The following is a 57,671-nucleotide window of genomic DNA, read 5'->3' as shown; positions in this document are numbered from 1 at the left end:
TTTAAAACTTTTTAACTAATAGCCAAGATATTAACAAAATAAGAGATAGCAGCTACGAGTGCCGTTATCTCTTATTTCACATCTCATTTTTTCACTTATAAATACCTTTATATAAACAGGGTCTCTTCCCTGAGAAAAGTACTAAAATTTTACTAATTTTGCTTAGAAATACCTGTACTAGGAGCTCCCCCCTGTATACGCTGCTTTTTCAAATCAAAGTATACATCTAAAACTTCTTTTCCAATTATAGAATTAATACCATTTTTATCATCATGAAGCCATGGGACTACTACTGAGAATGCTACTTCTGGATTATCATATGGGGCGTATCCAACTAACGTTAAGTTGTAACATTCCATACGTTCCCCTTTCGCATTTCTACCAATTGGATCATCTCCACCATATACAGTTTGAGCTGTCCCTGTCTTTCCTGCTGGTTTATATGGAGCATTTTTGAAATATTTCACGCCAGTTCCATCACCTTCTTGGAATACCCATCTAAACCCTTCTTTTATTCGATCAATATGTTCTGTCTTCATATCAATTCGATTTAATACGACAGGCTCTATAGAGCGTATAACTTTGCCAACCTCTTCTTCTTTTATTGATTGCTCTCGTATTTCTTGTACAATTTGAGGTTGCATTCTATAACCTCCATTAGCAATCGTTGAAATATATTGCGCCAATTGCAACGGTGTATACGTATCATACTGCCCGATAGAAAAATCTAGTAAAAACCCAGGCTGACTATCTACTTTTCTAGTTTGTCCAACTATTTCATTCGGTAAATCAATACCTGTTGGAACTCCTAATCCAAATTGTTTAAAATAATAACGCATCGTATCAAATGCTCCTTGTTTTATATCCAGCGAACCATTTGGTACGTAATTAACTCCCGCAATTTTTAAAGCTGTCTGGAACATGTATACATTCGAAGATACTTGTAGCGCTCGTAAATCATTAATATTACCAAATCCGGATACATTCCACGATTTCTTAGCTTGTGTACCTTTAAATTTCATAGGTGCATCATAAAATTGATCTCCCGGCTGTATTGCCCCTGTCTCATATCCAGTTAATACAGTTGCACCTTTTACAGCTGACCCTAGCTCATACGAAGTCGTCATGTTTCCTAATGCCAAATCCTCAATCTCTAATTTCCCTTCTTTTTCTACAATCTTTTTGCCTGCCATAGATAAAATCTGTCCGTTATTTGGATTCGTCATGACGACAAAAGCTCGGTCCAACAGTGGCTCTGAACTCTTAAACGCTCTCAAATTTTTCTCTATACTTTCTTCCACTTTCTTTTGTAATTCCATATCAATCGTTAATGTTAAACTATTACCACTTTTTCCTTTAGAGATTATCTCTGTGTTTATAATGTTTCCTGATTTATCAGTAATGTTTTTCATTTCTTCTTTTGTACCGTGTAACACATCTTCATATCGTTGTTCAATATAACTTTTTCCTACACGATCATTACGGTTATATCCACGTACTAAATAAGAATCTAAGTTTTCTTTCGGTAGCCCTTCTTCACTACTCGTAATATTACCTAACACAGAACGAAATAAATTACCATTTACATAATTACGTTCCCAATCAACTGTTGCATCTACTCCTGGAAACTCGGCAAGGTTTTCACTTATTCGCGCATACTCTTGATCTGTAACATCTTTTTTTATAATTTGTGGTGTTAGTTGATAACCTGAACTCATTTTACTTTTAATAGCTAACACCTTTAAATCTTGTGCTGTTAATTCTGCCAGTTCTAATTCTGTAACACGACTTCGTCTTAAGTCTTCTATTTTTTTATCTAACTCTTTTCCTTCTATTCCCTTATCTTTTAACTTTTCTATATATTTTTTAGTAATCATAGTCTCCGCACGTTGCTTATTCAACTGCATCCAAAAATCTTTTTTATCGATGTCTGTTAATTTATTTATATCTTGTTCAGACATTTCAAGCACTTTCGCTAAGTCTGTTGCTGTTTTTAAAATATCTTCGCTAGTAATTCCCTTTACCCTTGTATACGTAATCGTACGAAGAGATTTATTATTAACAACTGTTTTCCCTTCTCGATCTAGTATTTGTCCACGTGGAACTGGAATGCTAGTTGTTGCGTTTTGACTGCTTTCTACTTGATTCTTATAAGCCTCTCCCTCTACGATTTGCACCTTTCCTAGCTGAACAATAATAGCTGAGAATAGTAAAAATATGCAAAGGAACATTATATTTAATCGTATAGATATATACGTCTTGCTCTTTCCTTTTTGTTTTTCCATAAATCCTCCATTTAATTCCTTATATGTTACATACCGATGACCGATTATAAATATCGTTTCGACTTTTTTGCTAAATCCTTGTTAGCACCCATCCCTTTTCGTTTAGCTACATAATTCATAACTCTCCTTTCCTGTTTTCTCTCTATTTTTTGTCGCTAGCATTAGAAATGCTAAACTATATACTGGCCCATATAATACTTACACATAGATTTGCTAAAAACTTTTCATACTGATTATTCCTTTCTTCATGCTGTAATACTTAATAGACAACCTAAATAATAAAGTTGTTCCACATTTACAAAAAAAATAATTAACTATAAGATGAAATAAGCTAAAAAGGGAGGGTTTTATGTTACATACAAAAATAAAAAGATGGAGATTTATAGCGATTCTTTCTATTGTAGGTTTAATTTTAATAATTTTATTAAAAAGTAATTTCATTTCAATTACTACCGAGACGTCTTCAGCTGAAAGAGGAAAAATTCTTGATCAAAATGGTGTAATACTAGCTACAAATAAGAAAGTTAAGTCTTTATATTGCACTTATAATGATGAAAAGCTATCGAATCAAGAACATTGGCTTTTTTCAATCAATTTTCAAGCGAGTTTCAACATGACATTTCTACAGAAGACATAAAATCTCAATTACAACAATCTTGTAAAAAGCAGACTATGAATGATATACCGTTATACTCTGACATAACTGAGAATGAACTTACATTCATAAACAAAAACAAACCCAATAATGTAATAATCAAAGATGAAGTGATTCGATATTATCCTAAACATGAAATTGGTTCACAGGTAATTGGATATGCAGAAAATGCCCTTAATGTACCCGTTGGAAAAAGCGGGATTGAGCTGCAATATGAAAATGATTTAAAAGGAAAACCCGGAAAAACTCTTATTTTTAAAATGAATAATAAAAAGTTCTTATGGAACATTCAAAAAGTACAAAAAGGAAAAGATATCCGGCTAGCTTTAGACTCTAAGTTGCAGCAAAAAACAGAGGAAGCATTAAGATCTCAAATCAAGAAAATAACTGATGTTAATGCTGGTTATGTTGTGGTAACCGATGTGAAAACTGGCGCAATTTTAACTATGGCCAACTCAGCAGTGTTTGATCCAAATACATTATATGAACAAGTATCATCTAAAAAAGAAAATATCAAATCACTTTCGCAAAATAAAGCAATTCAAAAATTAAAGTATGGTGAATCTTATGTAAATATGGCCTCAACTATAAAGCCACTTACTATTTTAATTGGATTAAACGAAAAGCTTTTTCAACCTGAAGATACTTATTTAGATAAAGGTACTTTTCAATATGATAATCAAAATAACATTACGAATGCACCTGGAACGCCAACAGGTGAGATTACACCGAGGCAGGCTATCATTAATTCATCTAACACATTTATGACAGCAAAAGTAGCTCTACCCTTATTCAACCAAAATAATGGGAATATAGAAAAAGTTGCACATATATGGACAGAGTATTTAAAACAATTCGGCCTTCGTTCTAAAACCGGGGTTGATTTACCTTTTGAAGAAGACGGACAATATGAATTTCATCCAACAAACAAGTTTGAAAATGGTATCTCCGCCTTATTAAATGCCTCTTGGGGAGGAAATGAAGTACACACGCCTCTTCAACTTGCTCAATATGCAGCAACTTTAGCAAGTAAAGGTGATAAATATAAACCTCAAATCGTAAGTGCTATTATTGATCAAAATGGGAAAGAAACAAAAAAGTTTAAACCAATTTTAGAAAGTTCAAATCGTTACCCGGTGAAATTTTGGAGTGTCGTGCAAGGTGGGATGAGCCAAAATATAGAAGAAATTAAAAACTTACCCTTTCACGTCGCAGGTAAAACAGGCATAACAGGTGCTCCGAATGAGCAAGAAAGAATGATAAACCATTCTCTTTTCATTGCATATGCTCCTACCGAAGATCCACAAATTGCCGTTTCTGTCGTTATTCCTGGTAGTAATTCAGAAAAAAACATTGCTGCTCTCGTTACCTCAGAAATTTTAGAGTACTGGAATACTCTTCAATAAGAAAATAAAAACAAAGAGGAAGGTTCATTAAAGTGAACCTTCCTCTTTACCATATAGAATCTATATTCGTTATTTTCCATTTACCTTCATGATCCTTTTCGAACATGAAAGAATATTTAATATCAGTTAAAACATACTCTTTTTGTACATATCCAGTATTACCGCTAATTGTCGATACTTTTATATATCCATTATTCTGCACTTTTTCTGGAATCCAAGCTTTTACCATTTCATTAGATACTTCATATAAAACTTGTGATTCTCGCTTTGGTTCAGCTAAAATTTTCGTTTTATTTCCAGTAACAGTTGCATATATATAATGCGCTTGCTTTGGTTCGTTACTTTCTGTCAATCCACTTGGTACTTTGTATGCTTGCTTTGTGTCATTTGTAAATTCTCCCCCCATTGTAAGAGCAACTTGCAACTCATGAAAAATATCTTCATCAAATTTCAATTCATCCTTCTTATAACTCTCCCCTTTAAATAGAACTTCATCATTTAACGCTCTATACAAGTCATTTTCATTTTTTGAATTTGTACTTTGATATAATTCATTCATAAATTGTTTTAATGTTGGATCTTGAGCAGACTCATCTTTAGTTTTAGGCTTAATTTGTGTACTACTTTGGACCGGTGATTTATTATCATCAAGCCATGGTTGTTGAACGATAACAAATAACATTGTACAAACAAAAACAACTATAATAGGCAGAGCTTTTTTACGAAACGGTCTTTTATGTTTTACAAGATCCACTTCATTATTTTCATATATAGACTGCTTTATTTTAAAAATAAATTCTTCTTCATCTTTACGATTCTCCATTGGACCTTTTTTTAATTTACTATACCAGTCAGGATTTTTTTTATTGTTCATCACTACTACCCTCCCCTATTAATTTTGAAACCTTACTTCTCGCTCGGCTTAATCTAGATTTAACAGTTCCAATGGATACCCCTAGTGTTTCAGCCATTTCTTCATAAGATAATTCATATTTTGCGTCTAAAATAATTATTTCACGGTGTTTTTTAGGTAGATTTAAAACAACATCCCACACTTCATTCATTTCCTCTTTCTTAAAAAACTCTCGTTCTGCCGATGGAGATTGCTTATCATCATTAAAAAAACCTACTAATGATATCCTTTTAAAATAGGAGGATTTCAAATAGTTTATTGCTGTATTTCTTGTAATTTTTAATATCCACGTTTTAATAGATGACTCCTTTCGAAATGAATTCCAATTTTTAAATACCTTTATAAACACATCTTGCGTGATATCATCTGATAAGTGTGGATCTTTCGTAATAATAAATGAATAATTCCATACATCTTGCCAATAGTCTTTTATAACATAGTCAAGCTCATCATGAATACACTTTTCAATAAACGTCTCTTCCATTTCCACACCTCGAACTTATTTGAATAAACATAAAACTGCCCTCACTTTTATTATAGTTTCAATATATAGACAAGATACAAGTTTCATTTGTTCCGTTCTTTATCTTTTTTGATAAAAAAAACCTCCTTAAAATGTAAAGGTGTGCAATTACTTTCATAAAATAATCATCTATACATTCTTTTACATGACAGGCTCCTAACAACAAGTAAAGCATACAATGTTAAAAATACACTCAAAAAAAAAATCTGATTATTATTTTTTCATTTCACGCAACACTCCACTTGTATCACCTTTTTTCTTAGAGCATACTTATTTGTGTGCTCTATTTATGTTTTACTAAATAACTGTTTTGTTACAGTTTAAAATTCTCCTCCCTTGTCCCTTTCAATTTGTTTTACTCCTCTATTTACTATTAGCAATACCAACCTTTCAAAAATGAAAACAAAGATGGGTTATCATCTTTATTCAGCCACAACAAAAAAGCATTCTCGATTAAGGAGAATGCTTTTTCGAAACTTAATTGTTCTTTGTATTGCTCACTTTACACCTCCGTGTTAAGCAAACAATGAATGTAGTAAAAAATTTCACCTTATAGTTACTTATTATTTCTGAAAAACATGTTTTATTTTTTCACCTGGAACGTTACTCCCCCCTCTTCCTTTTACATCTTCGATCATCATGGTAACAATCATATCGGGCGCATTTGCATCAAAAGCTGCAAACCATCCAAGTTCTTTTCCGTCTGCTTCTTTCGACTCCTTCAGTTCTGCTGTACCGGTTTTACCAGCAAGAGTTATACCATCAACCTTAGCAATTCTCCCCGCGCCATCAGGGTCATTAATGACTTTTATTAATGCGCTCTTTAATATCTCTTGATTCTTTTTAGAAACCACATTTTCTTTCCAATTCCCCGCTACTTTTGCTTCTTTTAAAAGATGAGGCGACGGAATATTCCCTTCATTCACAATCGGTGCATATGTTAATGCTAAATGAAGTGGTGTCATTAATACTTGTCCTTGTCCGTAACCTGTGTCTGCTAGTTGAATATCATTTTTTATCCCATCTCTTGCAATGATTGAAATAGGAAATGCGTATTCGATTGGTAATTTTTCATGAAATCCGTATTTCTTAAATTCATTTACATACTGATCTTTTCCCATCTTTAAAGCTTGCTGAGCAAAATAAATATTATCAGAGTATTTCATTGCCTTATCAAAATCAATTGGACTAGCTTCCTTCACACGTGTTACATAATAATTTCCCCAAGATGAATCTTTTGTCCACTTTAATCCTTGAATTTTAAATTCTTCCTTAGGGTTTATAGTGTTTGTTTCCAAACCAATTGCACCAGTAATCGTTTTAAATACGGAACCTGGTACAAATGCTTGTGTGAAACGATTCATCATTGGTAGTTTCGAGTCGTTATTCCATGCTTCTCGTTGGGCTTTTGATGCTCCTCTAACTATTGTATTTGGATTATAAGCAGGGCTACTTACAAGTGCAATAGTTTCACCCGTTTTAGGATTGACCGCTGCACTAGATCCTGCTTCATTTTTCATCTCATTAAAGATTTTTTCTTGAATTGCAGCATCAATTGTTAACGTAACATTTTCCCCTGCTTTCGCTTCTTTTTTTGCTACGTTTTTAATCTCTTTCCCACTCTCATCTTCTATAAATACGCGTCCACCTTTTTCGCCACGCAATTTATTCTCTAATACTTTCTCTAAACCTGTCTTACCTATTAAATCATCAGCTTGATAACCTTTTTTTTGAAGCGATTTTAACTCCTCTGCATTCACCTTTCCTATATAACCAGTTAAGTGTGCCGCCGCTTCTCCTAATGAATACGTCCGAATATTTACTGGGCGAGATGAAACTCCTTCTAATTCAATATAATCATTCTGTCTAGTTCCCTCTTTTAAAATACCAATTGGTACAAAGGAGTCTGGTTTTATCCATTTCGCTGTAAGTTTCTGATCGACTTCTTCTGTAGACATATCAAGTAATTGTGCTACTGTTTCTTTTGTTTGCGCTGCCGTTTCACCTAGCTTCTCCGGAATAATTCCAACCTCACTCGCTTTACCATTCGTTGCAAGACCTTTCCCATTTCGATCATATATTTCTCCACGTTTTCCTTGTTCTATTTGCATACGTACTTTGTAATCTTTTTTCATACCTGGAAAAATGAAATCTGGTGTCCATTCTATTTTCCAAGATTCTTTTTCTTTCACAAGTTTTGCTTCATGGATAAATGAAGCTTTTCCTCCATCCGTATCCATCTTAACTTCAAAAAGAAAAACTTCTTTATCTTTAGCATTCTCTGCTTTCGTTTTAACCTTTAAATTCTTAACGCCAATACCTTCATAAATTTTTTGATATTTCTCTGTGAATTCCTTTTTAGAAATTGTTTTTTTGGCATGTTCTGATAAATGATCATACATATTTGCAAATTTTCTATCATTCCATAAATTGATATATTCTTCAAATGCTTGTTTTGGCGGTTCGTTTTTATTACATCCTACTAATATAACTGCAAAACAAAAGAAAAGCAGCATCCATAATTTTTTCAATTCAATCTTCTCCCTTAGTTAAAAATGTTTATTCCTTTCTTGATTTATTAAATAAAAAATGTTGTAACGCTTAATAGACAGTGTAAGTAATGAAATTGTTCCACATTTACAAAAAAATTTAATTTATGATCAAGTTACATTCGAAAGAGAAGATTTTAAAATTCCTACAAACAAAAGTAGCGGATCAATTTAACACTATTATTTAAACTATCCTTTTGTTTAGGTTCCCCGCTCTTCTCCCTTTTGTAGATATTTAATACAAAAAAGGACCCTTATTCTAAGGGTCCTTCAATAAAAAATAACAAAGTGTATACAATAAAAAAGAATTAATTAAAGTTTAATTTATAGACGCTGTATATCCTTCTATTTCGGATCAAAACCCCTGTGCTGTATGCGACTGGGGTTTTGATCCGAAATAAGCTTATTTAGAAGAGTCATGTACAGGTAAACTACTATGAATTAATTCAGCAACTTTTACATATCCTTTTGAGTTTGGATGAATTAAATCCGTAGACCAAAGCGAATTATCATTAACTAATTGATGATTCCAAAAGTCAACATGATGAAGCTTATACTTTTTACTCAGTGAAAGTATAACTTCGTTTGCCTCTAATAATTGTCCTTTTAACATTTGTTTTTTTTCAGAAGAAAATGGAAGCCGAACTGTAAAATCTGGAAGGTTCGCTATAATGATATCAGCATCTGTTTTACTTAATGTATCTATCATAAATTCCATATCGTTCTTATATTCTTGATGATCCCAACGTCCTTTTAAAACATCGTTTGCACCTGCAATTATACTAACCAAATCTGGATTAAACGTTAATGCCTTTTCCAATTGCTGTGAGCGAATTTCTTTCGTTACTAACCCACGCTTTGCAAAATTAGCATATTCTATATCATTTACACAAAGTTGAACAAAATGATCTACCCAGCTTTTTAACTCTATTCCCTCAACTTCATCCCCTATGCCCTCTGTAAAACTATCACCAATCGATACAAATCGCTTCCACATATGTAGTCCCCCTTTATTATTAACCATATCTATACTATACAATAGCTCACACCGTAATTGTTATTTCTAAGTGGTTTTCGATTTCAATTATATTCCACTTTATTATATTTACATTTAGAATCCAAAATTGGCCGATTCCTAAGTATACTTAAGAATCGGTCATATTCGTATATTTACTAAAGAAATAAAGTCTCTCTATGAATCATACTTTTTTCAAAAAATTGGTTGTTTTTTGTTTTGCCCAGTTTATACATTTCTTTTCGATTAAATGATACGAAATTATAGAAAAAAGTAGTGTCATTGCAATGCACAAAGTAAGAAGGAAAAAGATAGGTATCTTTGTATACAAAAGTTTAAATAGTACCATCATGATTGGAAAATGACACAAATAGATACTGTATGAAATTTCTCCTAAATATACAAATACACTCTTATTTAAAAATGCTTTTACTTTTAGGTTACTCATAGCCATTATAATAAATATACTAACCCCCATTACGACACCCCAATCTTTTAATAAGAAAGTAGTATCATTACGGGAAATACCATAAATTAAAATGGAATATAAATATAAAATAATCCCTAATGCAATAAGAAATCCTTTTTTAAATTTTTTCATATTCCTATATGAGTAGATAAGTTTTTCCTGATACTTAAAAAGTAACATTCCAACCATAAACATAGATGTAAAATGCAGTGTATCAGCATAACCATTATAAAATCCTTCAGCTTTCCCAATATGCAACATATTAAGAAAAACACTAATGAAAGAAAAGCTCAAAGCAAATAGTATCGTTTTCTTCCAATTCAGTTTATAAAAAAGAAGGAATAATAAAGGAAACACAATAGATATACGCATTTCTTGAGCTAATGACCAAATAACTGGATTATAATTTTCCGTAAAAAAATTATTAACAAGCACAAAGTGGTTTAGAATATCTAATTTTGTTATAGACCCTTGCCACCTATCATAGAACCAATCCCGTAGTCCTACCACTTCATACGACGAAAATAAAATAAATAAAACAAAGGTAACGATTATCCAAAAATAATAAGGAATATAGATTCTTACAAATCTCTTAATTAAATATCCCCAATAATTTGTTTTTGAATGATAAAGTGCCATAGATAACACAAAACCACTTAGTACATAAAAAAACGATAACAGCTTCCCCACCCGCCCATAAAAACCTAAGCGGGGAAAATTTAATAGAATTAGGCAACGATGGTAGCATTAAACAAAAATGTCCAAATACCACAGTAAGTGCCGCTAACCCTCGTATAGAATCTAATTCTTTTATTCTCTTACTCATAAAATGTTCTCCTTGTAAATTGTAGATTTTGCTGTTCATAAAGGCCACTATACTAGTGTAGTGGGAGAATTGTACATAATGTCTATCTAGATCCCAGATATAAACAGTTCAAAGTCAATCTATGCATCTGTTTTCTGGTCTCCATTTCCTTATATAAATAATTTAAAACAAAATATTTAATACAAAGAAAAGATTTTATTAAATTTTTATAAAATCTAATTACAGAAATAAGTACCGGATATTCATTTTTTATTGTCATTTGATGAAAAAATGAATGTTTTTTCTTCATGTAACTTTATTAAACTAACTTTGTACTAGAATGCTTTGAATCAAAAAACACATAATAAACGCCATCCTTTCTGTATATTTCTACAAAAAGAATAGCGTTTTTTGTTTTTATAGATATAAATTTATCTTAACTTGATTACAATAAGAAAAATTCCGAAGGATCCAATTTGAAAATTAATACCATCTTCCATTCCAAACTATCTACATAAAAATTTATAAAGTGAAACTTTAATCAGGGGGGGTTCTTCATCCCCCACTGATTATTAGTTGAATCAATCGGACTTTCATGGGCAGTTGATCCCCTACCTAAATTCTTTGCTTTCGCTAAATTTTGAGGTGGGGGTCTTACTGCCCATTAAAGCGGGATAAAACTTCGAAACTCTTTTTTTTAGATTAATATTTAGTTTCATCCTATAAACTTAGCTTTTTACTATATCAACCGCACTATCCCACATACCGCTAAAAAAAGATCCGATGTTACGCATAAAACGTGTAAACCAATTTGCTTGTTCTATATCAGATTTTGTTACAAGGTCTACTTGTAATGATTTACCTAATAAGAACCCAGGATCTGTACTATCTTTAGGCGAGATAATCATTTTACTAATTGTTACACCTTTTTTAATAGGTGCTTCTTGTTCTTCATTCAATACTTTAAATTCTTTTTTATATACGTCTTTGTTGTTTTTTGGTATCGGAAGTGAAACAACTTGCTTCGTTTGAACTACTACATCTTTGTCTTTTGCATTTGCTACTCTCACTGTTTCATGCCCTTTTACTACTGAGTCTTTTCCATAGGCCTTCTTCACTTCGAAATTTGCAAATCCGTAATCATATAATTTCTTCGTTTCATCAAAACGTGCTGCATGAGAGTTTGCTTTTATCACTACAGATATTAGACGCATACCGTTTCTTTCTACTGTACCAGTGAAACAATCACCAGCTTCTGGGGTAGTTCCTGTTTTTAACCCATCTACACCTTCGTATTGCTTAATTAAACCTTTTAACATCCAGTTAAAGTTCGTCATATCAATTGGATACTTACCACCCTGTTGGAATGTTTTTTTAGGGATTTTTGCAGTATCTAACATTTTCGGAAAATCTTGAATCAGACGTTGTGCTAAAATCGCACAATCTCTTGCGGACATTTTATTTTTTTCGTCTGGAGTTGTCCCTTCTGGGTGATGTCCTTTTAAATCATAGTTCGTTAAGCCTGTAGAGTTTACAAATTTATAATTTTTCATTCCAAACTCTTTTGACTTATCATTCATCATTTTCACAAAATCGGCTTCTTTTCCAGCAATTTCTTCAACTAAAGCAATTGTCGCACCGTTCGCAGAGTAAATTGCCATTGCCTCATATAACTCTTTTACTGTATAAGATCCACCATTTTCTAATGGAACGTTTGATAATGAGCGATCTTGCGAAATCTTATATGCATATTCAGAGATTTTAACTTTTTGATCCCATTTAAGTTTTCCTTTATCCACCGCTTCATGGACTAAATATTCACTCATCATTTTTGTCATACTAGCAATTGCTAATGATTCATCTGCATTTTTTTCATATAAAATTTTCCCGGAATTTGCTTCTACTAAAATTGCCGATCCTGCTTCTACATCTATAGCAGAAACTGTTTCTGCTGTTGCTCTTCCAGATGTAACAACTATGCTACAAAATATTGTAAGCACTGTTACTATTACAATGATTTTTTTGTAAAACATACCTTTCAATTCTCTTACCTCCAATATCTTTGTACTCAAAAAAGCGTTATTCTAACATAATCCTTCAAAAATAGACAGTGTTATCAAATTCTATATACATATATGACATTAGGACGACTTTCATATAAAACATCTCATCCCACCCTATTAGGCACACTGACACTTAGTATTCCCACACATATCCCTCTTTTTAATACCTTTGTATTTTTCAAAATGATTCGTACTTTCATATTTATTAGGATTACACTTAATAGACAATATAAGTAATACATTTGTTCCACATTTATAAAAAATAAAACCAGTGTGTCCCGATTAAATTTCGAAGCACACCGGTTGCTAAACTTACTATCGTCTCTTCCATTATTCATATCATTGAACTTCCCCTCTCATTCTATTAATTACTTTATAAAAATAATAAATTAACTTGTTATTATCATGTCTACTATGAATGACCTATTTGAATTATTAACTTAAATAGTTTCTTAAGTTTTAAAAAAGGCTTATGGAACTTTTCATTCCATAAGCCATTCTATATGATCGGATGTTCAACAATAAAAGATATCCAACCTTTTTTATATTCTGCATGTATATTACCATTATGAAGTTCAACAATTCTTTTTGAGATAGCGAGTCCCAGTCCATTTCCTTGATTATCTTTTCTTGCCTTATCGCCTCTGAAAAATCTCTCAAATAATTTATTTGGATCGCTAACAGGTGGTTTCTCAGCTTTATTTGATACTTTCAAAATTGCCTTATTATCAATTACTTCAAGACATATTAATAATTTGGATGGCTTCATGCTGTACTTTATCGCATTCATAAACAGATTTTCATAAACACGTACCATTTTTTCTACATACATAAAAATAGGTATTGTTTCTTCCGTTATTGATTTTTGAACAATTAAACTTTCCTTTTCGAATATAGGAGTGTATTCCCCAACTATTTGCTCCAACAAACCCGATAAATCAACTTCATTAAAGTTTAACTTGGCATCGTTGTCTGATAAACGGGTGTACTCAAATAGTTCATCAATTAGATATTTCAATCTCTGTGATTTTAAATAAGTGGTTTCGAGATATTCCTGTAATTGTGCTTTACTGTCGTATTGCCCTCTTTTTAATAAATCTACATAACCGATAATAGATGTCAATGGTGTGCGTAAGTCATGAGATACGTTGGTTATGAGTTCATTTTTTGTACGTTCCAATCGTCTTTCCTGCTCAAATGTATTCTCCAATTCCTTGGACATGTAATTAATATTTTGAGCAAGTTGAGTCAATTCGTCTTTTCCCTCGATCTCAATTGTCAAACCCAGTTTTCCATTGGCAATATCATTCACATTATCAGAAATGAGCTTCAAATATACTATTTTCTTTCGAACCAATATTAAAAAAATGATTATAAAAGTAAAGATTGCTAACGCGAATATAAGAAATGTAAGCATATTATTTTCAAATGCACTAAGATTATCAAGATAGTGATTTAGAGTTAATGGAATTATGATATATATAAAAGTGAGGATTGTTAAACCAAACGAAACAAAAAAACTAACTGCAACAGCACCAAGAAGTTTTATAATTATCTTATTTCTAAACCTAACCTTCTTCATATTTTGTACCCAATCCCCCAAACAGTTTTAATATAAATTGGATGTTTAGAATCTTCTTCAATTTTGTCTCTTATTTTTGTAATATGTACCATGACGGTATTATCCGATTTATAAAAAACCTCTTTCCAAACTGCTTCATATATTTTTGCAACACTCAGAACAATCCCTTTGTTACGAGCAAGTAGTTCGAGTATATCAAACTCTTTTGGAGTTAGCCTTACTTCCGTACCTCTTATCCATACTTGACGTGTATCTGTATTTATGGTCAAATCACCAATTTCTAGTATACTTTTATCATTATCTGTATTTGTATTATACTTTTTAAACCTCCTTAATTGGGATTTTACTCTAGCGATTAACTCCAACGGATTAAACGGTTTTGATAAATAATCATCGGCACCAGAGGCTAAACCCTGAATTTTGTCTATATCCTCTGATTTTGCAGAAAGCATGATAATAGGCATATTTCTTTCTTCCCTAATCTTCATACACGCTTCAATACCATCCATATTTGGCATCATAACATCCAAAATAATAAGATCGAATCGCTTTTCTTCTAACAGTTCTAACGCTTCAATAGCATCTTCAGCCTTTTGAGTTTTCAGACCTTCATTTTCCAAATATACAGAGATAAGATTTCTAATCTCTTTATCATCATCAACAATAAGAATTTTTGACTCCATTTAATTCCTCCACAATTTTCTCATATTGAACAACTAAAAGCATAAGCAAGTGGTACATTTTTATACGCCCTTTTGTAAACCTGTAATTGAAAGAACAAAAATAATATAATCAGTATAAAAGATAACGTCTTACAATTTTCTTAAGATCCATTTACAATTAATATTTTTTCTTCATAAAGTTTAACTTTTAATAACAAATAATTGCTTTATGAATCCTTATTTTAATTAATTTTTATTACACCATTATTTTTCAAATCTCATTTTTTACTTGTTACTTATTTTCACCAGTTTTTCTCCTTTTTCTAAAAGTGTTTCATAGTCATTATTCTCTTTAATTTCTTTAATTTCTTTAATTTCTTTAATTTCTTTAATTTCTTTAATTTCATTTTCAATTGTGGTTGTATTATTTATATTAAAGTACATATTTAATACTTCATATGGTGTCTTTCCTTGTTTGATTGCACTATCTTCAATAGCTTCTTTCCATGGTATATTTGCTTTATCCATGCTTAATTCAAGCGCTGAACCAGTCTCATATTTCATATTCCGTTCTAAAAACTTTGGAGATTCTGCCTGTCCATTAGCAATAAAGTTGAACGCCTCCATAAAAGTAACATGATATGGCTTCTGTTTCTTTGCAAGTACCATAAGATTTCCACCAGTTAACTTACTATAACGATACTCTAAGTATCGTGCTGAACCTTCTATCGCTTCTGTTTTTGTTTCTCCAATTAATTGAGGCCATTTTTTCACGCGATAGTTACGTACAATTGTCCAATCATATAATACCTTATTAATACTTTCTGGGTTCGTATCAATCATCGCTTTATCTAATAGCTTAAATTCTAATCCCATTAGCGCGTAATTTTCTTTATTAATCGGATATTCATGAATAAACTCTCCACCATTTGCATCAAATGTCCAATCTTTTTGTTTATATGCATGAAAAGCTTCATGCAATAAGAAAGAAGAAAAATCAAAATATAAATCTGGATTACTAAACATTTTAGGATAATACTTTAAATAAAACACATCCATATCGTTCATTTTTATTGTCCCAAAGTTCCAAGGAATCCAGGTAGAAATTGTTCTAAAATCAAAACGAGTTAATCGATAGACTTTAGGTAGATGCAGAGAATTTGAGACCTTTATCTCTTTTGCAAAAATACTATTTTCTAGTCCCGTTACATTAACTGCATAAGCTTCTTGTCTAAAGAATCCCCCGTCTTTATTACTACGTATCAGAACCAATGGCATTTTTTCGAAGCGATAATCTTCATTCCAAAGTTTATCACTCGATTCTTCGAAGCTCTTATAAATAGTAGATAATTCTTTTAACATGTTTTGATCTGTGTTATCCAAAGACTTAAACTTAGTATGATATGTTTTATTTAAAATTATGCTTCCCAACATAATTCCTATAAATATTACTAATAAAATTAAAATTAACTTTAAAAATCTTTTCAAGATACACTCCTTTTTCTAAAACGATAATCCTTATGATGAATAAGGTGTACAAGTTTTATGTTTATTAACACTTTTTTGGTGCAGGCCTAATTTGAAATAATAACTACAATAGATACCATGAATACAAGGTAGTTATTGTAAGGAATAGTGCAATCGTTCCTACAAATGAGGTTAAAATAGTACTCAATATAGGAACGATGCTATCTGGCCCCTTCATTATTAAGATATAGAAAGAATAGTATTTTTCTCTTTTAATTGCTTATACATATCTTCTTGTAAGTTATAAATGAAATCCCCCCTACTTGTATTTACTTCTTCCTTACGCTTTCTGCCGCTCATTGCTGCATATTTGTATCTCAAATTCACTTACTATTTTGCTTACATCGTATTTTTTCATTAGATCATAACGAGGGCGAACTATGTTGATAGTTAGTATACATAACATGATTACATTAACCTTCTTTCGGAAGTACAATTCTTTTATATAATTGAACTGTAATCCAGTAGTAAATCGAGTAAATGACTATGAAAATAACAATTGGTAACCAAATTCGAAAATACGGATCAATTAATAGAGGCCCAAACATGTTCATACCAACTAATATGTGAGCAATACCGATAATTGCTGGGACTAGAAATATGAAGAATAACTCCTTATAAATCGATCGTGTTAATAATTCCCGGCGAACACCAATTTTACGAAGCATTTGATAACGTATACTATCTTTAGATGCACCAGATAGTATTTTAAACATTAAGCAACTGGCCATCATTGCTAAAAACGCGATTCCAACGAAGAACCCCATAAACATTAATCCGCTGGAAAAATTTTGATTCGCCTTATATGTTTGATACTTACTATCCAGTTCTTCCACTTTCACATTTTTATATTTAACTACCTGTAATTCATCAATTTTTTTCCACTCTTTTACGTATGCTCCAAAAACATCTGTTTTACCAATAAAAACAGTATTTTCTTTACCTTTCATACTATCGTATATGTTTTGATCTACAATTTTTATTTTATGATCAGGATATATATAATTGGGCTGGATTGTTTCAAAAGCGTCGCTCCATTGTTTTGGTTTCCCATCATTTTTAACCCATTGTCTTGACAATGCAAATGCATCCAGGGGGATATCCTCTGAAACTGTTATTATCTTCTCATTTTTTCTATCTTTTACTAAAGGTCGATTATTCTCTAGCTCTTCTTTTATATAATAAACATACTTATCATCTACTTTGTAGCGATATTCAAGCTTATCTTGAAATACGATACTACTCAAAATTTTCTTTTCTTCAGTTGTTGTATTATGAACTACTGAATCATAAATTTCTACTTTATCAGTCTGCTTTAAAACGTTGTTTTTAAAAGCCATACCACACGCAATCCCACCTGCTCCAAGAGCCACTAAGATCGCTACCGTCGCAAGCACATTTGTTAGGCCATTAATGCGGAAGTTTAATTGAGCAAAGGTAAAAGCATTAAGTCCTTTTTCACTACGCTTTTTATTACTTTTTATTTTTTTTATCATAACTGGGAGAAGCGCTCCAAACAACATGTAAGTACTAACAGTTGCTGAGATTAATCCAAGGGCCATTAATGTAGGAACGGTTCCTAGATTTTTTGCCTGTGGTATATAAAGCAGTGAAGCATAACCAATACTTAACAAAATCAGACCAAGTAAGGCAACTACAACTGTCATTTTTCCTTTTACCGCGACACGCTCTGTTTGTGCATCTGCATGTACAAGTTGTAATACAGAAATACGTGACAATTTAATACTATTCATACTTGCTGATAGTACAAATAATGCAAAGAAGAAGATGCAAGTAACGACCATAGATGGAATATAGAAAGCTTGGTAACCTTCTCCAGTTAACTCCAATTGTTTCATTAATAACTGTCCGATACCTTCAGCAAGTGCTACACCAATTGTAATCCCAATCACAAGTGACGCCGCACCTAATATAATTGTTTCAAGGAACATTAGTAATGTAACTTTATACTTTTTTGCTCCTAACATCATATACATACCGAACTCTTTTTGGCGAAGAGATAATAAGAAATAGTTTGCATACATAATGTAAAAAAATGTTACAATCGCTAATAAAAAGGAACCTATTTGAAATATTAATACAATAGGACCAACGTTTGCATTGGATTCAAGGAACGCTTTATTTAGTGATAGCGTTTGAAACATATAAAAAGTTGAAATAGATACAATAAGACCAATAAGTAATACAATATAATCTTGCAACTTACTTTTTAACCCTGACATGGAAAGTTTAAATAACATGTCCAAACCTCCTTTCTTACGCTTTTTGTGCGCCTAAATCTGCAAGCACGTCTAAAATTTCTTTATAAAATTCTTCACGTTTACCACCACGATGAATTTCTTTATATAACTCACCATCTTGAATGAATAAAATACGCTGACAGTAACTTGCACTGTATGGATCATGCGTAACCATCATAATCGATACGCCTTGTTCTTTATTTAAGTTTGTCATCGCATTAAGTAAACTCGTTGCATTTTTAGAATCAAGAGCTCCTGTTGGCTCGTCCCCTAAAATAATTGCAGGCTCATGCACTAAAGCACGTGCTGCTGCGGAACGTTGCTTTTGTCCACCAGATACTTCAGACGGATACTTTTGAAGTATTGCTGAGATTCCTAACATATCAGCTACCTTCTCTACTTTCGGCCCAATTTTGCGTGATGGGACACCTTGAAGAGATAATGGAAGTGCAATGTTTTCGTAAATAGATAAATTCTCTAATAAGTTAAAGTCTTGGAAAATGAATCCTAATTTTTGCGAACGGAAATCAGAAACCTCACCTTGCTTCATTTTCGTAATATCCGTTCCTGCAATTTCAATAACGCCATCTGTCGCTTTATCAAGAGTCGAAATTACATTTAATAATGTTGTTTTGCCAGAACCAGATGGCCCCATAATCCCTACAAACTCCCCCTCTTGAATCGAAAATGAAACACCTTTTAATGCGTGTGATTCATTCTCACCTTTTTCACCGTACACTTTTCGAATGTTTTTTACGTCTACGACTGGTTTTATCATATATATCCTCCTACATTTCTATGATTGATAATCTACTGTTTGAGTTGTTTCTTTTTCGTTTCCACTTGCAATGCTTCTGCTGTAAAAGTATTAAACTTGTACCCCACCAATATATATCTTTTTATTTTTAAAAATAATAAGTCCTTTCATATTTTTGCAATACATAAAAATAGATATCAAATCGAATAAATTGTATTCAATTTGGACATCTATTTTTAGGAATACACGTAATAGACAATCTAAGTAATAAATTTGTTCCTATTTAGATAAGAAAGCACTAGGTATTTTGTTAAGAAAACAAAATGAATTGCATAAAAAAATCCCTTTTCGCTTTTGTTCAATCATTTGAATTATAAATAAAACATATTAAGAACCACTGGTTATATTTCTTAATTTTTCTTAAGATAATTTATAAAAACTAGACCATAACGGGGAGATTATTTCTAGTACAAATAATAAAAAACTACACCCTTTATAGGATGTAGTTTTTCTAACTGATTTATTTATTTTTCACTTCATTTTTATAAAAAGAAAATAATGGTTCAATGGATGGACTAGATAACAGAGGAATTGCCTTTTCAATCAATTCTCTATCCCAATCAAACCAACGCATCTCCATTAGCATATTCATTTCTGTATCAGTGAACCGCTTCTTTATTTCCTTAGCAGGATTTCCACCAACTATTGTATACGGCGGAACATCTTTACTTACGACAGATCCTGCTGCAACGATTGCACCTTCACCGATTGTAACGCCAGGCATTATTATAGCATTCATTCCAATCCAAGCATCACTTTTAATGACTGTATCACCCTTCGGTTCATATGAATGTTCAATTTGCTCAGCGAATGGATATACTGTAATCCATTCTGAGTGATGATTATGATTACCACCCATTAAAATGACTACCCCACTGGCAATACAAACATAATTCCCAATAATGAGTTTATCAAGATGCCATCCCATTTGTTCAATTGGATTGAAAAGTGCTCGGGACTTAGCATCCCCCCACAAATACCTTACACAGCCATCTTCAAAATTTTGATGACCATAGTAACCTGAATAATAGGAGTACTCTCCTACCTCAATGAGTGGGTTTGTTACTATATCTTTTAAATACTTCGTTTCTGACCAATGATTATATAATGGATATTTCATAACTTTATTCCTCGCTTCTAAGTATTATAGATCTTTGTAATTCACTTAGAAGCTTAATACAACTGCTAAATTTTTTAGCTTTCTCAAACGACGAATCATTATATTCAAGCCTTTCTTTTATAATAAAAAAATCATAACGTGATAAATTACATAAGTCAAATTGTAAAATTATGTTCTGAAACTTAAAGTATGAATTGAAATTTCAATATTAAAACAATCGAGTTTTCAAATAACAAATCCCAATTATATATAATACAGATTTCTTAGCTATACAGCTAACTTCTTTCTTATATTAGCCTTAACTCCCTCGATATCGTTTTATTATTTATTGATTTGTCTGATAAATCAATAAATGTTAATATGATTATAGAATATATTATCATTCATTAGATTTCACAGCTAGTTTTTCACAAAAGCGATTTCTGAGTCTTTAAGTAAATAGGAGGTTTAGAACATGAAACTTTTAAAGCAATCAACAATTATTGGTGCATTAACTGTTGGAGGATTTTTATTTTCGAATACAATTGGTACACTCCCACCCGTGTCTGCTGAATCACAACTTACACAAAAAGAATCACTATTTTTAGATAATTGGCGTTGGCAAAACTATTTTTTATTACATCATAATGCAGATTTTTTAGAAGAGTTAGCAGTTGGTGACTTAAAGCATGGAGATGCATTCGATGTTACTATATATACTGGTGGTAAAGATACTGGTATTGTAAAAATATATCAATTGAGTGGAAATGAAAATGACAAAATAAACTTGCATAGATATAAAACTATTTATGACTCAGGTTTAAAACATAATTATGGTAGATTTGTAACACCTATTACTAAGGTTTATACTCCAGGAACATATGTAGCTGTTATGAAACTTGGAGAAAATTATTATTATGGGGGCAGCTTTAAAATCTCAAAATAATATATATTTATCTCACCAGCTAACAAAAACTATTTTAAAAACTTCTCTATCTTATATAAGATAGAGAAGTTTTTAAATTTTTCGCCCTTTTTAAGATTTAAAAAATCCTTACTTTCTTTATAAATTATAATTTTTATTCAACAATTGTTTCTACCTCTTTTAGTACCACAATTCAATATGCAATATTGCATATTTTATATGTTCACTCTTTAAAAATGCGATAATTTGTTTATAAAAATATTTAAAAATAATATTGAAAGGAGAATATTAAATGTCTTACTATTCTTGGTCTCCTCTTATTTTCTTAATAGTTGTTGCAATTATCATTTCTATTCAAAAGGCTAAGAAACAATAATTTATTATTTGGAGGTGTAATAATGTCATTTGCAGCATGGAGTGCAATTTTTATGACTTTAATCGGAGCAATATCTGGTGCAGTCTTTGGTAAAATCTCCTCTAGAAATAAAACCCAAAATTAAATACTAACGCAAAAATAAATTTCTAATAAAACTCTATACAAAAAAGTAGCCTATATAATTTTATAGGCTACTCTTCATTTTATGAATATTATTTAGCTAATTCTTTCGTATCCTTCATTACATCAACGAAGAATCCCCAGTTATTCACAACAGAAGAAATACTAATATGCTCATCTGGAGTGTGAACATTGAATATATCTGGACCGAATGAAATTGCATCTAATTCAAGCATCTTTTGAACGAATGCACTACATTCAATACCTGCATGCACTGCAAAGATTTCAATCTCTTTATTGTATTTTTCTTTATGCACTTTTTCAAACAAATTACGAATTTGTGAATTCGGATTGTATGGCCATTCTGGATACTCTGATTCTATTTCAAATGTTGCACCAACTAACTCGGCAATACACTTAATTTCATCTGCAACATGTTGTTTTAAACTACTCACAGAACTTCTCACTTCGTTACGTAATTTAATTTCATCTTGGAACGTTTCAATAACACCTAAATTTGTTGAACTTTCTACTAGACCTTTAATATCCAAGCTCATACTTTGAATACCGTTTGGAATTAAGAATAATGATGAAATAAGTTGCTTTTGTGTCTCTTTAGCAAATACTTTTTCTACTTTCTCATCCAATTTTGTAAGTGTAACGTGAACATCTGGATCAACAGCACGCATTTCTTCTTGTAATACTCTTGTCCAAGATACTAGTTTTTCTTCTACTTTCTCTACATCTTCTGTACTTAATATAATTGTAGCTACACTTTCACGCGGAATTGCGTTCGTTTTTAATCCGCCGTGAACTTCACTAATCTCAAATTGAACATTTGCTGATAAATCTCGTAATACTCGTCCTAATACTTTGTTCGCGTTACCACGTTGTTTATCAATTTCCATACCAGAGTGTCCGCCTTTTAAGCCACCAACATATAGACGGTATGCATCTGTATTCGCAGGCGCTTCATCCCAAATTACTGGAATTGTTTCAACAGCTTTCGCACCACCTGCGCTACTTACAAGTAATTTATGATCTTCCTCAGAATCAATATTAATAAAAATCTTACCTTCAAAGTGATTCGCATCAACAGCGAAAGCCCCGCCCATTGTTGTTTCTTCTTCAGTAGTAATAACTACTTCAAGTGCTGGATGCGGAATGTCGTTTGAATCTAATAAAGCCATCGCATACGCAACTGCAATACCATTATCAGCACCTAAAGTCGTTTGATTTGCATATAACATGTCCCCAATGATTCGTAATTCAATTGGATCTTTTTCAAAATCATGTACAGTTGCTTGATTTTTTTCACATACCATATCCATATGACCTTGAATAATAATAGCTGGTACATTTTCATAACCAGTAGTTGCTTCTTTTTTAATAATGACATTTAACGCTTCATCTTGAATCACTTTTAAGTTACGCTCTTTTGCAAAACCAACTAAATAATCACTAATTTCCTTTTCATTACCCGATCCTCTAGGAATCTTTGAAATTTCTGCAAAATGATAAAATACAGGGTGCTTTGTTAATTGTTCTAAAGTAGAATACATTTTTAAGCTCCTCTCAAAATGACAAAATAATATGTAAGTCTTTTATCATTATACCATGATTCATTATTTTACCTTTCCTTTAACTTTTTTAACAATATATATTGTTCATTTTATGGACAACACTCTTACAACATTATAAGGGTATTGTAATCTATATCGATTTTTCTCATTTCATAATAGGCGCATACTGTGTAAAGAAACAAATTGAAGGAGATAAAGAAAATGAAAAAGTTTTCATCAATTATTACACTATGTTTATTATTTTCTAGTTTTACTATTGGCTGTGAGAGAGCATCACTAAATCGAATTGGTAAAGCTGTATATTATGTGCAGATAAAAGGCGAAGGGACTATCGAAAAAGTAGAAGGTAGAAACTTAGGAAACTACACGTTGCCCGCATATGACGAAGACGGAGCAAAAAAACAAATTACATTTAGAAGTAAGAAAGCATCAAACGAACATAAATTAAATGAAAATGCATTTTTATGTCTTTATGTAGATCAAGATGATAAGAGCAAAAATGAAATATCATCAATTGAAGTAAAGTCATATGAAGAAATTCAGGAAGCTCAGTTACCTGCACAAGTAAAAGAAAAGTTAAATGCTAAATAAAAAACAAAAGAAAATGCTCTATGCATTTTCTTTTGTTTTTTTCACTCGTATATATTTCGAACTATTACTATTCATAAGCTTTTCTAAACGATTTATATTTTCCGTTAATGCACCTTTCACAAGAGAGAAATCTGTATTTGGTTCTTCTTTTTTTTCTTTAAAAAACGAAGACTTTTGTACATTTACTTCAGTCATCTCCTCTCCCCCTTTTCAAAAAGATACAATCTTCTATTTATATTATATCGTAAATGTAGACAGCGTGTACAAGTATCATTTTCTTTTTAATTCTTCTTCTAACTCTTCTACTTGTTGTAATGTATCTCCTTTTATTAACGAGAAATCTGTTGTATCTTCATTATCTTCTTTAAAAAAATCATTGTCATAATCTTTTATCATTACAATCACCTCTACGTGCTAGTGTAGGAATGATTGTCCGATTTTATACAAGTTTGTCTAAATTCGCATTACCTTTATGTATAAGTGAAAAGGACAGAAGAAAATCCTGTCCTTATTTACTAAAATAACTATGATGTATTGTTAAATTATATACATTTTCAAAATCCCGATCTTGCAGGTTATTTTTCTTCCCATCAATAACAATGAAAACATCACTCACTATTTTTGCTGGTATAATTCCGACATTTTCTACTTGCACCGCTTTCTGCTCATTCAATTGCTCAATGTGTTCAAACGGAACGATAATACTAAATTGCGAGCGGATACCGCGAAAGTTTGTATTTAATTCCTTTGCCGCTTCAAATACAACAATCTTCGCCCCAATCTTTTCCCCATATGAATCTAAAAATGCGTTTAAACTTTTTGTATATTCTTCTTCCGTATGCCATTCCATCGTACCAAATACTGCCGGATTGACATTTTGAATAATTGTTGTGTATATTTCTCCTCTTGCTTTAGAAGCAATTAATGACCGTTTTATCGATTGAACAGTCTTGCCGATATCGCTAAATTTCGCTCCCCATATTTCTGAAATATTAGGTGTTAAAATAAAGGCAATATCAACGAAAATAACCATTGCAGTGAACATTAAAAGATTTTTCCAGAGGGTTAAATCAATTCCTTTTATCATGAAATACACGGTGACTGATACTATAAACAACCCATACCAAGTCTTTCTAATTCGTTGCTTCTTCTCCTCGTACAACTCTTCATTTCTCCAGTAAAAGAAAATAAGTACTAGAAAAACGATTGCTAAAATAAATAAGCCGATTCGAATGTTAGAGATCACCAATGACATCACCCTCCATTCAAAAACTACTCACGATATCATTACATGCACAAGCAGCTCTCTTTATGACAAAAGACGTGGACAAGCTTCTAAATTTAGCAATATCGCATATACATTAGAAGGTACCACGTCTTTTATCTTGAATCTACATTGTATATGTAGACAAGCATTCGTTTCAAATTTTCATGTTAAAAAGAAATATGTTTCGGAATTTCCCCTTCTGGTACTTCTCCGTCCATACTTAAGTAATAATGACGAATTGGACGTAAATCATCGTCTAATTCATACACGAGTGGTATACTCGTTGGAATATTTAATGAAACAACACCATCGCTTGAAAGGTTATCTAAGAATTTCACTAGCGAACGAATCGTATTACCGTGCGATGAAATAATTACTTTTTCACCATTTTTTAATGACGGCGCAATTTCTGAATGCCAATATTCAAGTACTCTTTTCTCCGTATCCACTAAACATTCTGTTAATGGAAACTCACCTTTTTTAAGTGCTTTATATCTTGGATCATTCATTTCATATCTAGGATCATCTTCAGTAAGAGCAGGTGGTCTTACATCAATACTTCTTCTCCAAATATGAACTTGCTCCTCACCATATTTTTTCGCAGTTTCATCTTTATTCAATCCTTGTAGTGCTCCGTAATGTCTTTCGTTTAATTTCCACGATTTATGTATAGGCACCCAGGTAAGATCCATTTCATGTAGAACTATCCATAAAGTCCGAATTGCTCGTTTTAATACCGATGTATAAGCAACATCAAAAGTATATCCGTTTTTCTTTAATATTGCTCCTGCTTCTCTCGCTTCACTTAGTCCATTCTCTGATAAATCTACATCTGTCCAACCAGTAAAGCGGTTTTCAAGATTCCATAAACTTTGTCCGTGACGAATAAGTACAAGTTTTATCATAATAATTCCCCTCTCGGAAATGTGAATTTTATTGTGCCATTGCGTACACGTATAAAGTATCTAGTAATGTATCTTTTTATCCATTCACTCTATGACCAATCCATAGTTGCCAAATGTATGGATAAAATTTGTTCTTTTTCAAACTATAAAAACAGATATATTTCTTATTATTTTTAATCGATTATAACTTCTCGTTTTGATATCCAAGCATCAAAACCTGATCGACTATTTGCCATTTCATTCATAACTTGATGCCAATTTTCTTCACACGATTCACCAAATTTTGAAAAAATAGCACTCATTTGTTGTCTTTGAACATCGCTCAGTTTTTTCTCTAAATCTACACCTATTTCTGTTAAAGATAACTGTTTCACACGACGGTCATGTGTAGCTTCATTACTCTCAATTAAGCCCTTTTCCACAAGTTGTCGTAATGGTCCGTGAAGAGCTTGTTTACTTATTTCTAGCAGTGATAATAACTCATTTACACTTATCCCTGGAAATCGTGCGATAAAAAATAAAATTCGGTGATGTACTCGTTGTATGCCATACTCTTTTATAATTTCATCTGGCTTTTCAGTAAATGTTTTATATGCAAAGTAAAATAATGCTAATGCTTCATTCATCTGTTCTTCTTTATGTTGTGTCATCTACTTTCCCCCTGTATGTAAATTATACCACAATCCAGTAATCAATATTTTAATGAACGCATTGAAACTTAGTCTATTGAAATATTCATTGCAAAATTAGGAGATGATTCACTTGAAAACGCAATATACTGTAAGTACATATTTACTAGACCGACTAAACGAATTAGGAATTGAACATATTTTTGGTGTCCCTGGTGATTATAATTTGGCTTTTTTAGATGATGTAGTGGCACATGAAAAGTTAGAGTGGGTTGGCAATTGTAATGAATTGAATGCGGCATATGCTGCAGATGGATACGCTCGTATAAAAGGAATCGCCGCTCTTATTACCACTTTCGGTGTGGGAGAATTAAGCGCACTTAACGGCGTTGCTGGGTCATACGCAGAAAACGTACCAGTTATAAAAATAACTGGTACGCCAACAACTAAAGTAATGGAAAATGGAGCACTCGTTCATCATACGTTAGGTGATGGAAAGTTCGATCATTTTTCCAATATGTATAGAGAAATCACGGTGGCACAATCAAAATTAACACCTGAGCATGCCGCTGAAGAAATTGACCGTGTGTTACGTGCATGTTGGAATGAGAAACGCCCTGTTCATATTCAATTACCGATTGATGTGTATAATAAACCAATTAATAAACCTACGGAACTCATATTACATAAACCAGTTGTAAGTAATAAAGATGCGCTGGATAAAATGCTTCTACATGCAACTTCAAAAATAAACAATGCCAAAAAACCTGTTATTTTAGCTGATTTTGAAGTAGCTCGTTTTCATGCGGAAGAATGTTTGCATCAATTCGTAGAAAAAACTGGGTTTCCTATCGCAACATTAAGTATGGGGAAAGGAATATTCCCTGAAAAACACCCTCAATTTATAGGAATTTATACTGGTGATGTTAGTTCTTCATACTTACGAAAAAGAATTGATGAATCTGACTGTATTATTAGTATTGGCGTGAAATTAACGGATACTATTACTGGTGGCTTTACACAAGGCTTTACGAAAGAGCAAGTAATAGAAATCCATCCCTATACTGTGAAAATTATAGATAAAAAATATGGACCAGTTGTAATGAAAGATGTTTTACAACTGTTAAGTGATTTAATTGAACATCGCAAAGAAGAAACACTAGAAATTAATCCATTTATTTCAGAATCACTATCTATGACAGAAGAGTTCAAACCAAAAGCACAAATAGTTACACAAAAACGTTTCTGGCAACAAATATACCATTTCTTACAAGAAAACGATGTTTTAATTGCAGAGCAAGGAACACCTTTCTTCAGTAGTGCTACTATCCCTTTACCAAGCAACACTACATATGTAACGCAACCTTTATGGGGATCAATTGGTTATACATTACCTGCTCTAATCGGTACACAGCTCGCTAATTTATCGCGGCGTAACATTTTAATTATTGGTGATGGTTCTTTCCAAGTAACTGTTCAAGAGTTATCGACTATACTTCGTCAAAATTTAAAACCGATTATATTTTTAATTAATAACAATGGATACACTGTTGAACGTGCAATTCACGGCCAAAACGAACCGTATAATGACATACAAATGTGGGATTACACAAAACTCGCAAACGTCTTCGGATCAGAAGAAAAAAGTCTAACTTGTAAAGTGGAAAATGAAATTGAGTTAGCAGCAGTCTTAACGAATATAACTTTAAATAAGAATCAACTTATCTTTATTGAAGTTGTAATGAGTCAAGGAGATCAGCCTGAATTGTTAGCTAAACTCGGTGAAAGATTCGGCAAGCAAAATTCTTAAAAAGAAAAGAGTAACTATAAAAAATAACAAGTTCAACTAAAAGATATCAAACTTGTTTATATACTCAAAATACACAAGAAAAAGGATGGCAAGTGCCATCCTTTTTGACATACATTAAACTTCCCCTATTTTTAAGGCCATTCTTCAATTAACCCCAGTTTAACAGGAAAAAGTTTTTAATCTATCTTTATAGCTTTTGTAGCGATAAAAGTTTTAATATGATTATCTAATATTCTAGTTCCACCAAAATCATCCTCATAAAAACCAGTTATAACTAAACCAGCTTCAATTTGACCTTGAATTTGGTCTTCAAGAGTATGTGCATATTCTATTGTTTGATTAGAATTTACATAATCTTGAACTTCATCCTCTGGTAAATAATCTAGTGTTGATGATGGTATTGAATGTTTAACATCAAGTATACCTTGTTGCTCTTGATTGTCATCAAAAATCCATAGTAATGGATTTGTAAATCCTGAAATAAGAATTCCTCTATTCTTTAGTACCCTTGATACCTCATTCCATACAAGATGAACATCTTTTACAAACAAATTAGAAACGGGATTTACGACAATATCAAAATATTCATCTTCAAAATCACTAAGGTCTGACATATCTCCTTGAACTGTTTTTAAAGTTAAACCATCCCGTTCCGCTACCTTTTTATCTTGTTCCAACTGCTTTTTTGATATATCCGTAACCGTTACATCTGCTCCAGCAGCAGCTAGTACTGGTGCTTGTTGCCCTCCACCTGATGCTAAGCACAGTATTTTTAATCCCTCTAATGACTTTGGAAACCAATCTCTAGGAACAGATTTTTCTGTAGTGACTGTGATTTCCCATTCACCTGATTTGCTTTTTTCAATAACCTCGCTACTTACTGGTTGCGTATATCTAGAACCTTCTTCAACTTTTTTATCCCATGCATTACTGTTTTGTTGGATTGTATCCATTATAACTATTCCCCCCAGCTATCTTGTTACATTTTAAGTGTAAGATCATTTACTATTTGTGCTTCCCTTTTTCTATTAACCTAACCAATAATTAATACATATTTTTCTATATTTATATTAACAGATAAAAAGTAGCAAGAAAAATAAAATATTCTAAATAGAAACAAAAATATAAATTCATTTAAACTAATCGATTACAAATAAAAAGGCATTCCAAACCTGTTGACGGTTGGAACACCTTTTTATTTGTAATTTAAATTTTCAACCTCTGAACTACACCCATTAAACAAATAAATTACAATTTATTCCGCAAGCGTTAACTGCCAAGACACACCATACTTATCATTTAACCAACCAAATTTTTTACTAAATGGATAAGAACCTAAAGGCATAAGAATAGCTCCATCCTGCGCTAGTTTATGAAAGACCGTTTCAATTTCTTCTTCTGTCTCACAAGTTACATAAAGAGACATAGATGGTGTAAATGTAAAACCATGCTTTACATAACTATCAATGCACATGAATTCTTGACCATTTAACGTAAACATTGCATGAATAACAGAACCCTCTTTACCAGGTCCATTTTCATCGTAACGAGAGATACTTACAATTTCTGATTGGTCGAATAGCGATGTGTAAAAATTCATCGCCTCTTCAGCTTTACCTTCAAACATTAGAAATGTAGTAATTTTTTGATTTGTAGTACTCATATTGAGACAACCCCTTGTTATGTATTTATGTAAAACATACATTGGCAAGCAAAAACCGAACGTATATTCTTATAAATGTATTGTCTATAAAAAAGATGAGTTTGTCAATTAAATACCTGTTTATTTCTTCTTAAATAATGCTGTCCAAAGAAATGATTCTCCAAACATAGTATTTGGTTGGTCAATTTGCCTCATCTTTCGAATTTCAATTACTTCAAATTCTTTAAATACCTCTCTCAGTTTTTCTTCAGAATATGCAAGGCCACCTTGTAGACTCCACCCTCTATATACGTCCCAATCTGTTATTTCTGAGCCATTTCGTTCGTCTAAATCACCTGCTGCAAAACATGTTATTCCAAAATAACCACCCGATTTCAATGATTTTTTAATTAAATCCACATAATGTATCCTTCTATGTGGTGGAATATGATGTAAACAACCCGAATCGTATACAAAATCAAAGTCATTTTGACCCTCTAAATTAAAAATTGAATCACAAATAAAATCAATTTCTATTCCTTTTGCTAACGCCCTCTCTTTCGCCCAATTAATGCCCTCTATAGATAAATCCACTGCGGTTACATCAAACCCTTCAGTCGCTAAATAAATTGCATTTCTTCCTGGACCACATCCAAGCTCCAGTACTTTCCCTTTCGAAAACCATTCTGTTTCTATATATGAAACTAGATTTTCATCTGGAACATTTTCAAAAAACGGAACATCTTTTTCTCTATTCACATAAAATTCATTCCAAAATGGTTCTGCCGGTCTTAATAATGAATCAAGCATTTTAACAATATCTTCTTGTGTGTGCAACGTTTCATTTTTCATTTGTACCCCTCCAAATTTTAATAGTCAGAAAATTATTATATATCTTTTAGATCTTTCATACAAAGAAAAAACCCCTACATTCAATAGGAGTTTTTTCTTTAAAATCCAAGTATAGCTAACCAGTTTAACAACTTCTCTTCTCGCGCTTTTAAATCATCGTTCCTAAGCTTACCTAACTGTATTTCACTACCAATTTCTCCGTCCGCCATAAAAAGAACTCTTTCTGTTTTCGCTGCTACATTTACATCATGAGTCACTAACATAATAGTAGTTCCTTTATGAATTTAAAATTATTTAATACGGTAAATGAAATTTAAAAGATAGCTTCTTTGCAATTACCCGTGTACTTATATCGATTTCGTTGTATAAAAACAAAAAAGAGCCGCAACGCTTTGCGACTCTTTTTGAATAATAACTATTTAACGGCCACGTCTTTGCTGACCTTGTTTTGTACTACCTTTTTTATTACTTGGCTTGTTAAATGATCGGTTGCTATCATTTCTCGAACTATTTCTTGAATCACTTCTTGAGCCACTTCTTGAACCACTTCTTGAACCACTTCTTGAACCACTTCTTGAACCACTTCTTGAACCATCGCGGCTATCTATTTGACGATATTGATCTGATTTCTTTGGAGCCGGCTTTGGTACCGGTTTTCCATTTTCATCTACACGTCTTATCTTCGGCTGTTCAATTATTTCTCTTTGCAATGGTGCACCAAGCGTTTTTTCAATTTCTTCTAAATGTTTTTCATCTTTCGCTGCAACAAACGTAATTGCAAGACCTGATCCACCTGCACGTCCTGTTCGGCCAATGCGGTGAATATAACTTTCTACATCTTCAGGAATATCAAAGTTAAATACATGCGTTACACCATCTACATCAAGTCCACGAGCTGCTACATCAGTCGCAATTAAGTACTGAATTTTAGCTTCGCGGAAACTCTTCATGACTCTTTCACGTTTCGCTTGAGGTATATCACCATGAAGTTCAGCACAATTATAACCTAGTCCTTTTAAATTATCATAAAGCTTACTTGCTCTAACCTTTGTACGACAGAAAATAACAGCTAAAAATGGCTGATCACGATCCATAACAAAACGAAGTGCATCTGGCTTTGCACGATCTGTCGTCTCAATGACACGCTGCTCAATTGTATTTACCGTCACTTCTTCACTTTCTACTTGAACCATTTGCGGTTCATCCATATAACGCTTCGCCAATTTTTTAATATCTTTTGGCATTGTTGCTGAGAATAACATCGTTTGTTTACTACCAGGTGTCTCATCTAAAATATCTTCAATATCGTATAAGAAACCGAAATAAAGCATTTGATCCGCTTCATCTAGTACAATTGTTGAAAGATTACTTAAATCAATTGTTTCACGACGTATATGATCTAATAATCGTCCTGGTGTCGCAACAACTATATGTGTATTGCCTTTTAATTTTCTCAATTGTTGTGTTACATCTTGCCCGCCATAAATCGCTAGTACATTAATATCTTCTCTTTGAACAAGCATTTTTTTAATTTCAGTTGTAATTTGCAGTGCTAGTTCCCTTGTTGGTGCAACAATTAAAGCTTGAACATCACTAGACTCTGGATCGATTTTTTCTAAAATCGGTAACACGAATGCTAACGTTTTACCCGTTCCTGTTTTCGCCTGCCCAATAATATCTTTACCTGACATAATAACAGGAATTGCCTGCTCTTGAATTGGTGTTGCTTCTGTAATTCCATTTTCACGTAATGTATGATTAAAAGTTTCACTAATTCCTAATTCTAAAAAGTTTTTCAAATAGACCACTTCTTTTCCTTATTTTTCACATTAGCTTTCATTGTACCATTTGTTTCGCCAAATATGAAAAATAAAAAAATTCTTATCTTCTTTTTTTATATTCATCGTATACTAGTTGGACAAATTCTTTTTGTTTTTTCTTGGAATTTATTAATGCTTCCATGTTAGTTGTAGACAAAATGACCTTTTTAATTTTTCTATTACTCCAAATTAATTTTGTATACTTTGTATCTTTGTGTAACTTTCGAAACCACTCGAATTCGCTTAACTTTGCAATATGATGTTTTAATTTCATATCATTTCGAGGATAGAATGTAATTATAGCCATTATTACATCAAGCAGTAAACTCATCTTCTCCCTCTCCTATACATATATATTTCAATGTTAAGGAAACATAGTTACAGGGTGATAAAATTGACCAATACATTCATAAAGATTTTTTGCGTATTTTTCTTACTATATTTTCAATCCAACACAATTATAATGGCGAAATCTCAAACAGATGTAATAAGTGAATTCAAACATGCTTTACTCAAAAATGATGAAAAATTAATGAGGTCATATGTAACAGATGGAGTTGAACTACCTACTTTCCAAACAAATAAACAAATTCATGAAATTAAAATAGTACCGTCTCCAAAAGAAGATACTACAATTCTTATTTCTTATTTCAAAGACACTGATGGTAAATTTACTATCGGTTACATTTTAGAAATAGTAACAAAGAATAATAAAATATCTCGGATTAATCAAATTTTTGATGGAACGAATCCTCTTATGAAAGAAGCTACTATTGTAAAAGAATATGAAATGAAGTATAAGAAACATATACTTACTCCTACAAAATTCCCGTTCGAAATTCACGAATTTCAAGGGTACATCTATAACGATTACTTAAGCCTCCACTACTACAATGAAGATATTAATGGCATTTTTAAAATCACTGTTTCACCAGTTCATCATAAATTAGATCAATATGTACATAAGGGAACTAAGTTTTACAATTTAAAACATAATATAAAGGCAGTATATAATCCTCATTTTGATTTAGCATATGAGCTTATCTTTCAGCAGAATGGTTTTCAATATATAATTGCAATTGGTAACAAACGCTATATACAAGGAGAATATAACGTAAAAGATTTAATTAAAATTGCAGAATCTATGAATTTAAAAAAACGATCTTTTCGATATGGGAAAAATCGTTTTTTAAATATTTTATATAATGAGTTTTCCTCCATGATAACAATAATATGTTGCTGCTTTAAGGTTCTTAATTCTCTTTAAAGATTCTTCCGCTTTTTCTATATCTAAACAAAAATTCGGATTAGCTATTACTAATTCACAATTTTCTTGAACGGCCGCATCCCCTGTAATTACACAGTTTGAATTCGGAAAATATAATGAAATATGCCCCGAAGTATGTCCTGGTGTCGCTACAATTTGACATGTGTCCTTCAAAATCATTTGACCATCATATACTTTTTCATCGACGGAAACATGTCTTATATTTTTTAATTGTTGTATAAACCATTCACCAAATTCTTTCTCTTCAATTGGCATACGTTGTAACATGTCTTCTGCTTGAACTAGTCTCTCCGATTTTATATCACCTTTAATGTAGTGGGATTCAATTTCACTAGCGATAATATTCACGTGAGGATATTTCACTTTGAAATCATATAAAGATCCTATATGATCGTCATCATAATGAGTAATAATTATATTTTTTAAGTTTTTCATCTCATACCCTTGTTTTAAAATTACATCTTCAATTAAAGGTAAAAAGTTGATATAACCCGTATCTACTAAAGTTAATTCATTATTTATTAGAACTAAGCTCGGATAAATACATTGTTTTGCCCCGTTAAATTCAAATTCAATTGGTAGTTCTATTATCTTCATTTTTCTTCCCCCATACCTGTTATTAAATGTTTAATAATATATAAATCATCCACATACATTTTACTGTACATACTTATGTAACGAAACTCTGTAAGTCATTACATAACCAACATTCTATTATTTTTGAACAGGTAATTCCTTATTTTTATGGAAATATACAATAAGAAAACCAATACAATTGATTATTTCCTCACTTCTTTGTCTATCCTTTTAAAAAATCTATGTTTTTGTAAAAGGAGTGTTTATATGGAGAAACAGACACTTTGGAAAAAATTCAAAAAAAGCTCAGCGAACCTCGGGAAATCAAGCGTATATGAAAGTATTATTTTATACTACACAATGAGAAAAAAAGAGCTACCTACTAAAGCGAAATTCATCATATTAGCCGCTTTATCCTATTACGTGCTAACAATCGACTTCATTCCAGATATAGCTGCTATTATTGGGATTGGCTTATTAGATGATGTTTTAGCAATCGCTATAGCGCATAAATATGTAATGCGCCATGCCGACGCTGAAATTCGCGAGAAGAGTAGAATGAAAATGGAATCATTATTTACTTCAGCTCAAGCGTGACTTAAAATAGTTAGTCATTTCCCTACTTTTTTACTTTCAACTAAAGCCAATTTTTAATTAAGGAAAACTCTATGTACCCCATTGAATATTATCCTGCATCAATTGTGCTTTTACAGAGGAAATCGTGTCAGAAACAACAGAAATTCTCTTAACTCTCTAGCCTTAGAAAATTAGGGTGCCAGCACTTATTCTTAAGTTCCGACACCCTATTATTCGTTCTTATTCATTTGATTTAAATAAAGGAATATAGACAATATTAGTGCATATAGTTTATACAGTTACATGCGTCCCCCTATACAAAACAGCTATTGCAACTACTATAAGAATCATCCCCATAAAAGCAGGTGCAGCATGACCAAGTGATACATAGATTTGCCCTCCAATAATTGGACCAATCATTCTTGCCAAAGCTTGAATAGATTGGCTACCGCCTTGAATCCTTCCTTGTTCACTAGAATCGACAGACTTTGAAAGCATCCCATTGAATGAAGGCCCGAAAATTGAGTCACCAAAACCAAACAGTAACATCCCAATGATTAGAAGAGGATATAAGGAAAATAAAGCAGATGCTGCAATAAAACTGTAGCCAATAACCTCCGAAACCATTCCAAGCATAGCTATTTGTTTATCACTAAGCTTGATCACAAGCTTTGGCATTATAAAAGCTTGTGAAATGATATCTTGAAAGCCCATAATTGAGAACATAAGCCCGATTAGTGCAGGCTTCCAGCTAAAAGTATCCATCGTAAATTGTGTGAAAATTGCTTGTAAAGATCCGTTAGGTATCCAAAGTAAAAACGCTGAGACAAGTAACCATTTTAAATTTTTCATAGAAAGTATGTTTGCCAGCTGTGCAAAAGGATTTAACCTTACAAAAGTAATTTCTTTTAACCTATTATTTTTGTCAAGACTCTCAGGCATATATTTCATCCCATATAAAACATTTAATAAAGTTATAAGTGCTCCGAAATATAAAGGTACAGAATGACCAAACTTTGCAAGTAATCCCCCAAGAGTTGGTCCGATAATGGTTCCTGCACCTACCACTGCACTCACCCACCCAAAATACTTCGTTCTCTGTTCTGAGGGAATGATATCTGCAAAATATGCAAAAATTATACTGATGCTCCCGCCTGTTATTCCTTCTACTATACGTCCAGCAAATAGTACCCATAAAGCCCCTCCTATACCAAAAACTAAGTACCCGATTGCAGAACCGAAAAGACATATTAATAGTAATGGACGACGGCCATATTTATCGCTCAAAGCTCCGAATGCAGGAGCAGCGAAAAACACGCAGACCGCATAAACAGAGGTCAGTAGCGTAACAACTAGAGCCTGTTCTTCCGGACTCCTTATATAAGGCTGCACTAAGAATGGCACTACTGGCATGATGATACTGAAACCTATACCACAAAGAAATACAGAAATAAGGCCAAATATTAAAGCATGTTTATCTATGTTTTTTTCAGTTTCACTTTCATTTTGTGATCTAAATATAGACATTTAATTTCTCCTCTCATTTTTTATTGCTTTGTCAACAAAATAATAACTCTACTTTGTTGATTAGTCAACAAAAAAATAAATAATAAAAAGGTAGCCTTCCCGTGAACAGGCTACCTTTTTATTATTTAAATACAACTGGCATTAACAGAAAAATTTACGACTTAATATGTATACCTTGTTTCTTTATTTCTGCATCCAAATGCCTACTATACTTTTCCACGAAGTTAATAATGCTGTCGAATTCCGCCTCGGTTACTTGCTCAAATACAGCTTTATCCCGTTGTTGAAACTCATTGTGCAACTCCTCGTGAATTTTATATATTTCTTTCCCTTGTTCAGTAAGCCTAAAATAGATTTCTTTTTTATTCTCTGATTTCTGGTAACTTTCGATAAGGCCTTTGTTTATGAGCTTCTTAGTCATTCTACTTATTGCACCGCGAGTCACATAAAAAGCCTCTGCAAGTTGTGTCACGTTAGAATCGACATTGTTTTCAATGTATTCAATACAATGTACTTCAGAAGACTTAAAACCTTTAAGACCTTCTTCCATTTTATCCTTATTAAGCCAAACCATTTTATTATATAATTCCCTGAAACCGTTCATGACCTGTTCTTCCTTGTTCATGTTCTATCCTCCTAACAGCTCATTCATACGCTAAAACCATTATATTAAATTTCTGTTTCCGTTTCGACAATATTGATATAATTATTTGAGTTATCTATGAAAGTAGACGATAAAATATAATAACTCACTATACGGAAAATAAAGCATGTATATTATAATATGCCCTACACGGTAGACAAAAAGTAAGAGCTAAGATTAGTTGTCTTAGCTCTTCTTCCATAAAATTTATCCCGCTTTAATGGGCAGTAAGACCCCCACCTCAAAATTCAGCGAAAGCAAAGAAGTTAGGTGGGGGGCGGGCTGCCCATAAAAGTCCGATTGGTGAGGGCTAATAATCAGTGGGGGATGAAGAAAACCCCCACTGATTAAAGTTTCACTTTATGTTTTTTAAATACTATTTCACTTCATTAGCTACAAAAAATTGCTCACAAACACTGGAAATGCGCTGCAAATCTACGTTCCCACCAGATATAACCGCGACTACCTTTTTCCCTTTAATATATGGATCCACTTTCCCTGCAAGTAGAGCAGCAGTAGCTAATGCGCCAGCTCCTTCTACAACAGCTTTACCGCGTTGTAATAAGTCTTTCATCGCTACTTCTAATTCACCTTCTGATACAGTTACAATATCATCTACTAATTCTTTTACTATTTCAAAAGTTAAATCGCCTGGTATTTTAACTGCGCAACCATCTGCTATAGTAGGTGCCTCATAATGTTCTACAATCGTACCTTTGTCATAAGATGCCTTCATCCCATGAACATTATCTGCTTGGACACCAATAATATTAATGGATGGATTAAAAGATTTTAATGCTACAGCAATACCAGAAATAATTCCACCTCCGCCAATTGGTACAATGACAGTATCTACATCCCACATATCATCAAGAATATCTAATCCTATTGTACCTTGACCAGCCATTACTTCTATATCGTCATATGGATGTAAGTATGTTTCACCTGTTTCCTTAATAATCTCCTCACATTTTGCCTTCGCATCATCAAAAGTTTCACCATATAAAATCACTTCTGATCCATATCCTCTAGTTGCTTCAACTTTCGCCTGAGGTGCAGAAATTGGCATAACAATTTTACTCTTAATACTAAGTAAATGTGCTGATAAAGCAATTCCTTGTGCATGATTACCAGCGGAACAAGCAATTACTCCTCTCTCTTTTTCCTGATCTGTTAGCTGTGACATTTTATTAAATGCACCACGGAATTTAAAAGAACCCGTTAATTGCATATTTTCTAATTTCAAGTGAATTTCTCCGCCTGTTTTACTAGTCAAATAAAATGATTTTACTAATGGCGTTTTACGAGCATTTCTGTCTAAAATGTTTTGAGCTTTTTTAATATCATCTATATGTAACGGTAGTTTTTTAGTTATCATATTAACACCTCATCCAATGATCTATTCCTCAGTTTTCGTATATAGCAACTCCTTTATACGAAACCATCTATATTAAGAAAAAGTCTTTATATATGTACCTCACTCTGTAATACACACAGTTGTAAACAATTCAACATCCTCTTCATATCACGTTCTTTGTAATGGTTCAGGCATGCAATTTGGATCCAGTTATTCTTTTGTAAATACGCTGATTCATAATGGACGATATATCCTTGTAACGCCAACGCATCGCCTACATCTTTAGAAGACTGATCTTCTTTTAATTGAATGGTAAGTACGATTGGCGCAGCATGTTCTTTAGGTGAAACAAGTTTTAAACCCATAGTAGTTATAGCTTGTTCAATATATGCATACGTCTCTTTTATTTTTTCAAATGCCATTTCATCATCAAATCTTTTTAAGGCTTCTTGCAATGCATACATTAAATTCCATGAATGAGAATATGGAATACTGTCATTTTCTTCGTACATGCCAATGTCCATATAGGCCGGTAATGCCTCATTTATTTTCACATTGTGATTATAAAAAACGAAAGATAATCCAGTAAACGATTTAATTGCCTTTCCACTAACACCGCTTGCAAAATATACATCTTTCAAATCTATCGGTATTGCTCCAATTGAGCTAATGCAATCTACACATAGTTTCACTTTATACTTTTTACATAAAATATTTAGTTCGTCTAAATCATTTAACATTCCAGTTGATGTTTCATGGTGAACAAACCAAAGCCATTCATAATTGCCAGTTTCCATTATTTTTTCTAATTCGGTATAAATAAATGGTTCTCCCATTTCTATTTTATACGTATCAAAATGTAATTGCGCGCGTGCTGCATGTCCAACTAATCTATTACCGAATTCCCCATTTGTTAATACTAGTCCTTTCCCTTTTAAAGAACGTAACTGTAAAGCAATGGCATCATTTGCTAACGTCCCTGTTCCTAACAATATTTGCACACGTTTTGCTTTTGTCATTTGCAGTAAACGTTTTTTGACATTTTCCATTGTCACTTGAAATGACTTAGAACGATGCGAAATAGGCTTAGTAGAAAATGCCTTTCGAACGTTCTCTTCAATATCCACTGGACCTGGTAAAAACGTAAATTCTTTCGTCATTATTCCTCCTACACTCGACTCTTCAAACATAGCAGGTGTAACATACATTGGCTGGAAGGCTGCTTCTTCAGTACCAACTAACGTATGGAAAGATTTGAATCCCATTTGTTCATATAAAGGTAGTTCACGTGTTGTAGCAGAAATGAGTGCTAATTCATATCCATTTAGAAGCAAATAACGATGTAAAAAGCGAATTAAACCTAATAATGCTCTTCCATTTCGGTATTCACGTTCTACTGAAAGTAAACGAATTTCATATACATGTTCTCCATGTTCTTGCAAATAAAAATCTAGATTTGCAATTTTATAGTCTAATGAGAATGGTCGTTTTCCTCGTAATGCAACCATACCTACTAACTTATCGTTATCTAAACAAATTAAATATGTATTTTCATCATGAAAACGATCAATACGAACACGCTCTTTCGTTTCTTCGTGTTGCGGAATTTCTTCTACAAATGTTTTATAATTCAATTTATGTATACATTTAAATTCCCAAGCTTGATCAGCAACTTTATATATTAACCCCATGCCTTCTCTCCTTTATGTATTTAATAAAAATTATAAGTGGAGATTTACTCCACTTATTAAAAGTTCGTTTCATTCTCGATTTACATATAAAATAAGTACAATGATAAGAGCACTTAAAATAGTCGTAACAATTGAGTAAGAATATAAAATCATGCAAACTGGTAAACAAGCGATTGTAATTAACCCCGGCTTAGTAAATCCTTTAAAGATTAAATAAAATATAATAAAAACAGCAACAAGGGTAAGCGCTATCAAATAATCAAATGCGATTAACCCTCCAATAAATGTTGATATGCCTTTTCCGCCCTTGCCTTTAAATACAATTGGATAAATATGTCCAAATAAAACAGCCATTAAAGCTAACATTACAAATATAGAATCTCCAAAAAGGTATTTTGCAATAGAAACTACGATTGCCCCTTTGATTGCATCACCTAAAAATGTAGCGATGAAATATCCTTTTCCATATACGCGCCCCATATTTCTTGCACCAGGATTACCGCTTCCTTCATCCCGTATATCGACGTTATGTCTCCATTTCGTTACTATATAAGCGGTCAATATGTTTCCAAATAAATAAGAAACCACCAAATACAAAAATTGCATACTATTAATCATATAATCATTCACTTTCTACATGGGAATACATATACAATATTCAAGAACTATGTATATTGTACTTTTTTATCCACATCCCTTTATACATTTTAACACCATATATTTACAAATCATACAAAAATTCTCATGCAGCTATTTTTTAAAATATATATTCTTCATTAAATAATAGCTTCCTTTCACTGCTGGTTCTGATTGTGATACAAACGTAACATCTCCTATACTTTTCTCACAGCATTTCTTAAACTCAGCATATATTTCAGGAACGAAACGCAGTATGCTGCCACTTACTGCAATTGAAGCGGATAAATTAAACTGCATCTTATTGTAAATATTCACCGTCATTCTTGTTAATTCCTTAGCCGCTTGTAGAATAATTTTATGTGCATCATCATTCCCATTTCTCGCTTCCTCAATAATTAGCGGTGCAATTGCTGCAACTTTATCTTTTGAAAAACTATATACTAGTTGTTTTATATGAGACGATGTTAATAGTTGAAACTCGTCTTGAATCCTTAAGCTTAATGGACAAAGTGTAACTCCTTGATCAAATTGATTTGCCATTCTCTTTAAACCTTGTAACGCAATCCAATATCCGCTTCCTTCATCTCCTAAAATATGTCCCCATCCACCACTATACTCGTACACTTCTCCTTTCTTTCCAATACAAATTGCACCTGTACCGCCAATCGTTAAAATTCCATCCTTCCCTTTTAAAGCAGCTGCATGTGCAATCATTGCATCATTTAAAACTTCAATTTTTGTTCCGTACTTCTTTTTTAAACGTACTGTTAATTCATCCGTATTTATTCCACTTATCCCCGCTAACCCTAAACAAATACAAACGCAATGCCCATTTAATAATCCTTTCTGGCATTGATCAATCACTTCCGTAATATGCACAAAAGCTTCTTCAAAATCTATTAATATATTCCCAAAACCACTTGTAGCTCTTACAAGTTCATTTCCGTCTTTATCAAATGCAATCGCTTCTGTCTTCGTTCCCCCGCCGTCTATTCCAATCATGTACTTCATATGTTCGCCTCATTTTCATCATCTTATTGGAGGGAATGTTATATTCCCTAAAACTACAGATTGCGTTGCACCTGTTGCGCTCGGCACATTACTCGGATTACGATGATATGTTTCATTTGCTAAAATAGCAAATGCGATTGCTTCTTTCGCTTCTGAAGAATAGCCTATATCCTCCTGAAGGAATAATGTACATTTTTCTTCTTTCAATCCATGCCGTATCATTTCTACAAGTGTATCATTATAACTTCCGCCACCACCTAGAATTACCTCATCAATTTCATAATACGGCAAAATAAACTCCTTATAATGATAAACAATTGAACTTGCAGTAAACATCGTGACAGTCGTCAATATATTTTCTTTACTATGCTTTTCAAACCGCTTCAATAATTCACTTACAAATTCTTCTCCAAACTGTTCTCTACCAGTTGATTTCGGTGGATTCATTTTCAAAAATGGATGACTCATACAATATGTCAAAATTTCTTCCACAACTACTCCTTGTTTTGCAACCTTACCATTTTGATCATATGGCAACTGAAATAACCTTTGACATACTTCATCCATTACCATATTACCTGGACCTGTATCAAATGCTATTACGCTCTTCTCACTTAGTTGACTTGGTATTACGGTAACATTACTGATCCCGCCAATATTTTGTAGTAGTCTATTTTTAGTTTGGTGACGATACAAAATAATCTCTGAATATGGTACAAGTGGTGCACCTTGTCCCCCTGCTGCCATATCCATCGTTCGAAAATTAGAAATAACTGTCGTTTTCGTTTCATACGCAATTACTGCTGGTTCTCCAATTTGTAATGTGGAAGGAATCATAGTACCATCTTGCTTTGGCTGATGATAAATCGTTTGTCCGTGAGAACCAATTACATCTAATTGTCCCAAAGGAAAATTGGCCTCTTTACAAACTTCCTTTACAGCACCTGCGAAGCATAAACCAAGTTTGAAATTTAAACTGCATATAAGTTTTACATTTGAATTTTCTATTGATAATGCCTGCTGGATCTCATTTTTCATATCATTACAAAACGGCACAGTAGTAAAATGTATTAGTTCAACTTTAGAACCTACACCTCTTCCTTCTATATGAACGAGTGCTACATCTATTCCGTCTAACGAAGTACCGGACATTACCCCTGCAATATACATAACATGCATAACCTCCCCTTACTAAAAAACAATCATGTAAGTTACAAACGTACAACCAATTGAAAATATTATAAATCTAAAAAACAACTGAGGCTTTGATGCAAATGATCCATCAATAAAAGAAACAACTACTGTAAGCAAAATACTTGCCGCAATGCTTGTAACAAGCCATATACTATGCATTTGTGATAAATTCAGCATTCTTAATAAAGGTACAAATAGTAAATTCGCACATATCACTCCAAATAGTAATAAAAATACACCTTTATAACTAAATTTTATATTCATTCCATTTCACCCTCTCTGGACTACATGTGAAAGAAGTGATAGGCAGAATACCTATCACTCATAAAGACAGTTTAAAAATCACGGATTAACAGATTCTCCGTCTCCACTCTTTTCAATTTCAAGCATATTTTTGTCGTACATTTTAAAGAATGGTAGATAAATAAGGAATGATATTGCTATATTTATTAAAACTAATACAACTGCACGCCAATCACCTCCTGTAGCTAAATATGCACCAATTGGAGCTGGTAGTGTCCACGGTGGCATAATGTGTGTTGGTGTTACAAATCCCATTGCAGTTGCAGAATATGCTATAGTAGCTGTTACTAGTGGTGTAATAACGAAAGGAATAATTAAGATTGGATTTAGGACAATTGGTAAACCAAATATAACTGGTTCATTAATGTTAAAAATTCCAGGCACAATACAACTTCTCGATAATGCTTTCGAATATTTTGATCTACCAAAAACTATCATGGCTAATACAAGTCCTAGCGTTGCGCCCGAACCACCAATCCAAATAAACCATTGATAAAACGGCTCTGGTGCAATGAATGGAAAATGGCTCGCGCCACTTGCTACAGCTTCACCGTTCTTCCCTAAATACACATCCCAAAGTGGTCTCGCAACAGTGCCTACAACGGATACACCGTGTATCCCGAAAGACCAGAAAAATGTAATTAAAAATACTGGTATAATAACGCCAAAGTAACTATCACCAGCTTTAACTAATGGTGCTGCTAATTTATCCACAACGTAATGTACATCTACTTTAAAAACGACAGTAATAATGCTCATAATAATAATAACGAAAGCCGCAGGTATAAGTGCTTCAAACGAACGCGCTACTGACGGTGGTACTTGTTCTGGCATTTTGATCGTTACGTTTTTCTTCTTACAAAATCTTAAAATCTCAACTGATAAAATAGAAACAATCATCGTCACGAATAATCCATGACCTCCGAGATTTGTCATCGGAAGCATAAACCCTTTTTTATCAATTAATTCAGGTGTTAACGTTAATAGCAAGGAACATACTGCAAGCTGTGCTCCTGATAAAGCATCTAGCTTATAACTTTTCGCTAAATTATATCCTATTCCAAATGCTATATATAACGACATAATAAACATCGTTAAACGATATGGTATTAATATACTTGTTTGATTTTTTAATGCCCAAACGGATATGAAACTATCTTTCGGTAATGGTGGAAATGCTACGATTAAAAAGAAACTTCCTACTATAATAAATGGTAACGCTGAAATAACTCCATCACGGATTGCTTGTAAATGCCTCTGTTCAGAAAGCCTTGCCATCGGTCCAGATAAGTTTTTATCAAGAAACGTGACAAACTTATTCATAACGCTTCCCCCTAACTAATTAATTCATTTACAGTTTTTAACAAAGTCGGTCCACCAAGCGGTGTATATGCTTGTGGCGGAATGATACCACACGGAATAGATTCCTCTTCTGCAAATTTTTTAACTGAATCGAATCGATGTCTTACTTGAGGTGCAACCATTACAACATCCCAGCCATTCTTCACTTCTTCTTCCACCTCATTTGTTCCAATCGCATGCACTTCCATGTTTACCCCTTTTTTCTCCGCTTCTTTTTTTAAAGCGTTTACAACAATTGCACTGGACATTCCTCCAGAACAAACGAATAAAACCTTCATTTATTAATCCTCCTATACTTATAAATTAGCCCCTTCGAATGAAAGGAAGTTTCACTTTACTAACAAGCATATGAAGAAGTGAAAGAATTTAGTTATGATGAAAGTAAATTTCACTAAAAATATTTTTCCTATTAAATTAATGTTTCAATATGTATTTTTCTCAATTGTAAGAACAACCTCAACTCGGATATCATATTAGTTAACGATATAATAGGGAGGCGTATAAATGATTGTTAAACGTTTATTAATGATATGTTGTATCGCCATCTTTTTTATTCCTTTCTCTTTCATTTTTCCTCACTCTACTTACGCTGAAGTAAATGCTACGTACAAAAAACATGAATTACGTGCTGTATGGATTGCATCTGTTCTAAATATTGATTGGCCCTCAAAAACTGGCTTACCCATCGAAAATCAAAAACAAGAATTTATTAGATTATTAGAAGATGTAAAAAACACCGGTATGAATGCAGTCGTTGTACAAATAAAACCAACTGCTGATGCTTTTTACCCTTCCCATTACGGTCCTTGGTCTGAATACATTACAGGTACACAAGGAAAAGATCCTGGATACGACCCGCTCGCATTTATGATCGAAGAAGCCCATAAAAGAAATATAGAATTCCACGCATGGATTAATCCATACCGAATAACGATGAATCACACCGATATAAATCGTTTAGCGAATAATCACCCTGCAAAACAGCACCCGGATTGGGTTGTACCTTACGGCGGGAAGTTATATTACAATCCTGGCATTCCAGAAGTAAAAAATTTTATAACTGAAGGTGCTTTAGAAATTGTACAAAATTACGATGTTGATGCAATACATATGGATGATTATTTTTATCCCTATAAAGTAGCTGGTGAACAATTTCCCGATCAAAAAACGTACGAAACATATAATAACGGTAGATTTACAAATATAGAGGATTGGCGACGTGACAATGTAAATGAACTTGTACGAGATTTAAATACTGCTATAAAACAAGAAAAATCATACGTAAAGTTTGGTATAAGTCCGTTTGGCGTATGGCGAAATATAGCTGACGATCCGACCGGTTCTAACACTACCGCAGGTCAAAGAAACTATGATGACCTTTACGCTGATACACGTGAGTGGATACAAAAAGGATACATTGATTACATTACACCGCAAATTTACTGGAATATTGGTTTCACACCAGCTGCATATGACATATTAGTAGATTGGTGGGTAAAAGAAACAAATAATAAACCAATTCACCTATACATCGGTCAGGCGGCTTATAAAATTAATAACAACTCTGTCCCTGCTTGGTCTGATCCAGAAGAATATCCAAGACAAATTGCATTAAACCGGTTATATCCTGAAATAAAAGGTAGTATGCATTTTAGCTTAAAAGATATGAATAACAATCCACTAGGGGTTAAAGATAGACTGGCAAAAGACATATATAAACACCCTGCACTAATTCCGCCTATGCCTTGGCTTAATCATGATCCACCAAAACAACCTACTTTAAAAGGGGCCATTCCAAGAGATGAAGGTATTGCTGTAGGTATCATTGATGATAGAAAGAATGACTCTGCTTATTACGCCATTTACCGTGTAAAAGGGAAAAATGAAGTGGATACAAAAAATCCAAAAAATTTACTTACTACTGTAAGAAAAACAAGGCTTGGAGAAATTTATGTAGATAAAACAGCTATTTCTGGAGAGACGTATACGTATGTAGTAACTGCAGTTGATCGATTGCACAATGAAAGTGTTGCATCTAGTCATACAACCGTTACAGCAAAATAACATCTAATAAAAAAAGCGCCTTAAAAGCTAAGAACTATAGCTTTAAGGCACTTTTTTTATTTATTTTTAAACTTCTCAGTCGCTGCTCTCATCTTCACATTCAAATCGTGATCAATTGAATCACGAATATCTCGCTCAACTACTTCCATTTCTTTTTGGAAATTTTGCAAGTAGATTTTTAGTTCTTCTTCTTTTTCTGGTCGTTGTGAAGGTGGTAATTGTACGACTAACGATAGCATAGCAGTTAAATCTTTCATTAAGAATGTTTCAAGTTTATGTTGTTGTTCAAACATACGCTGCTCCTGATAATACGGCAAGGCATTTAATACTGAAATTGTAATATCATCAACCGTTCGTTGTAATGAAGGATTTATTGAGCGCTTATACGCTTGAATTGTATTTAATGCATCTGGATATCGATCATAAAAATACAATTTATAAAACGATAAGTCTGTCGGTTTTACTGTTTGCTGCGTTTCTTGTCTTAAAAAATCTTTTACTTTCATCGCCGCTACATCAATATCTTCATTTGTAAGTTTTTTCGTTGTTTTTGCCATTACATGTACTTTTTTCTGTTTTTCTTTCGGTAACATTGAGAATACTTGCTCTCTCGTACGTTGACCCGATGCACAGAAAAGAGTGTTTAATGTATACTGTTCTTTCTTTCCTTCTGTACGAATCCAGCGATAAAAGAGCGGATGTTGTGTAAATTCTTGTAGAAAAGGTAATGATTTATTCGATAACTTATCTAAAGAATCATGTGCTCTTTTATATGGTTTCGTCCATGAAAAATACAGTTTACGTCCGAAATATACAACTAAAACAACGACAGTAAATGCGATTAAAAGCAAAGTGCCTAATAGTACTAATACGGTTTGAATAAAACTCATTTTTTCACCTCCTCTAAAAGTCTGTTATTTCCTTGGACGCTGAATGAGTTTTTGTTTCATTTCATCATTAAATGTATCTAGTTCAATAACAAACTTCTTACTTGACTCGATAATACGTTCTGATGATTTCTCAGAAGCTTCAATCGCAGCAAATACATTTTGGAATGATTCGCGTAATTTATCCATGCTAATCGCAGGATTTTCAAGAAGTTTTGTTGTTTCTTCTGTGTTTTGTTTTAATGCTTGTGAGTTACTTAATACCATTGATTCAATTGCTTCATTTGTCGCATTCACTGCATCAATTGTTTTACGCTGATTTGTTAATGCTAACTGGATAGCAGCTGAAACTGTTACGACGTTTTGCGTCATCGTAATTGCATTACGAATTGCCTCTGTTAACTTTTCATTATTTTTCTTAATAATATCTACAGATGCGATAGATTGTAATAATACACTTTTCGCTTGCTGCATATTACGTGTACGCACTAGAATCTTTTCTAATGCATCGTTAATTAATGGAATATCTCTTTGACGTTCTGGATTTTGTTTCTCAGCTTCCAGCATGCCAGCGAGTTTTCTTCCTAAGTATACTTGCTTATCAAGTGCGTGAATTTTATCGTGCGATTGTTCTTTAAGCATTTCAAGACCAACTGTATCTTCTTGTAAGTTGTCACGACCAATTAGAAGAGATCTTATAATCTCCTCAATTTGCTTATCTATAGATTGATATTTATGCACGTATGTTTCAAGTGGATTTTTTTTGAATACTTTAAACATAATTTTCTTCATACCACTTGCTTTTAATGAATTCGGATCAAGTTCTGATACCACTTTTCGTAATTCTAACAATGTATTTGGAATTTCTTCGTTCTTTCCATTCATCATCGCTGTTACAGGACGTTTTAATGCTGATAACGTTTGTCCTGCTGCTTGTTGCTCTTTATCCCCTAAATCTCCTAGCTGGGACAATACTTTTGATAAATCTGTATTTTGCTCGCTATTTAACTTTTGTACATAAAGATCAGCTTCTTTATTCAGTTCCTCTAATTCTGCATCTTTTATAACTGTATCAACCACTACTTCTACATTATTATCTTTCACAATCGATACAGGTTCTTTTTTCTCGAGTTCAGTCAACAAAATCGCTCCTTTATTTATATGTGCGAATTTATATGCACTATATATTTCATCTCAATCATCGAATTCCACTTGTTTGAAACCGATTTTTCAAGAAATACCTGCATATGCAGTCATTCCCTGTTTCTTACTATAAGTATACCTGTAATCAACATAATTTTCCTCAGACTTAAGACCTAGAGAACGACATGCTGAAGGCGGATTCTTAATATGTTCTTTTTATCCTACTGTACGCAATCTTTTGACATACACCCTTTTTCAATGTGATAATTATATTGCGCTCACTCCTATTTCTTCTTGCGCGCTACGAATGCTCCATTTTGAAATGCTAATAACACCGTTTCAAACATTTCATCTTCTTCAATCATGTTTATAAACTCGGCTAACTCACTCGCATGAGAAGTAGCATTATCAACAACAAGAAAACCCTTTGGTTGTAAAATGCGTTTTATATGCTCAAGCCACCACATGTATTGCATACGCTCTGAATCTAGGAAAATAAAATCAAATGAATGGTCTAGTTGCGAATCTAAAAATGCCCCTGCTTCTTGATTATGAACATCAATCCTTTGCAAAAGGTTTGCCTTTTCAAAATTGACAAGTGCCTCTCCAACTCGTTCCGAAGAAAGCTCTACAGTTGTTACATTTCCATTTGTTTCTTCTACCGCGTTTGCTAACCACAATGTAGAATAGCCATTAGAAGTTCCAATTTCTAAAATATTTTTTGTACTACATCCTTTTACTAAAATTGATAAAAATTGCCCCATTTCACGAGAAATATTCCGTAATTTTTCTTCCCGTGTTTTTTTATTTCGATCATGCTCTTCTCCATATTGTTCAAGTTGAAATAATAATGAATCTAACGTATCCATTTTTTCATCGCCTTTCCAAAGCAATATGATGAAAAAGCTCTTGCTGCCCGTCTACTTTCATTATATGCGAAACAAAAATCTTTTTCTCGTTATACGACAAAGATTTAATTTTTTTTATAGCATATTGTTTCGTTTTTTGGTAAAGTTAATTTCTACGTGCAATTATTCCATTCATACTATTTTTAATTCAATTGCAGTTGTTAAATCATATAAACCCCAATTAAATGAATCGGTATTTCAAATTCAATTAAGCGCCCTTTCCGGACGCATTTTCTTTTGTTTATATATTTCTAGAAGAAAGGATGCTTACAATGAACGTGATTAGCTTAGATGCTGCTCGAAAACGAAAACAGCATAAAAAATTAATGATTACTATACCGATTATTTCACGTATTTATGAAGAAGATGGGGAAATTAAATTTGAGGTAGCCGGCGAAAAAGATGTACCTCTTGAAATGTTAGAGAAATAAAAAAAAGACGCACTTCTAAAGAAATGCGTCTTTTTTATACAGTTGCATTTAAGTGCATAAGTTTTTCAGGATTCACCATCATATAAATGTTTGAGATTTTCTCATTCTCAAATGTAAATGACAGCACATAAGTCACTTTATTATTTACTTTAACAATAACGCCTGGGGCACCATTTACCATTTTAAAATCAACATTGTACTCTACCGGGAACTTCTTCCCTATTCCAAAGAATAAACGTATAATTCTATCTGCAGAATAAATTGGATGAATTGCAGTTGTAACTTTACCACCACCATCTGCTTTCAATATTGCATCTATTTTTAATACTTCTAACATACCTTGCGCATCCCCACACTGTAATGATGATATAAATTTCTCCACATAAGCAGCCATCTTTTTCGTACTTAATGTTGACTGCTTCGGCTTATCCAAAATACTTTTTCGTGCACGTTGAAAGATTTTTCGGCAGTTCGCATTACTCTTATCTACAATTGAAGCGATTTCTTCGTAGTCATAACTGAAAACCTCTCTTAATATGAAAACAACCCTCTCTACCTCAGTCAGTTGTTGTAAAAGTAATAAATATGCCGTAGAAATTGATTCTTTCATTACAAATGACTCTGATGGATCATTAATCTCTTCAACAAATGGCTCTGGCAACCACATCCCGACATATACGTTACGTTTATGTGCTGCCGAACGTAATTTATCAATTGAGCGGTTTGTTACCATTTTACATAAATATGCTTTCATATTTTCAATAGATTGAATGTCCTCCCTTTTATTAAGCGATATAAATACGTCATGGACGATATCTTCAGCATCCATAACACTCCCAAGGATTCTGTATGCTAACGAAAATAATAATGATTGATACGTTTCATATAATTGCTCCGCTTCCATGATGAACTGCCTCACTTTCGGATTGCTTTAAAATGTGTAACGCTGCACGTTTTCCGCTTGCTACCGCAGCATCAGCTAATATTTCATCATGTCCAACCCAATCTCCTGCAATATAAACACCTGGCATTTCACGTATATTAGGGCCAGGGTTTTCAACACGGTCAATATGAGGAAAATCATGTACTACCGATATTTTCGGTAAATATTGCTGTGCAACAACTTCTCTTTTCCAATTCGGATGTAACAATTCCATTGTATTTTCTAACTGTTCTTTATCTTCTTGAATATGATTCAGCTCTAGCACAGGGTTGTGATACTTAATTAGACTCACTGCAATTAATCCATCTTCACTTAATTTAGCTGCTCTCGATTGATTTGTGAAAAATATAGGTTGATCTAATCCCAATGCAAAATGATGCAAAGGATTCGGTAAATGTTTTAAACCGATATCTAACGCTGCCGCGGTCACTTGTATAGATTGTTCACTCCATTTTTGCAAACTTGTTCCTTCTGCACCTTTTATAATTTTACAAGCCTCTTTCGGTGGAGTTGTTACAATGACTGCACCTGCTTCAAATATTTCATCGTCAAAACATTGTATTCTTTGTTTCCCTTCACAATACTCTATTTTCAACACATTCTTTTTAGCTAGAAATTGCACACCACTAGTACTTGCAATACCCCTTAAATTTGTTATTATCGTCTCCCAACCACCATCTACATAAAGTACTCCTTCTTTCATTGAAAGCTGTATTTGCTTTAATACTGAAGATGCTAATTGTATTGTAGGAGCATACGTATATGTTGTTGTTCGGCATAATGCATAAAATATGTTTCGAACCATTGGATCTTTAATTTCATTTTCTGCCCATGTAGTTAGACTCATTTTCGGAACTTTTCCTACATCTAATTTTCCTAAATGAATCATAAGACGAGAGAACTGTAGTTTTGCAGACCATGAAAGTAACGGTGTTGATAAAATTGAGCGAAAATCTATTGGGATGGTAAAAATATCCCCTTTCCATATTCCATGTGCTTTTGTAGATGGGATTCCACCTGGAAGATTTACACCTAGCTCATTAAAAGTTATAAACGCTTCTCCACCTCTATATAAAGCATGTGCACCAAGATTCATACAAATGCCCTTTTTATTTATAGTCATCCCTCGACCACCAAAGTGACTGGACTTTTCTAATACAATAACTTTCCTTCCAGCTTTCGCTAAATATATAGATGCTGTTAATCCAGCAAGCCCACCACCAACAATTACTACATCCAAATTTTTCATAACAAAATCCCTCCTTATCCGTTCTACATACAAGACGAACGATTAAGAAGGGATGTGACATAAAAATAAATTTTTATTTATCTACTTTATTTCATTATTTTTTGATTCGATCATATTGCATACGAAATAACTCAATTGCAAACGGTATATCCTCTTCACTTTTTATATAATAACTTATCCATCCTGATTCAGGTAATACATGATGTGGTTTCACTAATCCTTCATTCACTAATTCATCTCGCTTTAACTTCGGAAATGGTAAATCAACTAACTTATCACCATGCAGATGACCAAGTTCTTTCTTACCATAATTTATTTCAATACCACCAAATCGATGCGGTTTTTCAGAAACACCCGCCCAGCTGAGCACTTCATTTCTAATCATTTCACTAAATGACATGAATATTCACTCCTTATTAATGATTGATGTAATTTTAAGTTAACACGTTCATTATTTGTTTCCATCAATCCAAAGTATGAATGGATATACGAATATAGTTTAATCTCAATATATTTAAGCTTAACCTAACATCAATAATTCCGACTTTCATTCGTTCACTCTAATTTTTATCCGTCTTAACATTATGATAAATAAGAAGTACAACCTATATTCTTTATAAAACATGTGAATTTATTATGATACAGACAAATGCACATAACTAACACTAGGCACATATCCTAAAGTTGTATCTATACTTACCAATAGAAAGGCGGGTAATACAAATGACTTCAACTATCGACTACACTTCTCCCTCAACTAATTTCACCCATGATTTAAATAAAAGTAATTTTTTTAAGAAAGATGCCAAAAATTATATAAACGTACTTAGCATGAAACAATTAAATACTTTAGAAAATACTTCTTTATTAGATATCTATTTAAGTACAGGTAATGTTGTAGAGCCACATATTCATCAAAATGCAGCTGAACTTGTTTACTGTATTTCAGGATCTGCTGTTGTTTCTTTACTGAATCCTTTTACAAACCAAATATTAAACTTACCGATAAAACCAGGGCAAGTTGCCAACATTCCACAAGCGTGGTGGCATTATGAAATTGCTACAGCAGATGGTACTCATTTATTAGCTATTTTCGACGCCCCAACACCAGAAGTTATATTTGGTTCTGATATTTTAAGATTAACTCCCGCTAATATAATGGCTCATACTTACTGTCTCGATGAACAACAATGGAAACAAGCGGTATCCCCTATTCAATCCACTACAGTAATCGGTCCTCCAGCAAACTGTAATCAAAATCGAGGAACGATGAACACCCCAACGCAACCCCTAATCCACAACAAAATTTATATTACCAAGATTCATACTATTTCCCTCTTTACTGGGGATATTAATTTATTTCATTAATAGATAATTATTAATCTCCGCGGAAAATACGTAGGAGATTTTTTATTGTATATCCACCATTCCTATTTTTCCGTAACAATTAATAGAGTACATACATATAATAGTTATATATTTAATTGGAGGTGATAGTACTATGAGTAATTATAACTATCGAAAAAACTACTCTAATAATAAAAATAGTAGTTCATCAGCATCCTCTCAGTCTTCGAATTCTCAATCTTCCAATTCCCAATCGCAAAGAGATTTAGCCGAACAAGGCTATGTAAAGAAAAAAGGATGTAACTGTAATAAAAATAAATAATTTATTACTAATTTGAACTATAACATTTCAACACTCATGATAAATATCTTACTTCACTTGTATACCGTTTATGTAATGGATGAATTCTATTTATAATAGAATTCATCTTTTTTATTTATAGGTAATTTTTTAAGCTATATAACTTATTCCATAAACAATAAAATTTAAATCATACATTTTGATTTATCAACTACCTTCCCATAAAATATAGCCCTTCCTAATAAAATTAGGAAGGGCTATATACAGAATACATTACCACAAGTTATTCGATATTAATACCTGCACTTACAAATCCAGCAACTGCAGCTATTGGACTTGCTGCTGTTAATGAAACATATAACAGTATTTTATCTCCAGCAGCTACTGGAATAGCTTCAGGTATGATTCCCGATGCTGTAGCACCAATCGCTATTACAGCAAATGCTGGTGCTAATAATAGAGGTGCGCCCTGTACTGTAAACGTATTACTTGCTGCTGGTGCAGTTAATATTTGTATCTGCACTTGCACAGGTGATAATGGAGCTAATGCAGCTGTTGCACTAAAGAAACCTGCTAACGACGTAATAGTTCCTGCTCGTGGTGCTACAAATGCATAATCACCTACACCTAACGCTAAAGTAATACTAGTTCCACCAGTTAAAGCTACACCAGGCTGACTAAATCCAAATCCAAGAAGAGTTCCTGTATTAGCTATTAATGCGTTAACTAACGCAGATGGTGTTGTACCTGAAGCGAATGGAATAATAGCTCCGCCACCTGTTGCTCCTGTTGGACCTGTGTCTCCCGTTGGACCTGTTGGACCTGTTGCTCCTGTTGGGCCTGTGTCTCCTGTTGGGCCTGTCGCTCCTGTTGCTCCTGTTGCTCCTGTGTCTCCCGTTGGACCTGTTGGGCCTGCTACTCCTGTGTCTCCCGTTGGACCTGTTGGGCCTGTCGCTCCTGTTGCTCCTGTGTCTCCCGTTGGGCCTGTTACTCCTGCTCCTGTCGCTCCTGTCGGGCCTGTTGCTCCTGTTGCCCCTGTTGCTCCTGTTGCTCCTGGACCTGTTGGACCTGTTGGACCTGTTGGGCCACCTCCTGGAGTAGCACCAATTAGCTGAACTAATAAGTTTAATAGAAGTTGTAAGCTTGCAGGATCAATAATTAAAGAGAAGAAGAATGGTGCGAGAGCACTGTAGAATTGTTGTAATAAAGAAAGTAATTGGCTTAAATCTGGATTAGGAGATTGTAGTACATTGATAATACTTTGGATTAATTGTTTTAAATAATTACCTTCTGGAGAAGGTGCTAATTCATTTAATAAATTTAATAGTTGAGTAAACAAATTGAGTAAAGCTAATCTGTTTGCATCACTTGGATTTGCAAAAAACGCTGCAATAGCCGCAATTAAAGAGTTTAGTAAAGTTATTAATCTTCCTAATTGTTCGCTAGTAATTGGAACCGTCTGTGGATTGTTACAACAATCTGGAGTGAAAACAATCGGATTATTGCAGTTGTTATGACCAAAACAATTATTATTTGACATTTATTTCCTCCTTACTTATTTTATAATTGAGTATTTTCCTATTAATAAGAACTATAAAATCGTGCATAGGTTTCATTCACTTAAAATAGGAAACATGAATTATAACTAAACTTTAAAACGATATTTAATTATGTTCATGACTCACATATTAATTATATGTTTTTAATAATTGACTGCTTAGATTAAATACCTAAACTTAAGAGTTTATTTTATTTTTCCACGTTTATCTCTTAGGTCCAAAAGCACATTTTAATTTGAATATAAAAACTAAGTTTTAGCACATAACCAATAACTAACAAGTAATAACACCACCTTTTCAAATAAATAACAATATTACCTTTATTTAAATTGTGTTCCCTCTAATATCATAAAGCCGTTTCTATTATCAAAAACTCTCATACAATATAGTGGACAAGTTATTGTATACTTCGTTCCAAAAAACAATTTAGGGAGTGAGAATTAATTGCCTATTATTCAACCATTTATGGCATCTAGAAGATTCACCTCTACACTAGGGGCTGGAACTGGAACAGGTGCAGCTTTCGCAATTGCTGCAACAGCTTGTTTAAATGATGCCGGTACTACTGCAACTGCTTTTCCGACTTTTACGTATTATAACTTATATGTAAACGGCATTCTTCAACCCAGTGTGAACTCTAGTGTTACTACTGGACCTACTGGTGCTATTACAATTCCTGGCGGAGATGCATTAGACGGCGGAATTCCAATTACAATCGAATTTATCGTCACTTAGTGTTATCTACTTTAAAGTAAAACAAAAAGACAGATTCTTTTTATTTAAGAATCTGTCTTTTTTAATTAATAATGATAAATTGCAAAATAATTGATGAACCTTGTGATGGTGGTTGATCATCCAATAAAGTTAACTGACCAGTACTAACCTGATAAAATGGTTGTGGTTGAAGTATTCCATTAATAAACAAATTAATATAGGAAACTTCATCAGGAGATAATATGTGAGTTGTACCATATTGAGCTATCCCATCCGAATCTGTATATATAAATTTTACTCCATCTGCAAAAGTGTAAAATAATAAATTAGTTGTTGTTATGGGACCAATAACTCCAGTTGGACCTGTTGCTCCTGTTATTCCTGTGACTCCCGTTGTTCCTGTTACTCCTGTTGCTCCTGTTATTCCCGTCGGACCTGTTGCTCCCGTTGTTCCTGTTATTCCCGTCGGACCTGTTACCCCTGTTGTTCCTGTTGTTCCCGTTGTTCCCGTTGCTCCCGTTGCTCCCGTTGTTCCTGTTACTCCTGTTACTCCTGTTACTCCTGTTACTCCTGTTACTCCTGTTACTCCTGTTACTCCTGTTACTCCTGTTATTCCCGTCGGACCTGTTACTCCTGTTGCTCCTGTTGCTCCTGTTATTCCCGTCGGACCTGTTACTCCTGTTGTTCCCGTTGTTCCCGTTACTCCTGTTGCTCCTGTTGCTCCTGTTGTTCCTGTTGCTCCTGTTGCTCCTGTTGCTCCTGTTGCTCCTGTTGCTCCTGTTGCTCCTGTTGCTCCTGTTGCTCCTG

The 57,671-nt window shown here is 33.1% G+C and carries 49 protein-coding genes and 5 pseudogenes; 10 read left to right on the top strand and 44 right to left on the bottom strand.

Annotation, left to right across the window (positions count from 1 at the left end; all coding sequences use genetic code 11):
* Positions 1 to 152: 152 nt before the first annotated feature.
* Positions 153 to 2,285 (bottom strand): peptidoglycan D,D-transpeptidase FtsI family protein, encoded by a 2,133-nt coding sequence (locus PDL00_RS28435; protein ID WP_270732814.1) that lies wholly within the window; start codon positions 2,283 to 2,285, stop codon positions 153 to 155.
* 349 nt (positions 2,286 to 2,634) lie between these two features.
* Between PDL00_RS28435 and PDL00_RS28430 the strand changes: the two are divergent.
* Positions 2,635 to 4,346: pseudogene (locus PDL00_RS28430) on the top strand (peptidoglycan D,D-transpeptidase FtsI family protein).
* 46 nt (positions 4,347 to 4,392) lie between these two features.
* Here PDL00_RS28430 and PDL00_RS28425 read toward each other — a convergent pair.
* The 12 genes and pseudogenes from PDL00_RS28425 to PDL00_RS28370 all read right to left on the bottom strand — a co-directional run bounded on the left by PDL00_RS28425 (position 4,393) and on the right by PDL00_RS28370 (position 20,652).
* On the bottom strand, positions 4,393 to 5,220 hold the full coding sequence (locus PDL00_RS28425; RefSeq protein WP_270732813.1) for an SH3 domain-containing protein: 828 nt from the start codon (positions 5,218 to 5,220) through the stop codon (positions 4,393 to 4,395).
* Complete coding sequence (locus PDL00_RS28420; RefSeq protein WP_242252763.1) at positions 5,210 to 5,743, bottom strand: RNA polymerase sigma factor; 534 nt, start codon at positions 5,741 to 5,743, stop codon at positions 5,210 to 5,212. The genes PDL00_RS28425 and PDL00_RS28420 overlap by 11 nt, the downstream gene beginning before the upstream one ends.
* A gap of 602 nt (positions 5,744 to 6,345) precedes the next feature.
* The gene (locus PDL00_RS28415) at positions 6,346 to 8,313 is read right to left on the bottom strand and encodes a penicillin-binding transpeptidase domain-containing protein (RefSeq protein WP_242252765.1); all 1,968 of its coding nucleotides are present in this window, start codon (positions 8,311 to 8,313) and stop codon (positions 6,346 to 6,348) included.
* Between the two features lie 421 nt (positions 8,314 to 8,734).
* Positions 8,735 to 9,328 carry an SGNH/GDSL hydrolase family protein gene (locus PDL00_RS28410; protein WP_270732809.1) on the bottom strand — a complete coding sequence of 198 codons (594 nt, stop codon included), beginning with the start codon at positions 9,326 to 9,328 and terminating at the stop codon, positions 8,735 to 8,737.
* Positions 9,329 to 9,530: 202 nt separating this feature from the next.
* Positions 9,531 to 10,680, bottom strand: a pseudogene (locus PDL00_RS28405) (acyltransferase family protein).
* A 668-nt stretch (positions 10,681 to 11,348) separates the two neighbouring features.
* A complete protein-coding gene (locus PDL00_RS28400) occupies positions 11,349 to 12,662 on the bottom strand; it encodes a D-alanyl-D-alanine carboxypeptidase family protein (protein ID WP_270732807.1) in 1,314 nt (437 codons plus the stop codon).
* Positions 12,663 to 13,182: 520 nt separating this feature from the next.
* Positions 13,183 to 14,265, bottom strand: a complete 1,083-nt coding sequence (locus PDL00_RS28395) for a HAMP domain-containing sensor histidine kinase (RefSeq protein WP_270732805.1) — start codon at positions 14,263 to 14,265, stop codon at positions 13,183 to 13,185.
* Positions 14,262 to 14,948, bottom strand: a complete 687-nt coding sequence (locus tag PDL00_RS28390) for a response regulator transcription factor (RefSeq protein WP_270732803.1) — start codon at positions 14,946 to 14,948, stop codon at positions 14,262 to 14,264. The genes PDL00_RS28395 and PDL00_RS28390 overlap by 4 nt, the downstream gene beginning before the upstream one ends.
* 264 nt (positions 14,949 to 15,212) lie before the next feature.
* Positions 15,213 to 16,415 carry a hypothetical protein gene (locus PDL00_RS28385; RefSeq protein WP_270732801.1) on the bottom strand — a complete coding sequence of 401 codons (1,203 nt, stop codon included), beginning with the start codon at positions 16,413 to 16,415 and terminating at the stop codon, positions 15,213 to 15,215.
* Between the two features lie 452 nt (positions 16,416 to 16,867).
* Positions 16,868 to 18,715 carry an ABC transporter permease gene (locus PDL00_RS28380; RefSeq protein WP_270732799.1) on the bottom strand — a complete coding sequence of 616 codons (1,848 nt, stop codon included), beginning with the start codon at positions 18,713 to 18,715 and terminating at the stop codon, positions 16,868 to 16,870.
* Between the two features lie 16 nt (positions 18,716 to 18,731).
* Entirely contained in the window at positions 18,732 to 19,493 is a 762-nt protein-coding gene (locus tag PDL00_RS28375; protein WP_270732798.1) for an ABC transporter ATP-binding protein, read from the bottom strand.
* A gap of 499 nt (positions 19,494 to 19,992) precedes the next feature.
* On the bottom strand, positions 19,993 to 20,652 hold the full coding sequence (locus tag PDL00_RS28370; protein ID WP_242252779.1) for a CatB-related O-acetyltransferase: 660 nt from the start codon (positions 20,650 to 20,652) through the stop codon (positions 19,993 to 19,995).
* Between the two features lie 454 nt (positions 20,653 to 21,106).
* Between PDL00_RS28370 and PDL00_RS28365 the strand changes: the two genes are divergently transcribed.
* Positions 21,107 to 21,577: a DUF5065 family protein gene (locus PDL00_RS28365; protein WP_270732796.1), complete on the top strand. Its 471-nt coding sequence runs from the start codon at positions 21,107 to 21,109 to the stop codon at positions 21,575 to 21,577.
* A 567-nt stretch (positions 21,578 to 22,144) separates the two neighbouring features.
* On the opposite strand, the gene pepD is transcribed toward PDL00_RS28365, so the two are convergent.
* The gene (pepD, locus tag PDL00_RS28360) at positions 22,145 to 23,614 is read right to left on the bottom strand and encodes a beta-Ala-His dipeptidase (protein ID WP_270732795.1); all 1,470 of its coding nucleotides are present in this window, start codon (positions 23,612 to 23,614) and stop codon (positions 22,145 to 22,147) included.
* A gap of 222 nt (positions 23,615 to 23,836) precedes the next feature.
* Between pepD and PDL00_RS28355 the strand changes: the two genes are divergently transcribed.
* A complete protein-coding gene (locus PDL00_RS28355; protein WP_242252796.1) occupies positions 23,837 to 24,226 on the top strand; it encodes a YxeA family protein in 390 nt (129 codons plus the stop codon).
* Positions 24,227 to 24,244: 18 nt separating this feature from the next.
* Here PDL00_RS28355 and spoIISB read toward each other — a convergent pair whose 3' ends face one another.
* The 5 genes from spoIISB to PDL00_RS28330 form a co-directional block, all read right to left on the bottom strand.
* Positions 24,245 to 24,421, bottom strand: coding sequence for a stage II sporulation protein SB (gene spoIISB, locus PDL00_RS28350; RefSeq protein ID WP_242252798.1), 177 nt, complete (start codon positions 24,419 to 24,421; stop codon positions 24,245 to 24,247).
* 75 nt (positions 24,422 to 24,496) lie between these two features.
* On the bottom strand, positions 24,497 to 24,622 hold the full coding sequence (locus tag PDL00_RS28345) for a hypothetical protein (RefSeq protein WP_000588712.1): 126 nt from the start codon (positions 24,620 to 24,622) through the stop codon (positions 24,497 to 24,499).
* A 112-nt stretch (positions 24,623 to 24,734) separates the two neighbouring features.
* A complete protein-coding gene (locus PDL00_RS28340) occupies positions 24,735 to 25,472 on the bottom strand; it encodes a type II toxin-antitoxin system SpoIISA family toxin (protein ID WP_041184221.1) in 738 nt (245 codons plus the stop codon).
* 188 nt (positions 25,473 to 25,660) lie between these two features.
* Positions 25,661 to 26,398: a 2,3-diphosphoglycerate-dependent phosphoglycerate mutase gene (gene gpmA / locus PDL00_RS28335; RefSeq protein WP_270732794.1), complete on the bottom strand. Its 738-nt coding sequence runs from the start codon at positions 26,396 to 26,398 to the stop codon at positions 25,661 to 25,663.
* Positions 26,399 to 26,571: 173 nt separating this feature from the next.
* On the bottom strand, positions 26,572 to 27,048 hold the full coding sequence (locus PDL00_RS28330) for a MarR family winged helix-turn-helix transcriptional regulator (protein ID WP_242252802.1): 477 nt from the start codon (positions 27,046 to 27,048) through the stop codon (positions 26,572 to 26,574).
* Positions 27,049 to 27,151: 103 nt separating this feature from the next.
* Between PDL00_RS28330 and PDL00_RS28325 the strand changes: the two genes are divergently transcribed.
* Positions 27,152 to 28,837: an alpha-keto acid decarboxylase family protein gene (locus PDL00_RS28325; protein WP_270732793.1), complete on the top strand. Its 1,686-nt coding sequence runs from the start codon at positions 27,152 to 27,154 to the stop codon at positions 28,835 to 28,837.
* 176 nt (positions 28,838 to 29,013) lie between these two features.
* On the opposite strand, the gene PDL00_RS28320 is transcribed toward PDL00_RS28325, so the two are convergent.
* The 6 genes and pseudogenes from PDL00_RS28320 to PDL00_RS28295 all read right to left on the bottom strand — a co-directional run bounded on the left by PDL00_RS28320 (position 29,014) and on the right by PDL00_RS28295 (position 33,482).
* Positions 29,014 to 29,790: a class I SAM-dependent methyltransferase gene (locus tag PDL00_RS28320; RefSeq protein ID WP_270732791.1), complete on the bottom strand. Its 777-nt coding sequence runs from the start codon at positions 29,788 to 29,790 to the stop codon at positions 29,014 to 29,016.
* A 302-nt stretch (positions 29,791 to 30,092) separates the two neighbouring features.
* Positions 30,093 to 30,500, bottom strand: coding sequence for a VOC family protein (locus tag PDL00_RS28315; protein ID WP_270732789.1), 408 nt, complete (start codon positions 30,498 to 30,500; stop codon positions 30,093 to 30,095).
* Between the two features lie 120 nt (positions 30,501 to 30,620).
* A complete protein-coding gene (locus PDL00_RS28310) occupies positions 30,621 to 31,331 on the bottom strand; it encodes a class I SAM-dependent methyltransferase (protein WP_270732787.1) in 711 nt (236 codons plus the stop codon).
* A gap of 98 nt (positions 31,332 to 31,429) precedes the next feature.
* Positions 31,430 to 31,606 (bottom strand): annotated as a pseudogene (locus PDL00_RS28305) (ABC transporter ATP-binding protein); the annotation flags it as partial.
* A gap of 144 nt (positions 31,607 to 31,750) precedes the next feature.
* Positions 31,751 to 33,139: a DEAD/DEAH box helicase gene (locus PDL00_RS28300; RefSeq protein ID WP_270732785.1), complete on the bottom strand. Its 1,389-nt coding sequence runs from the start codon at positions 33,137 to 33,139 to the stop codon at positions 31,751 to 31,753.
* 73 nt (positions 33,140 to 33,212) lie between these two features.
* On the bottom strand, positions 33,213 to 33,482 hold the full coding sequence (locus PDL00_RS28295; RefSeq protein ID WP_270732783.1) for a hypothetical protein: 270 nt from the start codon (positions 33,480 to 33,482) through the stop codon (positions 33,213 to 33,215).
* Positions 33,483 to 33,512: 30 nt separating this feature from the next.
* On the opposite strand from PDL00_RS28295, the pseudogene PDL00_RS28290 reads away from it, so the two are divergent.
* Positions 33,513 to 34,301: pseudogene (locus PDL00_RS28290) on the top strand (hypothetical protein); the annotation flags it as partial.
* 48 nt (positions 34,302 to 34,349) lie between these two features.
* Here the strand turns inward: PDL00_RS28290 and PDL00_RS28285 are convergent.
* Positions 34,350 to 35,036 (bottom strand): MBL fold metallo-hydrolase, encoded by a 687-nt coding sequence (locus tag PDL00_RS28285; RefSeq protein WP_270732780.1) that lies wholly within the window; start codon positions 35,034 to 35,036, stop codon positions 34,350 to 34,352.
* A gap of 246 nt (positions 35,037 to 35,282) precedes the next feature.
* Here PDL00_RS28285 and PDL00_RS28280 point away from each other — a divergent pair, with 246 nt between their 5' ends.
* A complete protein-coding gene (locus PDL00_RS28280; RefSeq protein WP_242252831.1) occupies positions 35,283 to 35,612 on the top strand; it encodes a YkvA family protein in 330 nt (109 codons plus the stop codon).
* Between the two features lie 270 nt (positions 35,613 to 35,882).
* Here the strand turns inward: PDL00_RS28280 and PDL00_RS28275 are convergent, their stop codons facing one another.
* The 10 genes from PDL00_RS28275 to PDL00_RS28230 all read right to left on the bottom strand — a co-directional run bounded on the left by PDL00_RS28275 (position 35,883) and on the right by PDL00_RS28230 (position 45,596).
* Complete coding sequence (locus PDL00_RS28275; protein ID WP_270732777.1) at positions 35,883 to 37,118, bottom strand: MFS transporter; 1,236 nt, start codon at positions 37,116 to 37,118, stop codon at positions 35,883 to 35,885.
* A 154-nt stretch (positions 37,119 to 37,272) separates the two neighbouring features.
* A complete protein-coding gene (locus PDL00_RS28270; RefSeq protein WP_270732775.1) occupies positions 37,273 to 37,743 on the bottom strand; it encodes a MarR family transcriptional regulator in 471 nt (156 codons plus the stop codon).
* Positions 37,744 to 38,137: 394 nt separating this feature from the next.
* Positions 38,138 to 39,139 carry a bifunctional threonine ammonia-lyase/L-serine ammonia-lyase TdcB gene (tdcB, locus tag PDL00_RS28265; protein WP_270732773.1) on the bottom strand — a complete coding sequence of 334 codons (1,002 nt, stop codon included), beginning with the start codon at positions 39,137 to 39,139 and terminating at the stop codon, positions 38,138 to 38,140.
* Positions 39,140 to 39,225: 86 nt separating this feature from the next.
* Positions 39,226 to 40,809 carry an aminotransferase class V-fold PLP-dependent enzyme gene (locus tag PDL00_RS28260; RefSeq protein ID WP_270732771.1) on the bottom strand — a complete coding sequence of 528 codons (1,584 nt, stop codon included), beginning with the start codon at positions 40,807 to 40,809 and terminating at the stop codon, positions 39,226 to 39,228.
* A gap of 69 nt (positions 40,810 to 40,878) precedes the next feature.
* Positions 40,879 to 41,427 (bottom strand): glycerol-3-phosphate 1-O-acyltransferase PlsY, encoded by a 549-nt coding sequence (gene plsY / locus PDL00_RS28255; protein WP_270732769.1) that lies wholly within the window; start codon positions 41,425 to 41,427, stop codon positions 40,879 to 40,881.
* A gap of 132 nt (positions 41,428 to 41,559) precedes the next feature.
* Complete coding sequence (locus PDL00_RS28250; protein ID WP_242252842.1) at positions 41,560 to 42,459, bottom strand: BadF/BadG/BcrA/BcrD ATPase family protein; 900 nt, start codon at positions 42,457 to 42,459, stop codon at positions 41,560 to 41,562.
* Positions 42,460 to 42,477: 18 nt separating this feature from the next.
* Positions 42,478 to 43,629, bottom strand: a complete 1,152-nt coding sequence (gene anmK, locus PDL00_RS28245) for an anhydro-N-acetylmuramic acid kinase AnmK (protein ID WP_270732835.1) — start codon at positions 43,627 to 43,629, stop codon at positions 42,478 to 42,480.
* Between the two features lie 21 nt (positions 43,630 to 43,650).
* A complete protein-coding gene (locus PDL00_RS28240; protein WP_088030060.1) occupies positions 43,651 to 43,917 on the bottom strand; it encodes a hypothetical protein in 267 nt (88 codons plus the stop codon).
* A 78-nt stretch (positions 43,918 to 43,995) separates the two neighbouring features.
* Positions 43,996 to 45,279: a PTS sugar transporter subunit IIC gene (locus PDL00_RS28235; RefSeq protein WP_061679234.1), complete on the bottom strand. Its 1,284-nt coding sequence runs from the start codon at positions 45,277 to 45,279 to the stop codon at positions 43,996 to 43,998.
* 11 nt (positions 45,280 to 45,290) lie between these two features.
* Positions 45,291 to 45,596: a PTS sugar transporter subunit IIB gene (locus PDL00_RS28230; protein ID WP_063261053.1), complete on the bottom strand. Its 306-nt coding sequence runs from the start codon at positions 45,594 to 45,596 to the stop codon at positions 45,291 to 45,293.
* Between the two features lie 226 nt (positions 45,597 to 45,822).
* Between PDL00_RS28230 and PDL00_RS28225 the strand changes: the two genes are divergently transcribed.
* Complete coding sequence (locus PDL00_RS28225; RefSeq protein WP_270732766.1) at positions 45,823 to 47,382, top strand: glycoside hydrolase family 10 protein; 1,560 nt, start codon at positions 45,823 to 45,825, stop codon at positions 47,380 to 47,382.
* A 56-nt stretch (positions 47,383 to 47,438) separates the two neighbouring features.
* Here the strand turns inward: PDL00_RS28225 and PDL00_RS28220 are convergent, their stop codons facing one another.
* From PDL00_RS28220 to PDL00_RS28210, 3 genes are all read right to left on the bottom strand, one after another.
* Entirely contained in the window at positions 47,439 to 48,272 is an 834-nt protein-coding gene (locus PDL00_RS28220; protein ID WP_000008385.1) for a DUF3974 domain-containing protein, read from the bottom strand.
* Positions 48,273 to 48,296: 24 nt separating this feature from the next.
* Positions 48,297 to 49,409 carry a toxic anion resistance protein gene (locus PDL00_RS28215; RefSeq protein ID WP_000137398.1) on the bottom strand — a complete coding sequence of 371 codons (1,113 nt, stop codon included), beginning with the start codon at positions 49,407 to 49,409 and terminating at the stop codon, positions 48,297 to 48,299.
* Between the two features lie 287 nt (positions 49,410 to 49,696).
* Positions 49,697 to 50,281 (bottom strand): O-methyltransferase, encoded by a 585-nt coding sequence (locus PDL00_RS28210; RefSeq protein ID WP_270732763.1) that lies wholly within the window; start codon positions 50,279 to 50,281, stop codon positions 49,697 to 49,699.
* 311 nt (positions 50,282 to 50,592) lie between these two features.
* Here PDL00_RS28210 and PDL00_RS28205 point away from each other — a divergent pair, with 311 nt between their 5' ends.
* A complete protein-coding gene (locus tag PDL00_RS28205; RefSeq protein WP_001100983.1) occupies positions 50,593 to 50,751 on the top strand; it encodes a hypothetical protein in 159 nt (52 codons plus the stop codon).
* Between the two features lie 34 nt (positions 50,752 to 50,785).
* On the opposite strand, the gene PDL00_RS28200 is transcribed toward PDL00_RS28205, so the two are convergent.
* The 3 genes from PDL00_RS28200 to PDL00_RS28190 form a co-directional block, all read right to left on the bottom strand.
* Positions 50,786 to 51,655, bottom strand: a complete 870-nt coding sequence (locus tag PDL00_RS28200; RefSeq protein WP_242252858.1) for an RNA polymerase sigma-70 factor — start codon at positions 51,653 to 51,655, stop codon at positions 50,786 to 50,788.
* On the bottom strand, positions 51,633 to 52,943 hold the full coding sequence (locus tag PDL00_RS28195; protein ID WP_270732761.1) for a phytoene desaturase family protein: 1,311 nt from the start codon (positions 52,941 to 52,943) through the stop codon (positions 51,633 to 51,635). The genes PDL00_RS28200 and PDL00_RS28195 overlap by 23 nt, the downstream gene beginning before the upstream one ends.
* A 94-nt stretch (positions 52,944 to 53,037) precedes the next feature.
* Positions 53,038 to 53,343: a luciferase domain-containing protein gene (locus PDL00_RS28190; RefSeq protein ID WP_141530011.1), complete on the bottom strand. Its 306-nt coding sequence runs from the start codon at positions 53,341 to 53,343 to the stop codon at positions 53,038 to 53,040.
* Positions 53,344 to 53,666: 323 nt separating this feature from the next.
* Here PDL00_RS28190 and PDL00_RS28185 point away from each other — a divergent pair.
* Positions 53,667 to 54,298, top strand: a pseudogene (locus PDL00_RS28185) (cupin domain-containing protein).
* Between the two features lie 576 nt (positions 54,299 to 54,874).
* Here PDL00_RS28185 and PDL00_RS28180 read toward each other — a convergent pair.
* On the bottom strand, positions 54,875 to 56,131 hold the full coding sequence (locus tag PDL00_RS28180) for an exosporium glycoprotein BclB-related protein (protein WP_270732757.1): 1,257 nt from the start codon (positions 56,129 to 56,131) through the stop codon (positions 54,875 to 54,877).
* Between the two features lie 463 nt (positions 56,132 to 56,594).
* Between PDL00_RS28180 and PDL00_RS28175 the strand changes: the two genes are divergently transcribed.
* Complete coding sequence (locus PDL00_RS28175; RefSeq protein ID WP_001121647.1) at positions 56,595 to 56,885, top strand: DUF4183 domain-containing protein; 291 nt, start codon at positions 56,595 to 56,597, stop codon at positions 56,883 to 56,885.
* A 61-nt stretch (positions 56,886 to 56,946) separates the two neighbouring features.
* Here the strand turns inward: PDL00_RS28175 and PDL00_RS28170 are convergent.
* Positions 56,947 to 57,671 (bottom strand): DUF4183 domain-containing protein (locus PDL00_RS28170; protein WP_270732755.1); only part of this gene is annotated, 725 nt, incomplete at its 5' end.

Source organism: Bacillus cereus group sp. TH152-1LC, from assembly GCF_027710505.1.
In the GTDB taxonomy this organism is placed as follows: domain Bacteria; phylum Bacillota; class Bacilli; order Bacillales; family Bacillaceae_G; genus Bacillus_A; species Bacillus_A mobilis.
This window is presented reverse-complemented; position numbering and strand designations above follow the sequence as displayed.

What these genes read in the sequence shown, in the direction of transcription:
- PDL00_RS28435 (WP_270732814.1), bottom strand. Translation starts at nt 2,285, where the DNA reads ATGGAAAAACAAAAAGGAAAGAGCAAGACGTATATATCTATACGATTA.
- PDL00_RS28425 (WP_270732813.1), bottom strand. Translation starts at nt 5,220, where the DNA reads ATGAACAATAAAAAAAATCCTGACTGGTATAGTAAATTAAAAAAAGGT.
- PDL00_RS28420 (WP_242252763.1), bottom strand. Translation starts at nt 5,743, where the DNA reads ATGGAAGAGACGTTTATTGAAAAGTGTATTCATGATGAGCTTGACTAT.
- PDL00_RS28410 (WP_270732809.1), bottom strand. Translation starts at nt 9,328, where the DNA reads ATGTGGAAGCGATTTGTATCGATTGGTGATAGTTTTACAGAGGGCATA.
- PDL00_RS28395 (WP_270732805.1), bottom strand. Translation starts at nt 14,265, where the DNA reads ATGAAGAAGGTTAGGTTTAGAAATAAGATAATTATAAAACTTCTTGGT.
- PDL00_RS28390 (WP_270732803.1), bottom strand. Translation starts at nt 14,948, where the DNA reads ATGGAGTCAAAAATTCTTATTGTTGATGATGATAAAGAGATTAGAAAT.
- PDL00_RS28380 (WP_270732799.1), bottom strand. Translation starts at nt 18,715, where the DNA reads ATGTTATTTAAACTTTCCATGTCAGGGTTAAAAAGTAAGTTGCAAGAT.
- PDL00_RS28375 (WP_270732798.1), bottom strand. Translation starts at nt 19,493, where the DNA reads ATGATAAAACCAGTCGTAGACGTAAAAAACATTCGAAAAGTGTACGGT.
- PDL00_RS28370 (WP_242252779.1), bottom strand. Translation starts at nt 20,652, where the DNA reads ATGAAATATCCATTATATAATCATTGGTCAGAAACGAAGTATTTAAAA.
- PDL00_RS28365 (WP_270732796.1), top strand. Translation starts at nt 21,107, where the DNA reads ATGAAACTTTTAAAGCAATCAACAATTATTGGTGCATTAACTGTTGGA.
- pepD (WP_270732795.1), bottom strand. Translation starts at nt 23,614, where the DNA reads ATGTATTCTACTTTAGAACAATTAACAAAGCACCCTGTATTTTATCAT.
- PDL00_RS28355 (WP_242252796.1), top strand. Translation starts at nt 23,837, where the DNA reads ATGAAAAAGTTTTCATCAATTATTACACTATGTTTATTATTTTCTAGT.
- spoIISB (WP_242252798.1), bottom strand. Translation starts at nt 24,421, where the DNA reads ATGACTGAAGTAAATGTACAAAAGTCTTCGTTTTTTAAAGAAAAAAAA.
- PDL00_RS28345 (WP_000588712.1), bottom strand. Translation starts at nt 24,622, where the DNA reads ATGATAAAAGATTATGACAATGATTTTTTTAAAGAAGATAATGAAGAT.
- gpmA (WP_270732794.1), bottom strand. Translation starts at nt 26,398, where the DNA reads ATGATAAAACTTGTACTTATTCGTCACGGACAAAGTTTATGGAATCTT.
- PDL00_RS28330 (WP_242252802.1), bottom strand. Translation starts at nt 27,048, where the DNA reads ATGACACAACATAAAGAAGAACAGATGAATGAAGCATTAGCATTATTT.
- PDL00_RS28325 (WP_270732793.1), top strand. Translation starts at nt 27,152, where the DNA reads ATGATTCACTTGAAAACGCAATATACTGTAAGTACATATTTACTAGAC.
- PDL00_RS28320 (WP_270732791.1), bottom strand. Translation starts at nt 29,790, where the DNA reads ATGGATACAATCCAACAAAACAGTAATGCATGGGATAAAAAAGTTGAA.
- PDL00_RS28315 (WP_270732789.1), bottom strand. Translation starts at nt 30,500, where the DNA reads ATGAGTACTACAAATCAAAAAATTACTACATTTCTAATGTTTGAAGGT.
- PDL00_RS28310 (WP_270732787.1), bottom strand. Translation starts at nt 31,331, where the DNA reads ATGAAAAATGAAACGTTGCACACACAAGAAGATATTGTTAAAATGCTT.
- PDL00_RS28295 (WP_270732783.1), bottom strand. Translation starts at nt 33,482, where the DNA reads ATGAGTTTACTGCTTGATGTAATAATGGCTATAATTACATTCTATCCT.
- PDL00_RS28285 (WP_270732780.1), bottom strand. Translation starts at nt 35,036, where the DNA reads ATGAAGATAATAGAACTACCAATTGAATTTGAATTTAACGGGGCAAAA.
- PDL00_RS28280 (WP_242252831.1), top strand. Translation starts at nt 35,283, where the DNA reads ATGGAGAAACAGACACTTTGGAAAAAATTCAAAAAAAGCTCAGCGAAC.
- PDL00_RS28275 (WP_270732777.1), bottom strand. Translation starts at nt 37,118, where the DNA reads ATGTCTATATTTAGATCACAAAATGAAAGTGAAACTGAAAAAAACATA.
- PDL00_RS28270 (WP_270732775.1), bottom strand. Translation starts at nt 37,743, where the DNA reads ATGAACAAGGAAGAACAGGTCATGAACGGTTTCAGGGAATTATATAAT.
- tdcB (WP_270732773.1), bottom strand. Translation starts at nt 39,139, where the DNA reads ATGATAACTAAAAAACTACCGTTACATATAGATGATATTAAAAAAGCT.
- PDL00_RS28260 (WP_270732771.1), bottom strand. Translation starts at nt 40,809, where the DNA reads ATGGGGTTAATATATAAAGTTGCTGATCAAGCTTGGGAATTTAAATGT.
- plsY (WP_270732769.1), bottom strand. Translation starts at nt 41,427, where the DNA reads ATGATTAATAGTATGCAATTTTTGTATTTGGTGGTTTCTTATTTATTT.
- PDL00_RS28250 (WP_242252842.1), bottom strand. Translation starts at nt 42,459, where the DNA reads ATGAAGTACATGATTGGAATAGACGGCGGGGGAACGAAGACAGAAGCG.
- anmK (WP_270732835.1), bottom strand. Translation starts at nt 43,629, where the DNA reads ATGTATATTGCAGGGGTAATGTCCGGTACTTCGTTAGACGGAATAGAT.
- PDL00_RS28240 (WP_088030060.1), bottom strand. Translation starts at nt 43,917, where the DNA reads ATGAATATAAAATTTAGTTATAAAGGTGTATTTTTATTACTATTTGGA.
- PDL00_RS28235 (WP_061679234.1), bottom strand. Translation starts at nt 45,279, where the DNA reads ATGAATAAGTTTGTCACGTTTCTTGATAAAAACTTATCTGGACCGATG.
- PDL00_RS28230 (WP_063261053.1), bottom strand. Translation starts at nt 45,596, where the DNA reads ATGAAGGTTTTATTCGTTTGTTCTGGAGGAATGTCCAGTGCAATTGTT.
- PDL00_RS28225 (WP_270732766.1), top strand. Translation starts at nt 45,823, where the DNA reads ATGATTGTTAAACGTTTATTAATGATATGTTGTATCGCCATCTTTTTT.
- PDL00_RS28220 (WP_000008385.1), bottom strand. Translation starts at nt 48,272, where the DNA reads ATGAGTTTTATTCAAACCGTATTAGTACTATTAGGCACTTTGCTTTTA.
- PDL00_RS28210 (WP_270732763.1), bottom strand. Translation starts at nt 50,281, where the DNA reads ATGGATACGTTAGATTCATTATTATTTCAACTTGAACAATATGGAGAA.
- PDL00_RS28205 (WP_001100983.1), top strand. Translation starts at nt 50,593, where the DNA reads ATGAACGTGATTAGCTTAGATGCTGCTCGAAAACGAAAACAGCATAAA.
- PDL00_RS28200 (WP_242252858.1), bottom strand. Translation starts at nt 51,655, where the DNA reads ATGGAAGCGGAGCAATTATATGAAACGTATCAATCATTATTATTTTCG.
- PDL00_RS28195 (WP_270732761.1), bottom strand. Translation starts at nt 52,943, where the DNA reads ATGAAAAATTTGGATGTAGTAATTGTTGGTGGTGGGCTTGCTGGATTA.
- PDL00_RS28190 (WP_141530011.1), bottom strand. Translation starts at nt 53,343, where the DNA reads ATGTCATTTAGTGAAATGATTAGAAATGAAGTGCTCAGCTGGGCGGGT.
- PDL00_RS28180 (WP_270732757.1), bottom strand. Translation starts at nt 56,131, where the DNA reads ATGTCAAATAATAATTGTTTTGGTCATAACAACTGCAATAATCCGATT.